We start from the raw sequence: 57,671 nt of genomic DNA on the forward strand, positions 1-57,671 counted from the left end.
CCACTGGCCCGCCGCGCACCGTAGATCGCCTCGACGATCTCGCTGCGCCCCGAACCCACCAGGCCGGCCAGCCCCACGATCTCCCCCGCCCGGATACCGAACGACACCTCCGCGAACCGGCCGGGCAGCGTCAGGTTCTCCACCCGCAGCACCTCCGGCCGCCCCTCGTGGGCGCCCTTGCCGGGACGTGGCGGGAAGACGTACTCCACATTGCGGCCGGTCATCAACGCCACGATCTGCGAGGTCGGCGTGTCCTTGGCCGCCAGCCCCACCGCGACCGTCCGCCCGTCCTTCAACACCGTGACCCGATCCCCGATCTCCCGGATCTCCTCCAGACGATGCGAGATGTAGATCACCGCCACCCCCTGAGAGGTGAGATCACGGATCACCCGGAACAGGTTGTCCACCTCGTCATGCGCCAGCGCGGCCGACGGCTCATCCATGATGATCAACCGCGCCGAATGCGACAACGCCCGCGCCATACTCACGATCTGCTTGTGCGCCGGAGACAACCGGCCCACCTCGGTACGGGGGCGGATCTCGCCGTGGCCCAGCCGCTTGAGCAGCTCGGCCGTCGCCCGGTCGGCCTCCCCACGCCGGGAGAACCCGAACGACGCCATCTCATGGCCGAGGAAGATGTTCTCCGTCACACTCAACCCGTCCACCAGGTCGAGCTCCTGATAAATGGTCGCGATGCCCAGGCCCATCGCCGCCGTCGGCGGCGCCAGCCGCACCGGCGAACCGTCCAGCAACACCTCCCCCTCATCCGGCGCATGAGCACCAGACAAGATCTTGATGAGCGTGGACTTCCCGGCACCGTTCTGGCCCAGCAGACAGTGCACCTCGCCGGCCCTGACCTCAAGGTCCACGCCGTCCAGCGCACGCACGCCGGGAAACTGCTTGACGATGCCCCTCATCTGGAGCAGGGGGTGTTCGTCTCCCATGGAATCTCCCAACGGTGATTCAGTTGGCGGAGTAGACGTGATCGCTGACGAGGCGGGTGGCGCCGATGACACCCGCGGTGTCGCCGAGTTCGGACAGCACGATCGGCAGGTTTCCGGTGGCGAGCGGCAGCGACCTGCGGTAGACGACGCTTCTGATCTCCGCGAGCAGCACGTGGCCGAGCTTGGCCACGCCACCCGCGATGATCACGAGGCCGGGGTTGAAGAAGCTGACCAGGCTCGCCAGCACCTGGCCCACCCGGCGCCCGCCGTCGCGGATCAGCCCGATCGCGCCCGCTTCGCCCTGCGCCGCCGCGACGGCTACGTCCTCGGCGGTCAGCGTGCCCACCGCCGCGAGCCGTTCGGCCAGGTACGGCGAGCCACCCGAGCGGGCCACCGCGACGGCCTCCCGCGCCAGCGCGGCGCCGCCGAAGTACGCCTCCAGACAGCCCGAGTTGCCGCAGGAGCAGACCGGCCCGAGGTCGTCCACCCGGATATGGCCGATGTCGCCGGCGCTGCCGGACACCCCGCGGTAGATCTTGCCGTTCACCACGATGCCGCAGCCGATGCCGGTGCCGATCTTGACGAGCAGGAAGTCGTCGACGTGCCGCGCGAGACCGGCGTGCAGCTCCCCGAGGGCCATGATGTTGACGTCGTTGTCGACCACCGTGGGACAGCCGAGCGCCTGCCCGACCGTCTCCCTGACCGGGTAGCGGTCCCAGCCCGGCATGATCGGCGGCACCACGGGGACGCCTTCGGCGAAGCTCACCGGCCCGGGGACGCCGATGCCGGCGCCGCTGAGCTCGGTGAAGAGCCCCTCTCGGCTCAGTTTGCCGAGCAGTTCGACGGCCCGGTCGAGCACGACGGCGGGCCCTTGTCTGATGTCGCAGGGCTCGCTCAGGTGACCGAGGACGTGGAGCTCTCCGTCGGTGACCGCGACGTCGATCGAGGTGGCTCCGATGTCGATCCCGCCGAACCGGATGTGACTGGCCAGCCGTACGCGTCCTGAGCGCCGGCCGCCGCGTGAGGCCGCCAGTCCGTCGGGCTCGGCGAACCCCAGCTCGATCAGCCGGTCCAGCTCGACGTTGAGCTTCGACCGCGACAGGTCCACCACGTCGCCGAGTTCGGCACGGGAACGCCGGCCGTCTCTCAGCAACCGCAGGAGTGCGGCCTGGTGGGCGCTCTCCGGCCTGCTGGTGGTCCTCTTCACGTACGCCTCCGCGTCCCGGTAATTGGCTGGAAACGTACCCCTTTTCCGCTAACGGGGGAAGGCCTTTTATCGAAGTGATGCAATCTTTCGCTGGAATCAACAAAAGTCAGGTTTCGTGTGCGGGGTAGGAGAGGATGGAAAACGGTAGGAGGGCACATGCTTGGGTTGCCTGACGAGGTGCGCGGCTGCCTGTTCGACATGGACGGGGTGCTCACGCGCACGGCCCGGATCCACGCCGCGGCGTGGAAGGAGATGTTCGACGAGTACCTGCGCGCGCGGGCGGTCGCCACCGGCACGCCGTACGTGCCCTTCGACGAGACCGGCGACTACGAGCGGTACGTCGACGGCAAGAAGCGCCTGGACGGCACGCGGGGATTCCTGGAGGCCAGGGGCATCGTCCTGCCCGAGGGCGAGCCCGACGACCCGCCGGGCACGCCCACCGTCAACGGCCTGAGCAACCGCAAGAACGAGCTGGTCCAGGCGATTCTCGACCGGCAGGGCGTGGAGGTCTTCGAGGGCTCGGCCCGCTACCTGCGCGCCGTCCGCGACGCCGGGCTGCGCCGCGCGGTCGTCTCCAGCAGCGCCAACACCGCGCGCGTGCTCGCCGCGGCCGGTCTTGAGGACATGTTCGACGCGCGGATCGACGGCGAGGTGGCCAGGGAGCGCGGCCTGGCCGGCAAGCCCGCCCCCGACATGTTCCTCGCCGCCGCCGAGACGCTCGGGCTCACACCGGCCGAGGCCGCGGTGTTCGAGGACGCGCTGGCCGGGGTCGCCGCCGGGCGCGCGGGCGGCTTCGCCCTCGTGGTGGGCGTGGACCGCGGGCATCAGGCCGAAGCCCTGCGCGACAACGGCGCCGACACGGTGGTGACGGACCTCTCCGAACTGCTGGACGACAAATGATCAAACATCCTGCCTTCGTCGTCGAGCCGTGGTCGGTGCGGGAGTGCCACCTGCACACCGACGTGCTCGCCCAGACCGAGTCGGTGTTCGCGCTGTCCAACGGGCACATCGGGTTGCGCGGCAACCTCGACGAGGGCGAGCCGTACGGGCTGCCGGGCACCTACCTCAACTCCTTCTACGAGCTGCGCCCGCTGCCGTACGCCGAGGCGGGCTACGGCTACCCCGAGTCCGGCCAGACGGTCGTCAACGTCACCAACGGCAAACTGATCCGGCTGCTCGTGGACGACGAGCCGTTCGACGTCCGGTACGGCACGCTGCACTCACACGAGCGCATCCTCGATCTGCGGGCGGGGACGCTCATCCGGAAGGCCTGCTGGAGCTCGCCGACCGGCGCGCAGGTGCGCGTCACCTCGACCCGGCTCGTGTCCTTCACCCACCGGGCCGTGGCCGCGGTCCGCTACGAGGTGGAGCCGGTGGACCAGCCGCTCAACGTGGTCGTCCAGTCGGAGCTGGTGGCCAACGAGACCGTGCCGCCGCCGACCGCCGACCCCCGCGCCGCCGCCGCGCTGGAGGCGCCGCTGGTGCTGGAGGAGAACGTCGCCGCGCGCAACAACGTGTGCGTCATGGTCCACTCCACCAGGGCCAGCCGGCTGCGGCTCGCCGCGGGGATGCGTCACGAGATCGACGGCCCGGACGGCACCCGGGTCGAGTGCGACGGCGGCGGCAACGTCAGCCGGGTCACGATCGCCACCCGGCTCGTGCCGGGCGAGCGGCTGCGGCTGGACAAGTTCTTCGCCTACGGCTGGTCGGCCAAACGGTCCAGGCCCGCGATGCACGACCAGGTTGTGGCGGCGCTGGCGGCGGCCCGGCTCACCGGGTGGGACGGCCTGTGCGCCGAGCAGCGCGCCTTCCTCGACGATTTCTGGGCGGGCGCCGACGTCGAGGTCGAGGGCGACGCCGAGGTGCAGCAGGCCGTGCGCTTCGGGCTGTTCCACCTGCTCCAGGCGGGGGCCCGGCTGGAGCGGCGGCCCATCCCCGGCAAGGGACTGACCGGCTCGGGTTACGACGGCCACGCGTTCTGGGACACCGAGAGTTTCGTGCTGCCGGTGGCCACCTACACCTACCCCCGGGCCGCCGCCGACGCCCTGATGTGGCGCGCCTCGATCCTGCCCCTCGCCCAGGCGCGGGCCGAGCAGCTCGGGCTGGCCGGGGCCGCCTTCCCCTGGCGGACGATCAACGGCGAGGAGTGCTCGGGATACTGGCCGGCGGGCACGGCGGCCTTCCACGTCAACGCCGACATCGCCACCGCGGTCACGCAGTACGTCGACGCGACCGAGGACACCGGCTTCGAGCGCGACTTCGGCCTGCCGCTGCTCGTGGCGACCGCTCGGCTGTGGTGCGCGCTCGGCCATCACGACGCCGAGGGCCGCTACCGCATCGACGGCGTGACCGGGCCGGACGAGTACAGCGCCGTCGCGGACAACAACGTCTACACCAACGTCATGGCCCGGCGGAACCTGCGGGCCGCCGCCGCGGCGGCCGTACGCCACCTCGACCAGGCCGAGCGGCTCGGGGTCACGCTGGAGGAGACGGCCATGTGGCGCGACTGCGCCGCCGCGATCCCCCTGCCGTACGACGAGCGGCTGGGGGTCCACGAGCAGAACGAGGGGTTCACCCGGCACGCGGTGTGGGACTTCGCGGGCACCGCACCCGAGCGGTATCCGCTGCTGCTCCACTTCCCCTACTTCGACCTGTACCGCAAGCAGGTCGTCAAGCAGGCCGACCTCGTGCTGGCCATGCACCTGTGCGGCGAGGCGTTCACACCCGAGCAGAAGGCGCGCAACTTCGCCTACTACGAGGCGCTGACCGTGCGGGACTCCTCGCTGTCGTCGTGCACCCAGGCCGTGCTCGCCGCCGAGGTGGGGCAGCTCGACCTCGCCTACGCCTATCTCGGCGAGGCCGCGCTGATGGACCTGCGCGACCTGGAGCACAACACCCGCGACGGCGTCCACATGGCCTCGCTCGCCGGGGCGTGGATCGCGCTCGTGGCCGGGTTCGGCGGCATGCGGGCGGAGGGGGGACGGATCCGCTTCGCCCCCCGCCTGCCCTCGGGCATCACCCGGCTCACCTTCCGCGTCCGCTACCGGGGCCGCCTGCTGCGGATCGACGTCACCCCGGACGGCACGACGTACCGGCTCCTGCACGGCAAGCCCCTCACACTGTCGCACCACGGCGAGGAGTTCACGCTCGGCGCGCAGCCGCAGGCCCGGCGCAACGCGCCGGCGCCCTTCCCGGACCTGCGGGTCAGGCAGCCGCCCGGCCGCGCGCCCGCGCCCCGGCGGCCCGGGGACCTGTCCCGCGACGTCACCGGCCCGGACGAGCAGGCGCAGGAGCTCTGACGGCCCGGCCGGACGCGAGAGGCCAGATAAAGCCAGAGAGGTTCAGAGCATCGCCTGCAGGGAGGCGGCGGCCTGCTCGCCCAGCTTCGTCGGGAGATGGGGCTGCTCGGCCATGACGGACTCCCAGTTGTCGCGGATCGCCTCGGCGGTGAGGTCGTCGGTCCGCCAGCCGGGCCCCTCGGCCACGAACACCCGGGCGATCCGCCCGGCGCCGACCGAGAACACCTCGCCGCTGGTCTCGCAGCTCTCGTGGGCCAGGTAGGCCACCAGCGGGCTGACCCGCTCGGGGGCGAACCGGCTCTCGAACTCCGCGGGCAGCAGCGTCTCGGTCATCCGCGTCCACGCGACGGGGGCGATCGCGTTGGCCCTGATGTTCGCCCGCGCGCCCTCGATGCCGAGCGTCTTGGTCAGGCCCACCAGGCCCATCTTGGCCGTCGAGTAGTTGGCCTGGCCGAAGTTGCCGAACAGCCCGGCGGGCGAGGAGGTGTTCACGATCCGTCCGTACGCCTGCTCCTTCATGTGCGGGAACGCCGCGCGGCTCACCAGGAACGAGCCACGCACGTGCACGGCGATCACGGCGTCGAACTCCTCGACCGTCATCTTCCCGAACGAGCGGTCTCGCAGGATGCCGGCGTTGTTGACGACGACGTCGACGCGGCCGAACGCGTCGAGCGCCGTCCGCACGATCGCCTCCGCGCCCTCCGGGGTGGCGACGTCGTCGGTGCTGGCCACCGCCTCGCCGCCGTTCTTCACGATCAGTTCGGCGACCTCCGCCGCCGGCCCTGAGGACGCGCCGGTGCCGTCGAGCGCGCCGCCGAGGTCGTTGACGACGACCTTCGCCCCGCGCCGGCCGAGCAGCAGCGCGTGCGACCGGCCGAGGCCGTGCCCGGCTCCGGTGACGATCGCGACCCTTCCGTCGAACCTCAGCTCGGACCCCTCAGCAGCCGACATGGCGCCACCCTTCGATAAAGAGAACAAGGTTCTGGTAGCACTTTATCCTTCGACGGCGGTGCCGCCAGGAGTAGTCGGCCGCCCGGTGCGCGGGTGGGCGACGGCGACCCTGACCTCGGTCTCCTGCCGCGGCGGCGGCACAGCCACCCAGCCGGCCGCGAGCGCCGCCTCGGCCACGTCCGGCCGGTACGGCCCGCGCGGCCGCGTCAGGCGGACGGCGCGTGCCAGAGGTCGGGCTCGCCCGGCACGCGGGTGACCATGTCCCGCTGCTCCAGCCACACCAGATGGGCGAGCGTCTCGTTGTTGGCCGCCCGCCGCATGTGCGTAGGGATCTCCTCCCAGCTGCGCGACCAGGTGAGCCGGGTGGCGATGTCCCAGCAGGTGGAGCCGTCGCCCTCCGCCACGACCCGCCGCACCTCCGCCAGCCGCTCCTCGTGGTGCCCGATGACGTAGTCCGCCCGCTTCGTCAGCTCCAGGAAGCGGTACTCGTGCGCGGGCAGCACCTCCTCGACGTCGAGCTTGCCCACCGCCCGCAGCGCGTCGAGGTAGTCGGCGAGCGGGTTGGCCGCCGACTGGGGGTGCACGGCGACCATCGGCGTGATCCGGGCGAGCACGTGGTCGCCGGAGAACAGCAGGCGACGCTCCTGCTCCACGAAGCACAGGTGACCGGGCGAGTGGCCGGGCGTCCAGATCGCCCGCAGGTCCCAGCCGGGCAGGTCGAGCCGGTCGCCGTCCTCGATGAGCCGATCGGGCGTCGCCATCGTGACGAACTGGCGCAGCATCACCGACGCCCCGGCGAGCTCCTGTGCCGTCAGGTCCGGCACCCCGCACCTGACCAGCAGGGCGCGCTCCCGCCGCACGAGCGACTCGATCGCCGACTCGTCGTATCGGTCGTGCAGGTTGCGGGCGTCGGCCGGATGCAGCCCGATCCAGGCGCCGGAGACCTCCCGGACCCGTCCGGCCAGTCCGTAGTGGTCCGGGTGGATGTGCGTGACCAGCACGGCCTTCACGTCGGTGATCTCGTATCCGGCCGTGGCGAGCCCCGCGACGAGAGCGTCGTACGCCTCCTCGGTGTTCCATCCGGCGTCGATGATCACGACCCCGTCCGGAACCTCCAGGGCGTAGACCAGGACGTAGCGCAGCGGATTGATCGGGATCGGGACGGGAATCGACCACAGCCCCGGCCGCACCCGTTCGACCTCGGGCAGTCCCCCGCCCAGCCACGCCGCGCGCTGCGCCTCGTTCGCCGCGGTCACGATCACCTTGCGCATCGGCTCCCCGCCCTTCTCGCAGCCCTGCCCGCCTGATTGTGCCGCCTTACCGAATTTGGTTCTACTGGGGGTGCCTCGGAGCGGGACCGGCGGGGAGGCGCACGTACAGGAGGGCGGAGGCGAGGACGACCACGGCGGTGAGCACCCAGACGGGGCCGACGCCGGCGATGCCCGACAGCGGCACCAGGCAGAGCGAGGAGAGCATGCCGCCGAACTGGAGCTGCAGGGAGTCCACCGACATCACGGTGGCCCGCCGATCGGCGGCGACCCGCTGGTGCAGCAGTTCGGACCTGAGCAGGGAGGCGACCGCGAGCGCGGTGAACAGCAGCACGTACGTCGCCCCGGTCGCGACGACCCCGGCCGCGCCGCGCAGGACGGTCGAGGCGGCCAGCGCGGCGACCGCCGCCCCCGTGACGACCGTGGCCGAGGCGGCCGCGCGGACCGAGCCGCGCAGAAGCCGGGCGAGCGGCGGCGCGAGGGAACTGCCGAGCGCGCCGGCGGCGAAGCCGGCGAAGGTCACGAAGGCGTAGGCCGCGCCGCCCGTCTCGGATCCTCCGGTCAGGGCGGCGAGGCGTCCGGGGGTCAGCAGCTCGATGGTGTTCAGCATCACGCCGGCCCCGGCGGCCAGCAGCAGCAATCGTCCGAGGGCGCGGTCGGCCAGGCCGAGCCGGATCCCGGCGACGATCGTGACCGGCACGTCGCGGACCACCTCGGCCATCCGTACCGCCACCCGTACCGCCACCCGGGCGGGCGCCCTCCCCGCACGGCTCGGTTCGCGCATGAGCACGAGCACGGCCACGAGGAGGATGAGCGCGGCCCCCGCCCCCGCCCAGATCGGCGCGGCGAGCGGGTCCCGGCGTACGGCCAGCGGGAGCAGGCCGCCGGCGAGCGTGCCGAGCGCCAGGGCGGCCGAGCCCGCGACGTTGCCGGCCGCCAGCCCGGGCTTCAGGTCGGCGGCCGGGCCGTACCGGGCGTGCAGGGTGTCGACGTACCACGCCTGGGCCGGCCCGCTGGACAGCGCACGCGCGACGCCCTTGAGCACGGAGGCGACCAGGAACGGCCACATCGAGTGCGCCAGGGCCATCACGACCAGCGCGACCACGCTGACGACGGCCGACGCGGCGAGCACCGGGCGTCTGCCGAGGACGTCGGCGAGCCCGCCCGTCGGCAGTTCGAGCACGACGATCGTGACCGAGTAGGCCCCGGTGACCAGGCCGATTTCGGCGATGTCCAGCCCCCTGGCGGACATCAGCAGCACCATCGGCGCCAGCATCAGGCCGGTCGGCAGCCAGGTGAGGAACTCGATCGCGGCGTAGCGCCCGTGCTCGCGCAGGCCCGGCCGCGGGGTCTCGGCGAGCGGCTCCCGCTGATGTATCACCGGCTCACCCGTGACCCGCTCATCCGTGACCGGCTCGCCCATGACCCGCTCGCCCGTGACCCGCTCATCCATGACCGGCCGCCGGGTCGCGGCGCGGATGGGCCGCCAGCAGGACCGCGACCGGGCGCGCGTCCGGGTCGTCCCGGTCCCGCTCCGCGGCCTCCAGGAGCATGGCCGACATCCGCTCGTAGAGGTAGGTCACCGTCGCCGGCGACAGCCGCACCACCAGGTCGGACATGCCGGCGGCCTCGGCCCACGCCTCGCTCCACAGGTCGCGCTCGCGCTCGAAGTTCTCGACGTCGGCGGTGAGCTTTTCGAGCTGGCGCCGCCGCAGGAACGCCGCGGCCTCCCGGCCCTCGGCGGTCGCGGCCATCTCCACGTCGCTCCACGCGGTGAACCGGTGGATCGCCCGCCACCGCCGCTCGCGCCGGTCGCGCTGGCCGGGATCGGCCTCCACGAAGCCATACCTGACGAGCTGGCGCAGGTGATAGCTGGTGGAGCCGGAGCTCTCGCCGAGGCGCCCGGCCAGCTCGGTCGCGGTCGCCGGGCCGTTCGTGCGCAGCTCCCCCAGCAGCAGCACCCGCAGCGGATGGGCGACCGCCTTCAGCGTGCGGGGATCGTGGACGTGGAAGACCTCGTGATCCATACGGGTGACGCTAACATTGCAAAGACATCTTTGCAGAATTCTCTTTGCAGAAATGTAAGTTTCAGCCGCACCCCCTCGCAATGGCCGGTCAGGCGCGTCTCGCCGCGGTGATCGTTGACGTCCGCGGAAATCCGGAGGAAGCATGCGAGTCGCGCACCGCTTTGGGAGCGCTCCCACTCCCCCGAGGACCATTGTGCTCAGACGAATCGGCATTCTCGCCGTGGCGGCACTGGCCACGGCGTGCCTGACCGGCGCACCTCCCGCCACGGCGGAAGAGGGTCCGGAACAGATCCCCAACGGCACGTTCGACACCACCACCGATCCGTGGTGGCACACCGCGAACCTGAACTTCGAGCTGTCCGACGGCCGGCTCTGCACCGACGTCCCCGCGGGCACGACCAACCCCTGGGACGCGATCGTCGGCGTCAACGACATCCCGCTGGTGAAGGACGAGACCTACGCCTTCAGCTTCTTCGCCACCGCGAACCCCGGGAAGGTCGCCAGGGCGTACGTCCAGCTCCCGATCGACCCCTACACGCAGTACGTGTCGGCCGCCCCCGAGCTGAGCGTCTCGGGCAACACCTACAGCTACACGTTCACCTCGCCGGTCGACCTGCCCGACGCGCAGGTCGTCTTCCAGATCGGCGGCAGCGCGACGGCGTGGCGGTTCTGCGTGGACAACGTCTCCCTCAAGGGCGGGGCGCCGCCGGAGGTCTACACGCCCGACACCGGCCCCCGGGTCCGGGTGAACCAGGTGGCCTACCTGCCCAAGGGTCCCAAGAACGCCACCCTGGTCACCGACGCCGCCGAGGCGCTGCCGTGGCAGCTCAAGAACTCCGCCGGGACCGTCGTCTCGCACGGCACGACCGCCCCTCGCGGCGTCGACGCCAGCTCCGGGCAGAACGTCCACTCGATCGACTTCGGCACGTACACGAAGGCCGGGACCGGCTACACGCTGACCGCCGACGGTGAGACGAGCCGGCCGTTCGACATCAAGCCCGACGCGTACGCCGGCCTCAAGCTCGACGCGCTGAAGTTCTACTACACCCAGCGCAGCGGGATCGCGATCGACGACGCCCTGCGTCCCGGGTACGGCAGGCCCGCCGGCCACGCGGGCGTCGCCCCCAACCAGGGCGACACCAACGTGCCCTGCCAGCCGGGCGTCTGCGACTACTCCCTCGACGTGTCCGGCGGCTGGTACGACGCGGGCGACCACGGCAAGTACGTCGTCAACGGCGGCATCTCGGTCGCCCAGCTCATGAGCGAGTTCGAGCGCACCAAGAACGCCGCGACCGCCAAGCCGATCGGGAGCCTGAACATCCCCGAGAGCGGCGACGACGTCCCCGACGTGCTCGACGAGGCCCGCTGGGAGCAGGAGTTCCTGCTGAAGATGCAGCGGACCGACGGCATGGTCCACCACAAGATCCACGACGAGAACTGGACCGGCCTGCCGCTGCTGCCGCACCTGGACGAGCAGAAGCGCGAGCTGCACCCGGTCTCCACGGCCGCCACGCTCAACCTCGCCGCGACGGCCGCCCAGGCGGCCCGGATCTTCGCGCCGTACGACGCCGCGTTCGCCGCGAAGAACCTCGCGGCGGCGAAGAAGGCGTGGACGGCGGCCAAGGCGAACCCGAACCTGCTGGCCTCCCCCTCCGACGGCGTCGGCGGCGGCACCTACGACGACGCCAACGTCAGCGACGAGTTCTACTGGGCGGCGGCCGAGCTCTACATCACCACGGGTGACAAGGAGTACAAGGACTTCGTCCTCGCCTCCCCGCACCACACGGCCGACATCTGGAAGACGGGCGCCATGGACTGGGGCAACGTCGCGGCGCTCGGCCGCCTCGACCTGGCCACCGTGCCCAACGACCTGCCCGGCCGCGACGCCGTGCGCGCCTCGGTGGTCGCCGGCGCGGACAAGTACCTCGCCGTGCTGAAGGCCCACCCGTACGGCCTGCCGTACGACACGACGGCCTACGACTGGGGATCGAACAGCATCGTCGTCAACAACCTTGTGGTCATCGCCACGGCCTACGACCTCACCGGCGACGTGAAGTACCGCGACGGCGTGCTGGAGGGCATCGACTACATCTTCGGCCGCAACGCGCTCAACCAGTCGTACGTGACCGGTTACGGCGAGGTGGCGTCGAAGAACCAGCACACCAGGTGGTACGCCCACTCGCTGGACACCTCGCTGCCGAACCCGCCGCGCGGCACGCTCGCGGGCGGCCCCAACTCCGCCATCCAGGACCCGGTGGCCCAGGCGAAGCTCAAGGGCTGCGTGGCGCAGTTCTGCTACATCGACGACATCGGCTCCTGGGCGACCAACGAGCTGACGATCAACTGGAACTCGCCGCTGTCGTGGATCTCGGCGTTCGTGGCCGACCAGGGTGACGGTGGCGTCAAGCCTCCCGCCGTGGAGTGCAAGGTCACCTACACCACCCACGGTTCGTGGCCGGCGGGCTTCACCACCCAGGTCACCGTCGAGAACACCGGCAAGAAGGCGATCGACGGCTGGGCGCTGAAGTGGTCGTTCCTGGGCGGCCAGGAGATCGACCACAGCTGGAGCGCCGAGTTCTCGCAGGAGGCGGCGACCGTGACCGCCGCGAACGAGACCTGGAACAAGACCATCAAGCCGCACCAGTCGGTCACCTTCGGCTTCAACGGCAAGGCCGCGCCGGGGGCCAACCCGACGCCCGGCCTGTTCACGCTGAACGGCACCGCCTGCGCCTGACCCGATCCGCACCCGGATCGGAAAGACCCGGCCGCCGCCCCCAGAAGGGGCGGCGGCCGGTTCCGCTCAGGCCCCGCGCCCAGGCCAGGACCGTCCGTCCCTGACCAGGGCGGCGAAACGGGAGGCCACCTCACGCCAGGCGGCCCGCGAAAGCGGATCGTCGGCCACGGCGGAGGCGTACAGCTCGTCGAGGTCGAGACCCCGCATGCGGGTGTGCTCGACGTCCCACCGCCGGATGCGTTCGGGCCCGGCCTCGGGGTGGAACTGCACGCCCCAGGCGCGCTCGCCCAGCCGGAAGGCCTGGTAGGGGCAGCGTTCGGTCTCGGCGAGCCAGACCGCGTCCGGCGGCAGGGCCGTGACGGCGTCGATGTGGTTCTCGATCGCCGGCACGGCGGCGGGCAGCCCGCGGAAGACCACGTCGTCAGCCGCCTCGGCCCTCATGGTGATGGACGTGCTGCCGTGCTCGGGCGCCCCGGCCTCGCCCTGGACCTTCCCACCGCCGACCGAGGCGAGCATCTGCCCGCCCAGGCAGATACCGAAGAACGGCACCGACCGGGCGAGGGCCTGCTCGACGAGGGCACGGGCGGACGGCAGCCAGGGCGCCTTGTCGTCGTCGTCCGGCAGGTAACCGCCGCCGAGCACGATCAGGCCGTCGTGCTCCAGCCGCGTCGGGAGGGGCGACCCGTCGAAGGCGGTGACCACGTCGACCGCGACCCCGGCGGCGTCCAGCCATTCCCCGAACCGCCCGGGGCCCCCGTTCGCGCCGTTCTGCACGGCGAGCACACGTGGCGATTCCGGCATGAGGCCGGACTCTACGCCCCCCGCCCGGCCGGCGACCGCGTGACCCGGCCCTGACCGGGCTCGACGCGGTGGCGACGCGCGCCTGCCCATAAAGTGAACGGCGTGATCGACGACATCTGGGTGGACGACGCCGTCACGGCGCTGCGTCCGGACTTCGCCGTCCTGGTGGTCTGCGCGTACGGCCTGCGCAACGGGCCGTCCGACGATCGTTCGCGGGCCTGGCTCGCCGACGCGGCGGTTCACGCCGTGCCGCAGGACGACGAGAGGATCGAGGCCTGGCGGACGGCCTACCGCGCCTTCGGCGCCAAGCCCCAGCGCACCCGGCCGTCAGTCGACGCGCTGGTGCGCCGGATGCCGCTCCCGGAGATCAACCTGGTGGTGGACGCCTACAACAGCGTGTCCGTACGGCACGGCCTGCCGATCGGCGGTGAGGACCTGCGCCGCTACCAGGGCGTCGCCCGGCTGGTGCGGGCCGCGGGCGACGAGCCCTCGGAGGAGGCGCTGGGCGACCCGGGGATCGGCGAGGTGGTGTGGCGCGACGACGCGGGCGTCACCTGCCGGCGGTGGAACTGGCGGCAGTGCGTCAGGACGAGGATCACCGAGGACACGGTGGACGCGCTCTTCCTTCTGGAGCGCCTCGAACCGCTCTCTCTGGACGCGTTGCGTGCCGCGGGCGACGACCTCGCGGGTATGCTGTCCGATATAGATCCCAATATCCGGATCGGGTCGCGGCTCATCGGCTGACCAGTTGATGTGACCAGAGGGTAAGAGGCACCTCACCACCCAGACGGGCTATCCGCGCGTGACCTGTTTTATCGATCCTGGGAGGATGGGCCGGGACCTGCGACCCGCCGGGGCGCACGTCGGTGTGCGAGGCGAGTAGCCTTGGACAGGTTCATCAACATCAACGCCGATCTGCGGAAGAGGGCGATTTCCGCCGTGTCGTCTGAGTCGTCGCGGTCAAACCCACTGGCAAGCTTTGGTCAAAATGAGTGGCTTGTCGATGAGTTGTACCAGAAGTATCTCGAAGATCCCGAGTCTGTTGACCAGGCCTGGTGGCACTTCTTCGCTGACTACAACGGAACGGCCAAGCCCGCTCCGTCCAAGTCCGCAGTCGCCGCGAACGGCGCGACCACGACGGCCGCGCCGCAGGCTCCCGCTCCGGTGAGTCCGGCCCCGCAGACGGCGCCCCCGCCCCCGCAGCCGAAGCCGCAGGCGAAGCCCGAGGCCAAGGCGCCCGCCAAGCAGCCGGCCCCGGCCGGCGCGGTCGAGGAGAAGCTGCGCGGCGCCGCCGCGCGCACCGCCGCCAACATGGAGGCCTCGCTCGTCGTTCCCACGGCCACGAGCGTCCGTGCGGTCCCCGCGAAGCTGCTGGTCGACAACCGCATCGTCATCAACAACCATCTGTCGCGCGGCCGTGGCGGCAAGATCTCCTTCACCCACGTCATCGGTTACGCGATCGTCCAGGCGCTCAAGTCTCTGCCTGAGATGAACTACTCGTACGGCGAGGCGGACGGCAAGCCGGTCCTCGTCAAGCCGGAGCACGTCGGGCTCGGCCTCGCCATCGACGTGCAGAAGAGCGACGGCAGCCGCCAGCTGCTCGTGCCGTCGATCAAGCAGGCCGAGACCATGGACTTCCGCCAGTTCTGGGTGGCGTACGAGGAGATCGTGCGCAAGGCCCGGGCGGGCAAGCTCGGCGTGGACGACTTCCAGAACACGACGATCTCCCTGACCAACCCCGGCACGATCGGCACGGTCCACTCGGTGCCGCGGCTGATGCCCGGCCAGGGCACGATCATCGGCGTCGGCGCGATGGAGTACCCGGCGGAATACCAGGGCGCCTCGGAGGAGACCCTGTCCCGCCTGGCCATCAGCAAGGTGATGACGCTCACCTCCACCTACGACCACCGGATCATCCAGGGCGCCCAGTCGGGCGACTTCCTGCGCCGCATCCACCAGCTCCTGCTCGGCGCCGACGACTTCTATGACGAGATCTTCGAGTCGCTGCGCATCCCGTACGAGCCGGTCCGCTGGGTCCAGGACATCTCCGCCACCCACGACGACGACGTGGCCAAGTCGGCGCGTGTGCTGGAGCTCATCCACGCCTACCGGGTCCGCGGCCACCTCATGGCCGACACCGACCCGCTGGAGTACCGCCAGCGCAAGCACCCCGACCTCGACATCCAGTCGCACGGCCTGACGCTGTGGGACCTGGAGCGCGAGTTCCCGACGGGTGGCTTCGGCAGCAAGCCGCTGATGAAGCTGCGCGACATCCTCGGCGTGCTGCGCGACTCGTACTGCCGCACGATCGGCATCGAGTACATGCACATCCAGAACCCCGAGGAGCGGGCCTGGATCCAGGAGCGGGTGGAGCAGCCGCACGCCAAGCCCAGCCGCGAGGAGCAGCTGAACATCCTGCGCCGGCTCAACACGGCCGAGGCGTTCGAGACCTTCCTGCAGACCAAGTACGTCGGCCAGAAGCGGTTCTCGCTGGAGGGCGGCGAGTCGCTGATCCCGCTGCTCGACTCGGTGATCAGTTGCGCGGCGGCCGAGCGTCTCGACGAGGTCGTCATCGGCATGGCCCACCGCGGCCGGCTCAACGTGCTCGCCAACATCGTGGGCAAGTCGTACGCCCAGGTGTTCGGCGAGTTCGAGGGCAACATCGACCCGCGCAGCGCGCACGGCTCCGGCGACGTGAAGTACCACCTCGGCGCGAGCGGCGACTTCGTGGCGTCGAACGGCAACAAGATCAGCACCTCTGTGGTCGCCAACCCCTCGCACCTGGAGGCCGTCGACCCGGTCCTTGAGGGCGTGGTCCGGGCCAAGCAGGACCTGCTGGAGCGCGGCGAGGAGGGCTTCACCGTCCTGCCCGTGCTCGTCCACGGCGACGCGGCGTTCGCCGGCCAGGGCGTGGTCGCCGAGACCCTGCACCTGTCCCAGCTGCGCGGCTACCGCACCGGTGGCACCGTCCACATGGTGGTGAACAACCAGGTCGGCTTCACCACCTCGCCCGCCTCCTCGCGGTCGAGCGTGTACGCCACCGACGTCGCGCGCATGATCCAGGCGCCGATCTTCCACGTGAACGGCGACGACCCCGAGGCGGTCGTGCGGGTCGGCCGGCTGGCCTACGAATACCGCCAGACGTTCCTCAAGGACGTCGTCATCGACCTGATCTGCTACCGGCGGCGCGGTCACAACGAGACCGACAACCCGGCGTTCACGCAGCCGCTGATGTACGACCTCATCGACGCCAAGCGCTCGACCCGCAAGCTGTACACCGAGGCCCTCATCGGCCGCGGCGACATCACGGTCGAGGAGGCCGAGCAGGCCCTGCGCGACTACCAGGAGCAGCTCGAGCGGGCCTTCACCGAGACCCGGGAGGCCACGAAGCAGCCGCTCCAGCCGGGTGCGGTCGTGCGGCCGGAGCCCGACGAGGTGATCCCGTGGTCGCACGAGGACACCAAGACGGCGATCTCGGAGGAGGTCGTCAAGCGGGTCGTCGACACCCAGCTGAACCTGCCCGAGGGCTTCACCATCCACCCGCGGCTGGCCCCGGTGATCCAGCGCCGCGGCGCGATGATCGCCGAGGACGCGATCGACTGGGCGACCGGTGAGCTGCTCGCGTTCGGGTCGCTCCTCATCGACGACCACCCGGTCCGCCTGGTCGGTCAGGACTCCCGCCGCGGCACCTTCGGCCAGCGTCACGCCGTGCTGGTCGACCGGGTCAGCGGCGAGGAGCACACCCCGCTCAAGACGTTCAACCAGGGCACCACGAAGTTCTACGCGTACGACTCGCTGCTCAGCGAGTTCGCCGCGATGGGCTTCGAGTACGGCTACAGCGTGGTCCGCCCGGACGCCCTGGTCGCCTGGGAGGCGCAGTTCGGCGACTTCGCCAACGGCGCTCAGTCGATCATCGACGAGTTCATCTCGTCGGGCGAGCAGAAGTGGGGCCAGCGCTCCTCGGTCGTGCTGCTGCTGCCGCACGGTTACGAGGGCCAGGGCCCGGACCACTCCTCCGCCCGCATCGAGCGCTACCTGCAGCTGTGCGCGCAGGACAACATGACGGTGGCGCAGCCGAGCACCCCGGCGAGCTACTTCCACCTGCTGCGCTGGCAGGTGCTGTCGGATCGGCGCAAGCCCCTCGTGATCTTCACGCCCAAGTCGCTGCTGCGGCTCAAGGCGGCGGCCTCGGCCACCTCGGAGTTCACCTCCGGCGCCTTCCGCCCCGTCATCGGCGACTCGAAGGTGGACCCGTCGGCCGTCCGCAAGGTCGTGGTCTGCTCGGGCAGGATCTACTACGACCTGCTCGCGCGGCGCGAGAAGGACGGCAGGAATGACGTGGCGCTGGTCCGCCTGGAGCGCCTCTACCCGTTCCCGGAGAACCCGCTCAAGGCCGAGCTGGCCCGCTACGGCGCGGACACGGAGCTGCTCTGGGCACAGGACGAGCCCGTCAACATGGGCCCGTGGCCGTACCTCAGCCTGAAGATGGTGGAGAAGCCCGACCTGCTCGGGGGCCGCACCTTCCGCAGGGTCTCGCGTACGCCGAACTCCTCGCCGGCCGTCGGCTCGCACGCCAAGCACGACGAGGAACTGCACGGCATCCTGAGCGAGATCTTCGACTGAGCGGGGATCCCGCACCGCTGAGGAGGTCCCCCACGTCCGTGGGGGACCTCTCTCCATGATCAGGACATTCACTGGAGCGAGGTATGTACTTCACCGACCGGGGGATCGAGGAGCTCGTCGAGCGCCGCGGCGAGGAGGAGATCAGCGTGGGCTGGCTCGCGGAGCGGCTACGCGAGTTCGTGGACCTCAACCCCGAGTTCGAGGTGCCCGTCGAGCGGCTGGCCACCTGGCTCGCGCGCCTGGACGAGGACGACTGATAACCCCAGCCGTGATCTTGCAGTTTGTCGCACGCACCCTCGACGACCTGCGCATGTTCTGTACGTGATCACACAGTTTTTTCGGCCAACCCCATTCGACCTCGGCCGATCCATTTCGTGATCTTGCAATTACAAGATCACGAATGATGAATCCGCAGGTAAACACGGGCGACACCTCGATGACTACAAGATCATCAAGGATACCCGGGCAGGTCGGCGGGCATCCGTGCGACAAACTACAAGATCACGGCGGTGTTCGGGGGGACGAGATATATCTTGACTTTCCATAGACGAGATATATCTTGTTTGTGGATGGTTCGTCCGCGCGGCCGCCGACCCGCGCGGGCGCAGGACTACGCGTGGAAGGGCCCGAGCTATGCCCCAATACACGATCGACTCTCCCGGACGGCTGACGTTCGGAGAGGTCACCGCGCTCAACGTGCGCATCGTGGCCGGCCGGCTGGCCGTGCTGGCCAGCGACGGCCCGCCGACCCTTGATGTGACGGAGGTGGACGGCTCGCCGCTGGTCGTGACCCACAACGACGACGACGGCCGCCTGACCGTCGCGTACAAGGACCTGACGTGGGACGGGATCTTGGGCTGGTTACGCCCGGGCCCGCGCAGGACCACGCTGACGCTGACCGTGCCGAAGACGTGCACCGTGCAGGCCGGGGTCGTCTCCGCCTCCGCCGTGGTGGCGGGCATGGAGGGGAGCACCGGCGTGAAGGGCGTGTCAGGGGAGATCGTCCTCGACAACGTCACCGGCGAGGTGCAGGCCGAGACGGTCTCGGGCTCGGTGGAAAGCCGTGGACTGGCCGGCGATCTGTCCTTCTCCACCATCTCCGGCGACCTCACCGTGGCCGAAGGCCGGCCGAGGCGGCTGCGCACGAACACGGTGTCCGGCCGCGTCACCGCCGACCTCGAACTGGAGCCCACCGGTCACGTCACCATGCACAGCGTGTCGGGTGCGATCGTCGTACGGCTCCCGCACGACGTGGACACCGACGTGTCCGTCCACACGACCTCGGGCAGGGTCGAGTCGGCCTTCCCCGAGTTGCACACCACCTCGGCGCCGGGAACCCGCTCGCTCAGGGGCCGGCTGGGCGGCGGCATGGCGTCCCTCACGGCGACCACCATGTCCGGCGCCGTCACCCTGCTCAGCGGCTCGCCCGCCGGCAGGCGAGGAGAGGAGAAAGCGTGAGCGAGCGAACGAGGGAACACGGCGAGGAGAGAGCATGAGCCCCGTGTTCGGGCACGGCCGGTTGCGGCTGTACCTGCTGAAGCTGCTGGAGGAGAGTCCGCGGCACGGCTACGAGGTCATCCGGCTCCTGCAGGACCGTTTCCTCGGCGTCTACTCCCCCTCCCCCGGCACGATCTATCCCCGGCTGGCCCGGCTGGAGGACGAGGGCCTGGTCACCCACGAGGTCGTGGACGGCAAGAAGGTCTTCACGCTGACCGACAAGGGGCGGGCCGAGCTGCACGACCGGATGGACGAGCTCGCCGACCTGGAGCAGGAGATCACCGCCTCGGTCCAGGACATCGCGCGCGAGGTGAAGGAGGATGTGCGGCAGACCGTGCGTTCCCTGCGCGAGGAGCTCACCCAGATGGCCAAGGACATCGGCCACGACGGCCGTGACGCGCGGCGTGAGCAGAAGGAGGAGTGGCGGCGGCAGCGCGACCAGGCCAGGGAGGAATGGAGCAGGCAGAAGGAGGAGTGGCGCCGCCACAAGCGCCAGTGGCAGGAGGAGAGCGACCGCTGGCAGCACGAGTGGCGGCGGATCTGGGAGGAGTCCTGGGGGTTCGGCGGCGGCCGACAGGGCGGTCACGACGCCGCGCTCAGCCGGATGCTGGCCGACTTCGTCGCCGACGTCCACCGGTCCTCCGCCGCGGGCGTGCCCGACGAACGGGCCCTGGCCGAGTGCCGGGCCGCCCTCGACGAGGCCGCCGAGCGGATCCGCCGGGCGCTGCACCCCTGACCGGCGCGACCGGTGACCGGCGCGACCGGTGACCGGCGCGACCGGCAGCGAGAGGCCGTCAGATCGTGAAGACCACCTTGCCGAAGACCTCGCCGCGGTGCATGGCGGCGAACCCCTCCTGCGCCTCGGCCAGCGGCAGCACCCGGTCGATCGCCGGCCGGACACCCGTCTGCTCAAGGAACACCGCGAGCCGCGCGAGCTGCTCGCGCGTCCCCATCGTGGATCCGATGATCGACTTCTGCAGGAAGTAGACCTGGGCGAGCTGCGTCGGGGCGACCATGCCGCTCGTCGCGCCGCAGGTGACGATCCGGCCACCCGGGCGCAGGGAGCTGAGCGAGTGCTTCCAGGTGGCCTCGCCGACCGTCTCCATGACGGCGTCCACCCGCTCGGGCAGCCGCGCGCCCGTCTCGAAGACCCGGTCGGCGCCGAGCGCGAGGGCCCGTTCGCGCTTGTCCTGCGAACGGCTGGTCGCCCAGACGCGGAAGCCGCCGGCCCGGCCGAGCGCGATCAGCGCGGTCGCCACGCCGCCACCGGCGCCCTGGACGAGGATGGTCGAGCCCGGTTCCAGCCCCGCCTTGTCGAAGATCATTCGGTAGGCCGTCAGCCAGGCCGTGGGCAGGCAGGCGGCCTCCTCGAAGGAGATCGCCGCGGGTTTGGGCACCAGGTTGCGGCGGGGCACCGCGATCTTCTCGGCGAACGTCCCGTCGTACTTCTCCGACAGCAGCGAACGCGCCGGGTCGAGGGTCTCGTCCCCGTCGACCGGCGTGCCGATGACGGAGTGGACGATCACCTCATTGCCGTCCTCGTCCACCCCCGCGGCGTCGCAGCCGAGCACGATCGGCAGCCGGTCCTGGCTGATCCCCACGCCCTTGAGGGTCCACAGGTCGTGGTGGTTGAGCGCGGCGGCCCGGACCGTGACGGTCGTCCATCCTTCCGGCGCGTCCGGCTCGGGATGCTCCCCGAGCGTCAGGCCCTTGAGCGGGTCGTCCGGATCGGTCTGAGTGACGGTGAGGGCGAACATGCCAGAACATTACTCCGGCCACCGCGCCGGGCCCGGTACGGCCCCGCGCGCCTCGCCGCCGGCGCCTGTCCCACCCGGGAAGACCGCCGAGGCCGCCCCGGGCGACCTTTCCGGGCACGGCCCGGGAAGCGGCCGGTCACGGTGGTCCCACCGCTTTCCGTCAGGGTCATCGGCCCGCGCCGAGTGCGGCCCACCGGTCCGTGGGCCTGTCCGGCCGGGCCGGGCCTGTGGGGCGGGGCGCCTTCCGCGCGGCGCGTCCGGCGTGGGACGCCAGCTCCCCGCGGTCGGCCGCGCCTCGCCGGCTCTCGCGGGGCAGTGCCAAGCCCGGGCCGAGGCTCACCAGATCCTCGGTGGCGAGACACAGTTCGCTGCCCGGCCCGACGCCCAGTTCGTCGCTCAGCACCTTCTCGGCGTTCTTGTAGGCCTCGATCGCCTCGGCGTACCGGCCCATCCGGCACAGGGCGCGGATGTGCCGGGCGTGCATCATCTCGTTCAGCGGATTCTCGGCGATGAACTTCCTGGCGTTCAGCACCACCTGCTGGTTGCTGCCGAGAGAGAGCCACGCGTCGATCAGCGTCTCGCGCGCGACCGCGCGCCAGTTGTCCAGTTCGTTGGCCGCGGCGGCGCCCAGCCGCCCGTCGAGGGCGTCGAGCATGGCGTCGCCGCGCCACAGGCAGAGCGCGTCCTTGAGGATGCTCGCGACCACCGAAGGAGTCCCCGGCGCCAGGTCCAGCGCACGCTCGGTGAGGTTGACGAACCGGTGCGCGTCCACCTTGCCCCGGTCCAGGTTGAGCCGGTAGTCGGAGCCGACCGTCTCGATCAGGTCGGATTCCCGGCCGTAGTGCCGCAGCCAGCGGCGAAGCCGGGCGAGATGCGCGTGCAGGGCGTTGACGGCGTCGTCGGTGGTGGTCATGAGGTCGAGTTCGTCGATGAGTTCGTCGCGCATCACCGTGTGTCCGGCACGGAATGCGAGAATGGCGAAAAGACTTCTTAGTTTCGCTCCGGTCGGCGCCGCCTCACAATTGGAAAACCTGACTCGCAACGGGCCGAGAACATCGATGCCAACGATCGCCACAGTTCACTTCCCCCTAGTGGAAAACGGGCCACGCCACGTAGTTGCCGCATCACCGGCGGAGGAACGGAGCATCCTCCTCGGCGGCAGGTAAGGCCCCTGGCGACGAATAACAGGTGGATCTCACCGAATTGTCATCGGCAGGAGTCTAACCAGAGGGAATCTCCAAGGGGGACCCGCACGTTCGAGCAGCTACCCGGTCGATCGAGTAGGCCGCGCGGAGGCCGGGCGGGCGGATGACGGTCGATCCGGGTTCCCGCGTTTGCCTGCGGCCGATCGGGGTGAGGACTTATGGTGTACGGTCGATCGTATGGGGAGTGCTGTGGATCCCGTGGCGCCGCACGATGACACGATCGCACCCGGTCGGGCTCTCCTGGGGGGAAAGACCGGGGTCACGGACAAACGCCTCCTGCGCGGCGCCAGGACACGCGAGCGCATCCTGGGGCACGCGGTCGATCTGGCCTCGCTGGAGGGGCTCGGGAACGTCTCCTTCGGCCGGCTCGCCACCGAGACCGGGCTCAGCAAGGCCGGCATCCAGACCCTCTTCAAGAGCAAGGAGGCGCTCCAACTCGCCACCATCGAGTACGCGCGCCGCCTGTTCATCGACGCGGTCATCCGGCCGACCCGGTCGGCGCAGCCGGGCGTCGCCCGGCTGCGCGCGCTGCTCGACCGCTGGACCGAGTACGCCACCGCTCCGCTGTTCGCCGGCGGCTGTTTCCGGGCCGCGAACCTGGCGGACTTCGACAGCAGGCCGGGCCCGATCCGCGACGCGCTGTTCCGCGACCAGCAGGAGTGGGTCGCAACCATCGCCGGCGAGCTGGGGAACGCCGTCGCCGAGGGCGAGGTCTCGGGTCTGGACACCCAGCTCGCCGCCTTCCAGATCGACGCCCTGCTGTGCGCCGCCAACACCGCCCTGCGCATGGGAGACGCCGGCGTGGTGGACAAGGTCTACCGTGCCGTGAACGGGATGCTGGGCCTCTGACCGGCCCTCCCGAGGAGGGCCGGTCATCGCCTCACCGGCCTCCCCCGGCCCGCTTGGGCAGCAGGAAGATGAGGACGGCGGTCACCGCGGCGATCACGAACGTGCCCAGCGACGCCATCGCGAAGGCGTGCCCCGCGGCCTCCACCGGTCCGTCCGCCTGCGGGTGGAAGGAGTTGAAGAACACCGCGCCGATCACGGCGACGCCGAGCGCGCCGCCCACCTGCTGAGCCGTGGACAGCGACCCGGAGGCCATCCCGACCGACTCCGGCTTGATCCGGCTCAGCACGGTGTTCAGCAGGGGTGTGATGAGCAGGCCGCCGCCGACGCTCTGCAGCATGAGAGTGGGGATCACCAGCGCCGGGGTGAGCTTCGGGCCGAGCAGCAGCACGACCGTCGTCGCCAGGTATCCGAGGGCCAGGATGATCGCGCCGACCTCGAGCACGCGCCGGCCGTACTTCGGCACGAGCCGGCCCGCCACCATGCTGAAGATGAAGAAGACGGTCGCGGCGGGCGTGTACACCAGCCCCGCGCCCAGCGCCGACATGCCGAGGCCCTGCTGCATGGCGACCGACAGCGACAGGTAGTAGGAGCTGAGCAGCGCGTACACGGCCAGGACCAGCACGATGCCCAGCGAGAACGAGCGCTGGGCGAACAGCGACAGCGTTATCAGCGGATCGCCGCCGCGACCGGCCACGGCGCGCTCGACCGCGACGAAGACCCCGAACGCGATCAGGCTAGCGGCGAAGCACGCCCAGATCCACCACGGCCAGCCTTCCTCCCGTCCCTGGATCAGCGGGAAGACCGCGAGCAGCAGCGCGACGCTGAGCGCCAGCATTCCGGGGATGTCGAGCTTGCGGGCCGAGGGAGAGCGCGACTCCGGGACGTACGCCAGCGCGAGCAGGAGCGTGACGACGCCGATCGGCACGTTGACCCAGAACACCGCCCGCCAGTCGGACCCGAAGATGCCGGCTCCGATGAGCAGGCCGCCGACGAGCTGGCCACTGATCGTGGCCATGCCGATCACGACGCCCAGGACGCCGAAGACCCGGTGCCTGCCCTTCTCGGGGACCAGCACCGTGACGACGGCGAACACCTGGGGAACCATCAGGGCCGCGCCCACGCCCTGGACGACACGCGCGGCGATGAGCGTTCCCGGGCTCGGCGCCATGGCGCACGCGATGGAGGACAGCGTGAATATCCCCATGCCCAGGACGTAGATCCGCTTGCGGCCGAACAGGTCCGCCACGCGACCACCCGTGATCATCAGGATCGCATAGCTGAGCTGGTATGCGGCCAGGACCCATTGCAGGTCACCGACGGAGGCGTTGAGATCGGCCGCGATCGACGGTGCCGCCACCACGACGATGAACGAGTCGAGGATCGCCATGAACATGCCGACCATGACGAGCGACATCGCCCCCCAGGGGATCGCCGCCTCCTCCGTCGGCGCCGCGGGGGCGATCACCTGTTGCCGGTCCTTGGTCACATGACCTCCCTGTTCCTGCGCCTCACGCACTGCGCCTGCCGTACGCGGGACTCCCCGCCGGCCCTCGGCACGACGGGACACGAAGAGAACAGGCAAAGCATACGCCCGTACGTATTTCTTCTTCAACGCTCCCACGGCGACGGGCCGGCGGCGAGAGCCGCCGGCCCGTACGCGGAGTCGGAACCGGGAGGAGCGGCCGGTCAGGTGTGCCGGGGAGCGTCTTCGCCGGACCCGGACCGGTCGCGGCCGAGGACGCCGGCCAGCGCCTTGACCATCTCTGCCGCCATCACCGCCTGCCCGGACGTGGAGAAGTGGATGCGGTCGGCGCTCAGCAGCGTGTCTCGGTCGTTGACCGGGTGGCTCCACATGTCGATGACGACCGCGCCGTACTCGGCGGCCAGGCGGCGGACCATGTCGTTCAGCGTGGCGATCCGGTCGCGCCAGTCGGGGAAGACCGGCACGACGAAGGCCCGGCCCAGGGTGAACGTCGTCAGCGTCGCGCAGGTCCCCGCCGCCAGGTCGTACATGCGCCGCAGCGTCGCCTCGATCTCACCGAAGTCCGGCCGCCGGCGGATGATGTCGTTGGCGCCGCACGGCACGTGCAGGAGATCGGGAGCGAACTCGAGCATCGGCCCGGCCTGCTTGTCGAGCGTCTCGCCGGTGGTCACCCCGACCTCCGCCGTGTTCAGGTACTCCAGGTCCGGCTGGACGCGCCGCAGGATGCCGGCGAGCCGGTCGGACCACCCCTGGTCGAGATAGCCCGGGCTGGGATCCCCGGTGCCGGCCGACAGACTGTCCCCGATCACGGCGTATCGGCGCCAGGGGGCTCCGGACAGCATCCTGACGGCGTCCTCCGCCGTGAGGCAGTAGGGGTCCGTCTCTTCGGTCAGACCGATGTGCGCGGTGGTATCCATCAACAAAGAGTACGATCGACCGTATTTATCGGGCAAGGGAACGCGACACCCCCGGGCCGGACCGTACGCCTCACTGACCGCCCGCGGAGGATTCGGCCCGCGGGGCGCCCTGCGCGTCCCGCCCGGCCCGTGAGCCGGACAGGATGAACGCCCGCGGGTCGGGGCGGCGGGTGGCCTTCCAGTACGACGTGCCGGTCCCCGGCCACGAATGCCGGTTGTGCCCGGTGTGGTCGAGGAACCAGCTGTGGCAGCCGCCGGTGTTCCAGACCGACCGGTTGAGCTTGCCGTGCAGCCAGGCGTTGAACCGGCGCTGGACCTCCCCGCGCACCTCCAAGCGGGTGGCCCGGCGCGCCTTCATCATGCGGAGGCACTCGACGATGTAGTGGAGCTGCGACTCGATCACGAACAGGATCGACTGCGCTCCGCCGCCCGAGTTGGGCCCCATGATCATGAACATGTTCGGCATCCCGGCGACGGTCATGCCCAGGTAGGCGGTCATGCCGTCACGCCACGCCTCCTGGATCGTCAGCCCGTCCCGGCCGGTGATCGGGATGTCGGCGCACCGGTTGTGGGTGCGGAACCCTGTGCCGAGGATCACCACGTCCGCCTCCCGGACCTCGCCGGACTCCGTCCTGACGCCCGTCTCGGTGAACTCCGCGATGCCGTCGGTGACCAGGTCCACGTCCGGGCGCAGCAGGGCGGGGTAATAGTCGTTCGACAACAGGATGCGCTTGCACCCGATCTTGTACCGCGGGGTGAGCTTGGCACGCAGTTCCGGATCGGGCACCTGCTTGGCCAGCATGCGCCGCGACGCCACCTCCAGGATCTTGACGAACCGCGGGTTGAGGAACGCCAGGACGGGGAGTTCGTGCGTCCAGTACGCGACGTTCCGGTAGAGCCACTGTGTGAACGGCAGCGTACGGAACAGCCGGTGTTCCCAGGGCTTGAACGGCCGGTCGGCCTTGGGCAGCATCCAGTGCGCGTTGCGCTGGTAGACGTCGACGTGCGCCGCGACCCCCGCGATCTCCGGGACGAACTGCACCGCGCTCGCCCCGGTGCCGATCACCGCGACCCGCTTGCCCGCCAGTTCCACGGAGTCGTCCCACATGGCCGAGTGGAAGATCGGGCCCTTGAAGCGGGCCATGCCGGGGAAGTCCGGGACGTTCGGCAGGTGCAGCGCCCCGTGCGCCAGCACGACGATCCGCGGCCGGTACTCCTGGCCCGACCGGGTGCGGACCCGCCACCGGTCGTCGGCCTCGTCGAACTCGTACGACACCGCCTCGGTGCCGAACCGGATGAAGGACTCCAGCTCGTGGTCCTTGGCGACGGTCGCGATGTAGTCGAGGATCTCCGGCTGCCGCGCGTACATCCTGGACCACTTGCGGCTGGGGGCGAAGGAGTAGGAGTACATGACGCTCGCCACGTCGCACGCGCAGCCCGGATAGGTGTTCTCGCGCCACGTCCCGCCGACGCCGTCGGCCTTCTCCAGCACGACGAAGTCGGACATGCCGGCGCGGAGCAGTTCGATCGCCATGCCCAGCCCGGCCATTCCGGCCCCCACAATCAGGACGTCCGGTGTCTCGGCCGACCCCGTCTCCGCTGGCGTTAATCCCATGGGACCTCTCCTCACCTGCCCGGTCGTCGACAGCGAAGATCCGGGGCACCGGACATCGCGGCCGTTGCGGCACCCATCGTCTACAAGGTCCCTGAAACACCGCTGTCCGTCGGCGGGGCCGGGTTTCAGAGACACGTCAGGCCGGGTTGGGACAATCGCCGGGCGAATCGCGCAGACGGCGATGACGAGAGATCGGATCGCGCGTGGACTCTACAGACTCGAAGACGCCGCTCGACGTCGTGGCCGCGGTCACCGGGGACCCGGATCCGGCGGAACCGCCGGAGCGGCACGCGCACATCATCGTGATCGGCGGAGGACTGGCCGGCGTCGCCGCCGCGGTCCGCTTCCGGCTCAAGGGGTGGGACGACTTCCTGATCCTGGAACGCGGTGACGACGTCGGCGGCACCTGGCGTGACAACACCTATCCCGGGGCGGCGTGCGACGTGCCGTCCCACCTGTACTCGTACTCCTTCGCCCTCAACCCGGACTGGACGAGGTCGTTCTCCGAACAGACGGAGATCCAGGACTACATCCGCAAGGTGGCGCACCGGTACGACATCCGCCGCAGGCACGTGTTCGGGTGCGAGGTCACCGACGCGCGCTGGAACGACGCGGCCGGGCGGTGGGAGCTGCGCACCTCCAAGGGGCGCTTCACCGCCGCCATCCTGGTGGGCGCGTGGGGCGCGCTCTGCGAGCCGGCGCTGCCCGACATCCCCGGGCTCGACACGTTCGGCGGGCCGATCTTCCACTCGGCCCGATGGAGCCACGAGGCGGACCTGACCGGCAAGAAGGTCGCGGTCATCGGCACCGGCGCCTCGGCCGTCCAGATCGTCCCCGCCATCGCGGACCAGGTCGACGAACTGCGCGTCTACCAGCGCACCGCCCCCTGGATACTGCCGCGCCTGGAACGCCGCTACACGAAGGCGGAACGGCTGGCGTTCCGCCGTCTGCCGTTCTACCGGCGGCTCGTCCGCTCGGTCCTGTACTGGGCGCACGAGGCCCAGGTCGTCGGCCTGGCGAGGCGGCCGATGCTGCTCAAGCCCGTGGAGCGCCTGAGCAGGGCCAAGCTGCGCTACGAGGTGCGCGACCCGGAGGTACGCCGGCGGCTCACGCCCGACTACCGCCTGGGCTGCAAACGCATCCTCCTGTCCAACTCCTATTACCCCGCCTTCAACCGTGAGCACGTGCGCCTGGTGACGACGCGGATCGACAAGGTGGGCGTCGACGCCATCGCCACCGCGGACGGCGGCCTCCACGACACCGACGCCATCATCCTGGCCACCGGTTTCCAGGTGACCGACTCCCCCACCTACCGCAAGATCTTCGGCAGGCACGGCAGGAGTCTCCGCGAGGTGTTCGACGACGTCGGCCGCAAGTGTTACAAGGGCACCGCCGTCGCGGGCTTCCCGAACCTGTTCATCCTCGTGGGCCCCAACACGGGCCTCGGCCACAACTCGATGATCTTCATGATCGAGTGCCAGGTGAACTACCTGGTCGACGCCGTCGAGACCATGCGGCGGCGGCGCATCCGGTCGGTGGAGGTGCGCGCGGACGCCCAGGACCGGTTCTCCCGGACGCTGCAGGACAAGCTGTCGCGCAGCGTATGGAACACCGGGCGCTGCGCCAGCTGGTACATGGACAAACACGGCGCCAACACCACGATGTGGCCGGGCTTCTCCTACGAGTTCCGGCAGGTCACCCGCACGTTCGACCTCGACGCCTACCACACTTCCCACGCGGAGACCCCATGACCAGGAGAACCGGAACGACCCGTTTCACGGGGAAGGTCGCCGTCGTCACAGGCGCGGGCTCGGGGATCGGGCGGGCGCTCGCCCTGCGCCTCGCCGGGTCCGGCGCCGCTCTGGCGATCTCCGACGTCGACGCCGCCGGCCTGGCCGAGACCGCCGACCGGTGCAAGGCCGGGGGCGCCGACGTCAAGGCCGACCACCTGGACGTCACCGACCGGGACGCGGTCGTCTCCTACGCCGGTGACGTCCTCACCCGGTTCGGGACGGTGAACCAGCTGTACAACAACGCCGGAATCGCCTACTACGGCGAGGTCGAGCGGGCGCGCCTGGAGGACGTCGAGCACATCTTCAAGGTCAACTTCTGGGGCGCCGTGTACGCCACCACCGCCTTCCTGCCCCACCTGGTGGCATCCGGAGACGGGCACCTCGTCACCGTCTCCAGCCTGTTCGGGCTCATCACCTTCCCCGGCCAGAGCGCCTACAACGCCTCCAAGTTCGCCGTACGCGGGTTCACCGAGGCGCTGCGCCAGGAGATGCTGGCCGCCCGGCACCCGGTGCACGTGACCTGCGTCCACCCCGGCGGCATCAGAACGGGGATCACCCGGCGCCTGGCGGTCGCCGACGGCCTGGACGCGGACGCGATCGCGGGCGTCTTCGACCGGCGGCTGGCGTTGCACAGCCCCGAGATGGCGGCCGCCGTCATCCTCGACGGCGTGCGCAGGCGCAGGGCGCGGGTCGTCGTCGGCGCCGAGGCCAAGGCCCTCGACTGGCTGGCCCGGGTCACGCCCTCCGGCTCGCAGCGGGCCGGCGTGCTGATGGCCCGGCTGCTCGGGCTCTCCCCCTCGCCCCGGAGCGCGCTGTGACGGCGACGCCGATGCTCCCGCTGCCGCTCGCGTCCGCGCTGCTGGCGCCCTACTACCGCCTGACCTTCCACCACCGAGTGCCGTGGCCGGTCCAGCGCGCTCTGCTGAACGCCGTGGCGCGCCTGCAACCGCTCCCGGCGGGCACGACGGTCTCCAAAGCGTGGCTGGGGGGCCGTCCGGCCGAGCGGGTCGTCGTCGGGCCCGCCCCCTCGTCCGAGGCCGTGCTCTACCTCCACGGCGGCGGGTTCACCACGGGGTCGCCCGCGACCCACAGGTCGCTGGCCGCCTACCTCGCCCGGGAGATCCGCCGTCCCGTCTACCTCCTGGACTACCGCCTCGCGCCCGAGCATCCGTGCCCGGCCGCGCTGGACGACACGGTCGCGGCGTTCGACGCGCTGACCCGCGTGGCGAACTCGGTCGCCCTGGCGGGCGACTCGGCGGGCGGCGGCCTCGCCCTCGCCGCCGCCCAGGTGCTGGCCGCCAGGGGGACGGCGCGGCCGGCCGCGCTGGCCCTCGTCTCCCCGTGGGCGAACCCCGGTGTCCAGGCCGACCGGCGCCGGGATCTCGTGGTCAGCCGTGCGTGGGCCTTCGCCTGCGCGGCCGCCTACCTCGGCGACGGCGACCCCGCCGACCACCGCTACGCGCCCGCGCTGGGAGCGCTTGCCGGGCTTCCCCCGACGTACCTGCACACCAACGTCCGGGAACTGCTCTACCCGCAGTGCCGCGCGCTCGCCGCCGCGCTGAGCGCGGCGGGCGTCGAGGTGCGCTACGTCGAGCACGCCAGGCTCTGGCACGCCGCGCAGGCGCAGGCGGGCCTGGTCAGGGCCGCCGCCGAGTCGGTGCACGACATCGGCCGTTTCCTGACCGGCGTCTGGTCGGAGCTCCAGCGGGACGCCGGGCCCGGACCCGGTTCGGAGCCCGGGCACGTTTCAAAGCCCGGACGGGGCCGGGCCGAGGAGCGGCCGGCGGACGCGCGGACGGGGCCGGCTTCCCGGGAGACGGCCCCCGAGCCGTCCTCCTGACGAGCCGGCCCCTGCCGCCCGGACTCCGGACCGCCCGGACTCCGGAGCTCCGGGGCTCCGGGGCTCCGGGCCGTCAGGGCTCCGGCAGATCCTCCACCGCGCGGGCCAGGACCGCGACGACCTGCTCGGGGCCGAGTGCGTCGAGGTGTTCCAGCTCGGCCAGCACGTCCCGCGGCCCGCCGGTGGACAGGAACTTGCGGGCCACGATCGCGCCGTGGTCACGGCGCGTCTCGGGGCCCGCCGAACCGACGAAGGCGTCGCGGCTCTCCGCGGCGGCCGTGCCGTCGGCGAGTTCGACGGCGACCCTGGCGCCGATCGCCATGGTTGCCTGCTCGAACGTCTCCTCCGGGCCGCCCAGCGCGGCCAGCAGGGCCGGCGCGGCGTCACCGGTCCACCGCACGAACTCCGGCCAGTCCAGCGCCCGGTCCCCGGCCCGGCGCAGCGACTCGCCCAGCGGCGAGGTGGCCTGCGCCATCCGGATCGACAGGTCCATGTCGTGCTCGACCACGACCTTCTCCGCCAGGGCCCAGCGCTCCGGGTCGGCCAGGGCCAAGGGAGTGAGGTCCCCGGGCCCGAACGCCCCGGTCATCAGCAGCGTGGCCACGCCGTACCCGACCGACAGGGTCGCGGCGGAGACGTTCGTCCGGGGGCCGTCGAGCTCCCGGGCCACCTTCTGCTCCATCTGCCAGGTCAGCAGCGACCCGTGGACGACCACCCGGCGGACCCGGGACACGTCGACGGCGCCGAGCCGCCGGTGCAGCCGCTCGGCGCAGTCGAACGCGGCGTGCAGGTAGGCGCTGCCGGGGAAGCGCTTGTAGGTCAGGGTGTCGGTGTGCCATCGGCGGCCGAGCCCGGTGGTCACGATCTCCGGCAGCGGGACGGCCGACAGCGCCGCCAGCAGCCCCTCCGGGTGCTCGAGGATCGCCGCCGGCCCGGTCAGGCCATGCGCCGCGGCGTCGCACCCGTCGAGCGCCATGCGGACGGACGCCGCCGCCGACAGCGCCTTGACGTCGCTGGTCACGACCGCGTGGTGGAGGGGGACGGGCAGCGTTCCCAGCGCCAGCCCCAGCCCCGCGACCCACTCGCCGGGAGCGGCGTCGCGGGCGCGGAGGCGGGCGGCGGCCGCGCCGGCGAGATGGCAGTGGGTGTTGGTCTGGCCCCGGAAGAACGGGCTGAGGATCGTCGCCGCGGTGATCCTGGCGGCGCACTCGTTGGCGGTGACGATCGTGGTCAGCAGCGCACGCCCGTCCAGCCGGTCCACTCCGGCGTGCGCGATCGCGACGTTCACGCCTCCCGTCGAGACGTGCCCCCCGTAGGCGACCTCGTCGAAGTCGAGCGCCGAGGCCAGGGCGGCCAGTACGCAGGCCGACCGGGTGGGGTCGGCCCGCAGCGGCGGGCCGAACGCCGCGACGATCGCCCGTCCGGCGGGATGGCGCAGCGACGCGCGCACGGCCGCCAGGTTGGAGATGAGCTGGCTGCGGGCCGCCGCGAGCGTGGCCGCGGGGATGTCCTCGTACGTCACCGCGTGCGCCCAGGCGGCGAGCCGCGCCGTGAGGCTCGCGGGCGGCTCGGCAGGCTCACCGGAGGTGACGCCGGCGGGCCGGGTGGTCGTCATGACCCGCCTCCCCTCCCGTTCACGCCGTCGGGCGGCGCGACCTCCAGGTGCCGGTAGGAGCGCTCGTGCCAGACCAGCGGACGGCCCTGCCCGGCCCGCATGTTCGTGAGCCGCCCGTACACCACGACGTGGTCGCCGACCTCGTCCACGGAGTACAGGTCGCACCATCCGACCGCGAGCGCGCCGGCGATCACGGGGCTGCCGTCGACGAGCTGCACCTGGCCCTCGATCCCGGCGAAGCGCGAGCCCTCGCCGGCCGACCGGCTGAACCGGTCGGCCAGGCCGGCCTGGTCGTCGGTCAGCAGGTGGACCGCGAAGCGCCCGGCGGCGCGGATCGCGGCCAGGGTCTGGGAGCAGGGGCGCACGCAGCACATCAGGAGAGGAGGGTCCATCGACACGCTGGTCACGGTGCTGACGGTCGTCCCCGACCAGCCGGTCGGGCCGCACGAGGTGACCACGGCGACGCCGGCGGCCAGCTTGCGGCAGTAGTCGCGGAACGGCTCGGCGCCCAGGGACGGAGCGCTCCCCCGCACGGAACTCGCGCTGACCACGTGATCACCTCTCACTGAACCACGACGGCGCCTCGGCCGCGGTGAGGACGGTCAGGGCGGCCGGGACGACGTGGACGTCGTAGGACGGGCTGGTCCGCGGCATGAGCTCCCCGTCGTGCTCGTACAACAACGGCTGGCCGTCCAGGCGCGCGACGGTGATCCGTTCGCCGCGCCCCCATCGCACTCCCGGCACGTCGTAGACACGGCCGTACAGGGCGGCCTGCCCGAACTCGTCCATGTTCACGGCGGCGGTGACCACGGTGATGTCGAGCTTCCCGTCGTCCACGATCGACTCCGGCACCAGGTGCAGCAGGCCTCCCCGGTAGCGGAAGCCGGCCACGATCGTCTCGATGACGTCTCCCTCGTAGACGACCTCGCCGTCGACGGTCACCCGGCCGGGGTACGGCACGTAACCCTCCATGGCGGCCAGGGCGGCCGCCATCAGCAGCTCCCGTCCCCTCCCCGCCATCCTCCTGGCCGCGAGCAGGGTCTCGGCGAACAGGCCGCTGCCCGAGCCCAGCAGCACCAGGTGGTCGTTCTGCTCGATCCTGGCCAGGTCGATCGTCCGGCTGACGGCCTCTCCCCGCAGCGCCGACCCGGCCACGCTCTCCCACGGCTGGTCGTTCCACAGCCCCCGATAGCTGGAGTTGCCGGTTCCGGCCGGCGCGATCAGGAGCGGGGGAAGCGCGGCGACGCCCGTCTCACGGGCCTGGCACAGGCCGGCGGCCACCTCCGAGACCGTGCCGTCGCCGCCGACGGCGACGATGATGTCCGGAGGAGCGGAGCCGACGGCCAGCTTGTAGGCGATGCCGGCCGCGTCGCCCGCCGCCGTGGTCGCGAAGACCTCCACGCCGGCGGTGCCCACCTCTCTCATGGCGCTGACGGCGGCTTCGCCGTCGCCGCCGGCCGCCGGGTTGACGACCGCGGCGACACGCACCTGCTGATTCATGTTCACACCTTTCGCGACGCTCCGGCGTCAGTCGCGTCTGCGGACGACGCGAAGACGCGTGCCCTGCTTGGGGATCATGGTGATGTGGCGCATCGCGCTGCCCTCGTCACCGGGGTCGACGGTCTCCAGGTCCACCGCGCGCAGCAGCGCGGCCATCACGTTCTCGACTTCCACCTGGGCGAACGTCGCGCCGAGGCAGCGGCGTACGCCGCCGCCGAAGGGGATCCAGGCGTTCTGCGGGGGGCTGCCCTCCAGCCACCTCTCCGGGCGGAAGCGCCGCGCGTCGGGACCCCACAACCGGGGATCGATGTGCACGGCGCCGACGGACGGCAGCACGGAGACTCCGGCGGGCAGCCGGTAGCCGGCCAGCTCGATGGGCGCGGTGAGGCGCCGCGCGACGTTGTGGATCACGGGCCGGACCCGCAGCGCCTCCTTAAAGACGGCGGTGCGGTAGGGGTCCTTCGGCTCGTCCAGTCCCTCGCGCACCCGCGCCAGCACACGGGGGTGGCGCAGCAGGCGTTCGAACAGCCAGGCGAGGGCGACCGCCGTCGTCTCGTGCCCGGCCACCAGGAGCGTCATCACCTCGTCGCGCACGACCACGTCGTCGGGTTCGTCCTCCAGCAGCATGGACAGGGCGTCGGAACGGCTGCCGCGCGACGGATCCCGGCGCCGCCTGGCGATCTCGGCGTGGATCAGCTCGTCGGTGTGGTCGAGACTGCGTACGTAGTCGCGCCACGGCCACACCTTGCCCAGCTCGGGCCGGATCCAGACCAGGATGTCGGACAGGCGGATGTCGGACACGCGGCGCAGCGCCCGACCGAGCTCGTCCGCGCGCCGCAGGTCGTCGACGCCGAACACGAGCCGAACCATGATCTTGAGGGTGAGCGCGTAGGCCCGCTCCAGGAATCTGAAGGGCCGGTCCACCGGCCAGCTCCGCGCCTCCTCAATGGCCATCTCGCGCATCGCCTCGGCCATCGTGGCGATCCGCTCGTGATGGAAGGGCGGCATCATCCGCTTGCGGGCCGGCCTGTGCTCCGGCGCGTCGAGCGTCAGCACCGAGTGGCGGCCGACGATCGGCACCAGGAGGGAGTTGCCCTCGCCCGCGTGGAAGACCTCGGGCGCGCCCCGGAAGACCTCCCGGATGTGTTCGGGATCGCGCAGGATGACGAACGGACCGCCGGGCACGACCCGCAGCGTGACGATGTCCCCGAACCGGTCGTGCATCTCCGGCAGGTAGTGCTGGCGGCCTTGCCGGAAGCGGATGGTCTGCCACAACACCGGGTGAGACGGACCCGGCGGCATTCCCTCCGTCGAGATGTCGACCGACGCGCGGCCGATCGACGCCGACGACATCAACCGCTCGTTGGCGGTCGCGTTGTCGCTGCCTAGGCTGTCCATCGGTGTTCCTCTCTGACGGGACGCGACGTCACGACACGTCGGACACTGCGGTGAGATGCGCCAGGTAACGGTCGAGGGCGCGGTCCACGAGACGTCCCCGCGGCACCCACGGGGCCTTCGCCCGGGTCCAGGGCAGGCGAGGCGGAGCGTCCTCGTCGCCGTACGCGATCCAGGACGCGAGCCGGGCGCCGTGGTAGACCGAGGCCGCGAGCCCGTGCCCGTTGCACCCGCCCGCGTAGTACAACTCCGTGTCGTGCGGGTGGCGGCCGACGACCGGCAGGCCGTCGCGCGTCACGCCGATCGGCCCCGCCCACACCGACTCGAGCTCCACCTCGGCCAGGAGCGGGGACAGTTCCCGTACCGCCGCGCGGAGCCTCCCGGGGAGCGGCGCGGACGAACCGTACGGCCCGCGCCGGATCGCCCCTCCGCCCACCACGAGCCGCCCGTCGGAGGTGAGCCGGAAGTACGGCGACAGCTCACCGTGCCCGATCAGCGGCTCGGCCGTGAGCGGCGACAGCGCGGCCAGCACCGCGTCCGGCAGCTTCTCGGTGACCCCGGCCTGCACCCGCACGCCCACGACGCCCGCCGGCGCTCCCGGACCGCTGTAGGCGTTGATCGCGATGACGACGTGGTCCGCGACGACCTCGCCGTGATCGGTGACGACGGTGATCAGCAGGCCGGGCCGCACGTCGCGGACCGGGCTGCGCTCGAAGACGGTCAGTCCGCGCTGCTCGCCGATCCGCGCCAGATGCGCGGTCAGCGCGGCCGGGTCCAGGGTCGCGGCGGGCGCGTACCGCAGCCCGCTGGTCCAGGAGGCGCCGATCTTGGGCAGCGCCTCGCGGGTGAGCAGCGGGATGTCCAGGCCGAGGGCGCGGGCGGCCTCGGCCTCGCGCGCCTGCTCCTCGGCGGCCGTGTCGCCGGACGCGACGACGAGCTGACCGCCCGGCGTGAGGTCGCAGGGGATCCGATGGCGTTCCACCAGGTCCATGACGTGCCGGACCGCGGAGATCGACCAGTGGTAGGCGGCCCGCGCCACGTCGTCGCCGTAGCGGCGGCGGGCGACCGTCAGGGCCGGGCCGACGCGCGGCCCCAGCAGCCCGGTCCCCCGGCCGCTCGCACCGGCCGCCACCTGGTCGGCCTCGATCACGACGACCCGGCGGCCCGGGTCGAGTTCCAGCAGTTCCACCGCCGTGGACAGCCCGGTCAGGCCGGCGCCGACGATGGCGACGTCACAACGGTGCGGGCCGTGCAGGCGGGGGCGGGGGCCGGCGGAGCCCGCGCCGGCCCAGTGCGGTCCGAGACCGTTCGCCGGGCCGTCCGGCCGCCCGCTCACCACGCGATCCCCAGGACCCGGAGGGGGTTGAACCGGCGGGTCCTGGTGATCGCCTGGGCGATCGCGTGTGCGTCCAAGGCCATGTCGGGCAGCTGCCCCGGCGGCAGCCGGAACCCCTGGAAGTACAGTCCCGGCGCGTGCGGGGCGCATCTGCCGCCGTGCACGACCGACCGGCCGCCGGGCCTTTCCAGCACGCCGAGGTGCCCGACCAGGCCGTCGATGCCGGGCCGCTGGCCGGTCGCGGCGATGACGACGTCCGGCTTGATGCCGGCGCCTCCCTCAAGCATCACGGCCTTCCGGTCGAACCCGGCGACGCCCGGGACGATCTCGATCGACCCCTCCCGGACGGCCGGGATCAGGCCGCGGTCGATCGCGCCGTAGGCGTGCCCGATCCGGGCCGTGCCCGCCAAGGTCCCCTCGGTGGGCGGGGCCAGGCCGTACGGTGTGAGGTCTCCCCAGTGCCACCGGTGCATCAGCAGGCTGCCCCGGTTGACCAGCCAGTCCGGCAGCGGCCCGTGTTTGATGGCCTGGCTCAGCAGCGACGTGACCGGGCTGAGCTTGAACAGCACCGGGGTGTTCCGGATCGACATGCGGACCCGGGACGCGCCGGCCCGCATCACCGCCACCGCGATGTCGATCCCCGTCGGCCCGCACCCGACCACCAGGACGTCCTTGCCGACGTAGGGCTCGGGCACCCGGTAGTCCCGGGCGTGCAGGAATTCGCCCTCGAACTCGTCCAGGCCGGGCCAGTCCGGCACGTACGGCGTGCGGTGCAGGCCGGTGGCGACCACGACGTTCGTGGTCGTCAGGTCGCCGCCGGAGGTGCGCACCACCCACCGGCCGTCCTCGCGGTCGATCCGCCGCGCCTCGGTCCCGAACCGGATGTCGGGATCCAGGTCCCGGACGTACGCCTTGATGTAGGCGAGGAAGTCGTCCCGCATGGGCCAGGGGCCGTACTCGGCCGACAGCTTCCTGCCCGGCAGGTGGCTGAGCCGCCGCCAGGAGTTCATCCGCATCGAGGGGTAGTAGCTGTACCAGGTGGAGCAGGGGACCTCTCCCCGGTCGAGCAGGAGGGGGTCGAGTCCCGCCGCCTTCAGCGTCCAGGCGACCGCGAGACCGCCCGGCCCCGCGCCGATGATGACAGGGCGTTCCAGACTCTGAGACATCGCGTTCCTCACCGATCAGATGCGCGTGGGGACGGCGAGCTCCGCGTCGTCCCGCCCGAAGACGCGCCTGTCGAACTCCGCGAACTGCGGGATCACCGCGGGTTCGAACGGCACGCTGAAGGACTTGAGGAAGTTGCCGAACAGCGCCCGGTCGCCGCACAGGTGGATCGGCACCACGAGCAGGGCCCACTCGAAGCCGGCGACCGCGGCCCACGCCCCCACCACCACGGCCTGGGTCACCATGCTGTGCATGGTGTTGTAGAGCACGTAGTAGACCTTGGAGATGGGGCGGCCGCGGGCGCGCCTGAAGGCGATCGCCCCCGGGATGTAGCCGATCACGTCGATGTAGGCGAACAGCGCCACGGCCGGCAGCCATCGCACCTCGCGGATGTGCCAGAGGAACAGCACCGAGCACACGACGAGGGCGACGGCGTACTCCGCGCGGAGCAGCCGGTAGGTGACCAGGCTCTGGAAACGGTTCGCGTGGTCCATGCCATCCTCCCGGAGCCTAGGCCGATTCGACGGCCGCGCGCTGACGTTCGAGCCGGGCGCGTACGGCCATGGCGATCGCGGGCTCGCCGACGACGGCCGCCTCTCCCAGCAACCGATGCACGATGGTGGCGATCGCCTCCTTGAGCACCTTGGCGGCGATCGGCTCCAGCACTCCGGCCAGGCTCGGGATCCCGAAGTCGAACGTGGCCTCGAAGGTGATCACGCAGCCCGTCGAGGCGGGCTCGACCCGCCACGTCCCGCGGAACACGTCGAAGTCGCCGGCGGTCTGCTCGAAGACGATGCGGCGCGCGCCGCGCTGGATGTAGTCGGCCTCCGACCAGCGCAGCGGGCCGTTGCGGAACAGGATGTCCCACTCGCTGACCAGCGTCTCGCCGTCGTTGTCCCGCACGACGACTGAGCGGACCTCGTCCACGAAGTCGGGATATCGCTCGAACTCGGTGATCCGCTGGAACGCGAAGTCCGCGTCCACGGGCGAGTTCAGGGTGAGTTCGACACTACGCATCCGCATGCACCTCGTACTCGGGGTTCTGCTCGGCGACCAGCGCGACCGCCCGCTCGAACCGTTCCAGAAGGAAGGCGATCTCCGATTCGCCCAGCGTGGCGGGGGGCGTGAGCCGGACGACGTGGTCGGAGCTCAGGGACACGTTCGCCACGACGTCGTGCGCGACCAGTGCCATGAAGAGTTCGATCGCCATCGCGGGATCGGCGAACTCGATCCCGATGAGCAGGCCGACCCCGCGCACCTCGTGCCGCTGGTGGACCAGGCCCGCCGCCATGATCCGCCGCAGTTCGGGCGTGAGCCGCTCACCGAGCCGCGCGGCCCGCCCGACCAGGTCGTCCTCGCGGATCGCCCGGATCGCGCCGCACACCGCGGCCATGGCGATCGGAGCCGCGGAGAAGGTGGAGGTGTGTAGGACCGGATCCCGGTCGAGGGCCGCGAAGGTCTCCTCGGTGGCGACGGTCGCGGCGACCGGCAGGACGCCGCCGCCGAGCGCCTTGCCGGACAGCAGGATGTCCGGGCGCACCCCTTCCAGGTCGACGCCCCACCACGCGCCCAGCCGGCCGAGGCCGGTCTGCACCTCGTCGGCGACCAGCAGCGCGCCGTACTCGGAGCACACCGCGCGCACGTCGCCGAGGTAGCCCTCCGGCGGGATCACCACGCCGCCCTCGCCCTGGACGGGCTCGACGATGACACAGCACTCGCCCGGGTGCCGCCGCAGGACGGCGGTGAGCGCCTGCACGTCGCCGAACGGCACGTGCGACACCCCCGGCAGCAGCGGGTGGAACGGCTCCCTGAAGGCCTCTTTCGCGGTCACCGACAGCGCGCCCAGTGTCTTGCCGTGGTAGCCGCCGGTCATCGCCACGAGGTGACGCCGCCCGTTGAGCCTGGCGATCTTTATGGCGGCCTCGACCGCCTCGGCCCCCGAGCCGGAGAAGTGCACCCGGGTCAGGCCGGGCGGGGTCACGGAGGTCAGGAGCTCGGCCGCGCGGGCGGCCACCGGGTCGAGGAAGATCCTCGTCCCGACGGGGTGCCGGTGCAGCTGCCGCTCGACCTCGGCCACCACGATCGGGTGGCGGGCGCCGCAGATGAGCACGCCGTACCCGCCGGCGTTGAGCAGGCGCCGGCCGTCGCTGGTGGTGAGCCACGCGCCCGACGACTCCACCTCCACCTGCCCGCCCAGCACCTCGGCCAGGCGGGCACGGCCGGAGCTCATCGTGCGCCGGTACAGCGCCGACACCTGCTCGTCGCTCATCCCCGCGTCGTACGTCAGAAGGTTCTCGATCATCGACCGGTCCTCACGAGACGCGCAGGACGTCGCCCTGGAAGTACGCGGCCAGGTGCCGCCGCGTCCCGGAGCGCGAGGGTGGGTGGAAGGTGACGCAGTGGGCGGCCGCGGCGAGGTAGGCGACCTCCGGCGAGGAGATGAACGCCATCCCGCCCAGCGCCTCGACGGCCAGTTTCTCGGCGTCCAGGATCGCCTCCTGCGCGCCGTACCGCGCGACCATCGCCTTCGCCAGGGCGGCGTTGTCGCCCTCGCGCGCCATGAGCTGCGCGGCGATCCGCTCCAGCAGGAGCGTGGCCGTCTCCAGCCGCACGCCGAGCTCGGCCGTGAGGTCGGCGCCGAGCTTCCCGCTCCCCAGCGCCCGCTCGGCCAGCGCGCTGACCATGCCGAGATAGCAGGAGGTGATGAGCATCTCGAACCACATGAAGCCGATGGTCTGCAGCTCGTCCAGCTCGCCCTGCGCACCGACCTCGGTGGGGACGAGGAGGCGGTTGTCGACGTACACGTCGGTCAGCCGCACCTCGTCGCTCTCCGCACCGGCCAGCACGTCGCTCCCCCAGAACGGATGCACCGACAGCCCCGGCGTCTCCTTGGGGACGAGCATCAGCATGACCTCCGACCCGCCGTCCTCGCCGGGCACCGCGATGCTCGCCGAGAGCAGGTCCATGGAGCGCGACATGCTGCAGGGCCGCTTGGACCCGTTGACGACGACCCCGTCCTCCTTGCGTACGCCGGTGACGGTGGGCGACAGGATGCCCTGGCCGGGGTTGCCCTCGGCGAACGCCGAGGACACCAGCAGGTTCTGGGTGGCGATGCCCTCCAGCAGCGCCCACTCGACGCCGCTGGAGCGCAGGCTCTCGGCGAGGGAGAAGATGGTCGCCACCGAGAAGTGGTGCATCGTCGAGGCGACCGACAGGGAGGGGGCCGCCGCGCCGATCGCGCGGGTGACCTGGATCGCCTCCATCGGCGTGACACCGCGCCCCTCGTACGCCTTGGGGATCACCAGCCCCGGTCCGCCGCTCGCCTTGAACAGGTCGAGCGCGGGGTTGCCCGGCTTCTCCAGTTCGAGCAGCGGAACGGCCGCCAGCTTGGCCAGCAGGCCCGGCAGGTGCCGCTCGCAGACCGCGCGTGCTTCGTCCATCGTTCGCATGGAGCCGCCCCTCCTCAGTCCGCCGACCCGGATTCGCCGGTGACGATCGAAATGCCCTGCAGGTGCGTGGCCCGGAGGGCGGGATAGTTGGCCTCGCCGAAGGCGCCGCCCGTCAGCCCGGTGCCGCCGTGCGACGGCAGGGGCGCGGTGAACGCGATGTGCGAGTCGTTGACCTTGAGCAGGCCGCCCCCGGCGATCTCGGCCACGTACCTGCCGATCACGGCCTCGTCCCCGGCCCACAGCGAGTTGCGCAGGCCGTACCGGTTGGAGTTGACGAACCCGATGAAGGCGTCCAGCAGGATCTCGTCGTCCGCGGGCTCGGGCACGACGACGGGCAGCAGCGGGAAGAACGTCTCCTCCCGTACGGCCTTGAGGTCGCGCGCGCCCCCCAGGCCGTCGATCCTGAGCACGGTCGGCTGCAGGAAGAACCCGGAGGCGTCCGGAGTGCCGTCGATCTGCATGCCCTGCCCGCCGGTGACGACGGTGGCCCCGGCCTCGACCGCCTCCGCGAGGAACTCGTCGAACCGGTCGTGGCGCAGCACCGGCGACAGCAGCACGCCGTCCTCTTCGGGATAGCCGGGCCGCAGCGCCTCCGCCCTGGCCGCCAGCCGGCTGATCAGCTCGTCGGCCACCTCCGGGTGGACCAGCGCCTGGTTCGGGACCATGCACAGCTGCCCGGACCCGTAGAAGCTCTCCGTCAGCGCGGCCGCCGCCGCGTCCAGATCGGCGTCCTTCCAGATCAGGACGACGTCGTTGCCGGCCAGTTCGAGGATCGGCTTCTTGCCCATCTCGACGCATCGGCGCTCGATCTTCAGCCCGGTGGGGGTGTCGCCGAAGTACATGATGTCGTTGACATGCGGGCTGGCGATCCAGGTGTCGAGCATGCGCCCCGGGCTGCCGCAGACGATGTTGAGCGTGCCGGGCGGGGCGCCGAGCTCCTCCAGGGTAGGGGCGATCATCGTACGCAGGACGTGGGAGACGGCGAACGGCGCCGCCCGGGGCGCGCGGACGACGACGGCGTTGCCCCCCGCGATGCTCACGGCGCCGAGCAGCGCGCTGACCAGCGGCGCGTTCGCGGGCGGGCTGACGCACACCACGCCGTCGGCCTGACGCCTGACGATGTTGCGGCGGCCGTCGACGGTGAACTCCTGCCACATCTGGCCGCGCAGGAACTCGACGGTCTCCGCCCTGGTCAGCTCCAGCATCCCGGACAGCTCCCAGCGCGCCAGCTCCACCGGGTGGCCTTCCAGGGTCAGCATGTGGATGAGCTCGTCGCGCCTGTCCAGCAGGACGCGCCGGATCAGCCCGGTCCAGGCGTCGAGGCGCGTGGACAACGGCGCCGACCGCCAGATCTTCGTGGCCTCCGCCGCCGCGGCCAGCGCGTCCTCGATGGTCTCGTCCTCCGCCAGCGCGACGCGGCCGGCGATCACGCCCGGCGGCGCCTCGTCGAGGGATATCACGCCGGATTCCAGCCTGCGTTTCAGCGTCAGGCTGGCGAACGAGTCGTCCAGAACCGCGCGCGGCCGAAGGCTGTACACCCATCTGCCGCTCTCGACGTCCTTACCTCGAACAAAGCTGCCCAACGAAGGCACTCGTTGGGTTTCGGTGATGTTCGCCGCCACCACGACCCCGCAATCCGCGTTCCAGGCGTTTTCGACAGCCGGTGGCGCGTTTTCGATGCGCACCGCCGAGGACATGCTTCGCAAGTATTGGAACCGGCCCTGACACAGCCCTGACATGACCGGGGACGCGGCGTCGACCCGGCGTCAGAGAAGGTCCCTATGGTCGAGACCGACGAACTCCGAATCGTTGGGAGCAGGCATGAAGGCGCCCGACTCGCCCCGGTTGCAGAGCCGGGACGACATCCTGTCCGGCCTCGAACGGCACGCGGACAACCCGAGCGCGTTCCTCGCCCTCAACCGCGGCAACGAGTACTTCGCCTGGCCCGGGATCGACGGTTTCGTGTGCTACCGGCCGTACGGACGCCGGTGGCTGCAGTTCGGCGGGCCGTTCACGGACGCCGCGACCAGAAAGGAGCTGGAAACCAGGTTCATCGAGCACGCCCACGCCGGCGGCCGCCGTGTCATCGGCGTGCAGCTCCAGCGCGCGGACGCGGAACTGTTCGCCCAGCTGGGATTCACCGTGAATCAGGTCGGCGCGTCCTACGCCGTGGAGCTGGCGGATTTCAACCTGCGCGGGAAGCGGTTCCTCAAACTGCGCAACAAGATCTCCCGCGCGCTGCGCGCCGGCCTCGAGATCGCGGACGTGGACGCCACCCGATACGCCGAGGACGTCGCCGGAATCGACGCACGCTGGCTGCGCGACAAGGGCCGCCACACCAAGGAGCTGACCTTCCTGATCGGCGAGATCGGCGGGGAGTGGCAGCCGCTGCGCAAGCTGTTCCTCGGGACGATCGGCGGCAGGCCCGTCGCGTACGTCTCCTTCGCTCCCGTGTACGGCTCGCGCCCGGGCTGGCTGCACGACCTGAGCCGGCGCCTGCCCGACTGTCCGCCCGGCGTGATGGAGGCGATCAACTTCCACGCCGTCGAACACTTCCGCGCCCTGGGCACGCCCTGGCTGCACTTCGGCTTCACGCCCTTCACCAGCCTGGACGAGGAGCACGAGCTGGCGACGGCCAGCGGTGCGAGCGCGCGGATCATCCGGCTCATCGCGGACCACGGCGATCGTGTCTACCCGGCGAAGAGCCAGCTGGAGTACAAGCTCAAGTGGGGTCCGTCGGCGATCCTGCCCGAGTATTTCGCCTTCGACGGCGGACTGTCGCCACGGTCCCTGTGGGCCCTGGTGCGAGCGACGAACATCCTGTGACCGGGGGCGACCCCGGCGACGCAGGGCAAGGAAGGGTACTCGAAGCGGCCCAACGAGGACCGGGGCGACCCGGTCGGGTGCAAGCCCACGCAGGTTCGAATCCTGCCCCTTCCGCTCCGTGATGACGTGGGTCCGGGCGTGGTGATCGTCCGGCCCGTCCTACCGCGGCTCGGCGTCCCGCCGGCGCCCGGGCGCGAGCACCGGGCCCGTCTGCGCGAGGAGCCGGCAGAGCTGGGTGCGGCTGGACACGGCGAACTTCCGGAAGATCCGCCGTAAGTGGAAGTTCACGGTGTGCGGTGAGAGCCCGAGCTCGTTGGCGACCTGCCGGTTGGTCATGCCGCGCGACACGAGAGTCGCGACCTCGCTCTCCCGGGCGGTGAGCCTCGGCGGGCAGGCGGGCGCGGCCTCCGGCGCGACCTGCCGGGCCGGGCGGGCGCCGGACGGCGCAGGCGAGCTTTTCCGCTCCTGCGACGCGACGAAAGCGGGAAGGGCGTCGTCGAGGTCCAGCAGCAGCGGGAGCGACCGGTCGTCGCCCCGGTACACGGCCCGCGCGTGCTCCTCCGCGACCGCGAGCAACTGGACCTCCCGGTTGTCGCCGGCCAGCCGTTCGATCGCGCGCAGCGCCCGCTCGGCCAGCGCGGCGTCCCCCGCCCGGAGCGCGACGGCCACCAGCCAGACCGGCCGGGTGACGTCCTCGGCGAAGCACGCCGACTCGGTCGCGAGGAGATGCCACCGGTCCCGGATCTCCTCGGCGCCCGCGCGCGGTCCCTCCTGCGCGGCCACCAGGGCGATCTCGGCGAAGGCCGCCCGCGCCCTGGTGTCGGCCGGAGTGTGCCGCCCGGTCCGGGCGTGGAGCAGCTTGAGGCACGCGGCCGCCTCGTCGCGGTCGCCGAGACGGAGATGGGCCACGGCCGCCACCGAGAGCGCGAGCTCGACCCCGATGATCGATCCCCGGCGCTGGGCGACCTCCAGCGTCTCCGCCGAGGACGCCAGCGCCTTCTCGAACTCGCCGGCCTGCAGGTGCAGGGACGACCGCAGGGCCTCCACCACGGGCTCGAAGGCCAGCAGCCCGCAGTCGTGGACACATGCCTCGATCTTGCCGACCAGCCGGTGCGCCTGACCGCGCAGATGCAGGTCGGTGAGCTTCTTCGCCAGGAGGACGAGGGCGTACAGGTGCCACTGGCCGCAATCGTGCCGGGACTGCTGGAGCGCGTACTGGTTCAGCCTGAGCCCCTGGAAGAGCCGGCCCGAGTGCCAGAGCCGGTCCGACTCGATACAAAGATGGACGACTTTGGGGGGGCCGGGGACGGCGAGGACCCTCCCGTCGACGCCCGTCTTCCAGCGGTCGGGGTCGGGGCCGACCACGGACTGCAGGAGCATCCTGAACGCCACGATGCTCGGGTAGGCGGGCTGTGACGCGTCCAGATCGGCCAGGACGGCCTCGGTCAGGCCGAGCGCGCCGGCGAAGTCGCCCCGGACGAAGCTGATGTTCGCCTGGTTGAGTCGCTTGACGGCCTCGCAGTCGGCCAGGTCCTCGTAACCGGAGGCGATCAGGTACAGGACGTCGCTGATGTACGAGGGGGCGGCCGCGGCGATATCCAGCAGGTTTCCGCCCATGCTCGCCATTTGCGTCTCCTTCACATCCATCCTTCCGTTGTCGGCTGCTTGTCCGGTGCAGTGCGGATCGCACGGGAATCGGGCCGGATAGGCGGCATGCGCGGTCAGGCGGGGAAGCCGGACACTAGACCGCCGGACCGTCCACACCCGGTGACGACCGGAAGTCGGGACCCGCCCGGGTCCGGCCGTTTCCACGCCACGACCCGGATCGGCGTCCCGGGGGCCCTTTCCCCCGATCGGATTCGGACCCGCCCACGTCGCGCAGACGGCACGCGAGATCCCTCCACTCGGCGGCGCACCTGTCGGCCACGGCGGCCAGGACGAAGGCGGCGTGCGGGGGCAGGCCGTCGATGACGCCGGCCCATTCGCGGGGCCGCAGGACGCGCGAGAAGAACCACCGGATGGCGCCGCGCCCCGACTCCGTGAACCGCAGCGACGGATCCTTGCTCAACCGCCGCAGCACCCCGTCGACGGACGACTCGGTCACCTGGGCGGCGACCTCGCCGGGGACGGTCTGGTTCTCCTGCCCTAGCCCCTTCCCCGCGTCCGGTGCGGTGTCCTTCTCCTGCAGCATGCGTCTGCGCACCTCGCGCACGGTGTTGGGAGAGACGCCGGCCGCCCGGGCGAGCTGCCGGAGCGAGGCGCCGGGGTTCTTCTCCACCAGTTCCTGCACGTGCTTGCGCCCGGCGCTGCCGTTCACCGGCCGCATACGGCCGTCCCTGCCCATGCGTTTCCCGGGCTCCTGTCCCGGAGGTATGGTCCGGTCACGGATGTTCTTGACCGTCGCCGCGCTCAGGCCCGTGGTCGCCGCTACCCAGCGGTCCGACCGGCCCGGGAAGTAACGCAGGATCTCGACTGCCGCGGCCGCCCTGTCGGCGTACGAGAGCGGCAGGCCGTGTGCGGTGTTGGCCCGCACCGCGAGAGCGAACGCCTCACGCTCGTCCCCGGTGAACAGCACGGCGTGGATCGTCGTCTGGCCACGCCGCTTCGCGGCCGCGACGCGGTGCATCCCGTCGATGATCCGCATGGACGGGTGATGGACGATGATCGGTGGGAGGGCGACGCGTATCTCCGCCAGCACACGGGTGTGCTCGACGTTCTCGCCATCGAGACGCGGCGACTTCGGCGGCAGCAACGAGCCGATCGACAGCACCCGCGTCCCCACGGAGGAGGGCGGGACCGCAAAATCGTTCCCCTGGCTCCCGGCGGCACGATGATGATACGGATCCGAACCGTTCCCACGATTTTCTTCCATGCGTCATCACCCATATGCATCATGTGAGTCCAGCCCTCCCCGGCTTTTATCCGGCGACGGACGAGTGCGACGTGACCGGCCGGGCGCGCACACCGTCCGGTGACCCGGCGGATACCGACCGTATTCCATTTACTCCGGACCGATTCAGGAAAACCCGCAGATCGGCGCACACAACTCCGGACGACACCCGGGGCGATGATGAGGGCCGGAGCCGCGCGCTGGAGAGTCGCTCACGGCACGCCTGCACATAACCCCGTCAACGGACCGTGCGATCTCGGCACCCTCCGGCAGCGCACAACGAACCTCCCCATGGTTTCATTGGCCGGTTTCATCCCTCGACCGACGCATGCTAAGCACGGCCCGGCGGCCGAGGCAATGAGTTAGCGGACGAATCGGCGCCGACCGGATCAGCGTTTTCGCTGTGGACCGATCCGAATTCGGCTCGCGCGCAATGCGAGTGGTGATTGTGCGGCGCATGCGACTTCTGCGACGCGATGCAGCGCGTCCGTGGAGGGGTACAGCGCGTCATGACACCGCTTTCACGAGGACGGACCGGAGGTCCGGGAGCCGGCGCGGCGCTCGGCGAAGCCGCCGCCCATCTGACTGCTGACGTATACGTATCGCCTGCTCATGCGCCTTGGAGAGCCGTCCGATCGGCGCCCGCCCGACAGGCGCCGCCAGGCGGAAACGGCTTGGCGAGCCCGCGATCCGGGCGGTTTCCGGCCCCTCCGCGTCACCGCCCGCCCGGCCGTGTCAGCAATCGGCACGGCGCGGGACTTCCCTGGATAAGCGCGCCGGATAAAGGAGTCGACGACGATGCGCGGGGCCGTTCAGAATGCACACCGCACACGTCAGCCACAGAAATGTATTTCGAGATTAACCCGGAGCCGCGCAAAGCGTCAAGGCGGCTGTGAACAGCATCACGCCACAGCCGGATATCGGACGTCACCGACCGCAGTCCGGCTGGCACACGGTGCAATTGATAATTGTTTGGCACGTTCCACTATCGCCATCCGGAGAAAGTGTGCGAGTGCACGGCCGCACAGTTGCACACCCGGCGACGGGTCTGAGCACGTACGGACCGCCGTAACATCCCGGGCGGTACGGCCGGCCTTGACGGGTCACCGGGCCACGAATACGTTAATGATATTGCTATTGGGCGATCAGCCATTAGCGCCTGCTTCGTCAAGCCACGCTCAGCCTCGCCGTTCACCGCCCGAATGTTTCGGGACCTCTCACCCTTCGTGCGCACGCACCGGATAGAGACGGGCACGGTACGCGAAAGACCGCACACGCGTCCGCTTTCCCGCGCTTCCACTTGAGAAAGCATTCATCGCTGAGATCGCCGCGGCATCGGCTCGATCGCCGACGCCCCTCCGGGACCCGCACTCGACGACGGGGGAACCGAAACCATGAGCAGATCAGGGGAGGGCTCCGTGAGAGCCGACTTCGGGACGGGCTTCCGGAGGGGCAGGCCGCCGGGCGTCCTCCCCCGGCCGGCGAGTGAGACCCGTCCGGGCCGGGCCGGCGACGGCTCCCCGGGGCAGGCGCCCACGACGCCGTCGTGGACCTACCCCATGACGCTGGAACAGGAGTCGATATGGCTCGACGACCAGCACGGCGACGGGCCGTCCCACCATCTCGAGTCCCTCGCTCTCGAACTACGCGGGCACGTCGACCGGCAGGCCGCCGCATCGGCGGTCGCCCGGATCGTGGCCCGTCACGAGGCACTGCGGAGCCGGTTCGTCCTGGACGGGGGCCATCTGCTCCAGGTCGTCCTGCCCCCGCGGAACGTGCCCGAGATGGCCCACCACACGTGCTCCCCCGAGCAGGCCGAGGCGAAGCTGCACGAACTCGCCCGGCGGCCGATCGACCTGGCCGCGAGCCCCATGCGCGCCGCCCTCCTGGAGACGTCGCCCGAGGCGATGATCCTGTGCGTCCAGTTCCACCGCATCGTGGCCGACGACCGGGCCGTGCGCACCTTCGCGCGGGAATTCGCCGAGCACTACCGCGCCTGCGTCGAGCACCGCCCCCTGCGGTCGGCGCCACCCCCCATGCAGCCCGGCCCGTACGCCATCCGGCAACGCTCGACGCCACGCGACCCGGCGGCGCTGACCTACTGGCTCGACAACCTGCGCGGCCTGTCCCCCGGCACGGCGACCACGATCCCCCCGACCGTGGAACCTGGAACACCGCCCCGCTGCGACCGGGTCACCTTCACGCTCGACCCCGCTCTCGTCGAGAGCCTCCGCGCCGCCTGCGGCAGGCTCAACACCACGCCCCTGGTTCTGTTCGCCGCGACGACGGCCCTCCTCCTGCACGCCACCGGCGGAGCACGCGACGTCATCGTGGGCACCCCGATATCTCACCGGGGCAGCGCCGACCGTGATCAGATGATCGCCCCGCTCACCAGGCTTCTGCCGCTCCGGCTGCGGCTCGCCCCCGGCCAGTCGTACGCGGACCTCGTCAGGCAGACCAAGCGGAAGGTTCACGAGGCTCTCGTCCACCGGAACGTGACCCAGCACGACTTCGTCCGGTTCGTCCTCAGGTCGCGGTCCGGCGCCCTGCGGCTGTGCCGCACTCTGATCGTGGTCGACGAGCCCGAGCAGTCACGCATCGACCTCCCGGGCGCGACCGCCCGGCGGCTCCGCGTGGGGCCGGGACCGTCGTGGGCCGACCTCTGTTTCACGTTCGTCGTCGACGGCGGCGAACACCTCGGCTTCCTGGACTACGCGGCCCACCTGTTCTCCGCCACGACCGCGCGGCACCTCGCCGAGACGTTCCGCACACTGCTGACGTCGTCCCTCGGCGAGCTCCGCGGTGCTGGCCGCCCACCGGTGGACCAGACGAGAGCGGGCACCTGACCACACGGCCATCGCGTCCCCGGCCTTTACGTCCCCCGTACGGCGCGTGCGGTTGGCTGCGTGTGTCAGAAGTCGAACAGCACCCCGGCGGCCGACCGCATCTCACAGTCGTTGCCGAAGGTGCGCCGGAACTGGAAGTACTTCCCGTCCCATATGCCGCTGGCGGTGACCGTGACAGGTGCGTAGATCATCGTGCAGGGCTGGGTCGCGTTCACCCGCAGGGCACTCGGGTCGGGACCCGTCCTGTTCAGCCACGCGCACGCCTTCTGCGCCGACGGGTGCGAACCGCCCACCGGTGCGCAGTTCAGGAAGGCCGACCGCTTCGCCGGCTCCGCCTGTTCGCCGTCCGCGACGGTCAGGATCACCGCCCGCACTCCGGAGGCGGCCGGCCGGGACGCCCGCAGGGCGACCTCGGGCGGTGGTGGAGCCGGCAAGGTGTCCGCCCGTGCCGGGACGGCCGTCCCGGCGTCGCCGGAGGACCCCGGCTGGGCCCAGGCATGGGCAGAGGGGCCGGCGGCCAGTGCCGCACCGGCCAGTAGGACAAGCAGCGGTTTCATGCGATCCCCCCGTTTCCGCTGGTGACCAGCGTTCTCACAGGAGACCTCCAGGGCAAGCGTCCACTCCGGACCTCACCGAAACGTGGCGTACCACAGAACACATCAGTTCCGCTCGATTCATAACGAGCTGGACAAGAAGGTGTGCCACAACCGTATGGATCTGGAAAAATCACCCCTTACAGTCCATATCTCCGCCCCGAGAGGCTCACGGTGACCAGGAAGCTCACACTCGCCGCCGGTGGCGTCGTCGCCGCCGCGAGTGCGGTCGCCGTGCTGTGGAGTCATGGACCGGCCGTTCCCGCGACCGCCGCGTCCCGCGTGGCCACGACTCCGGTCTCCGCCGTGACCGGCGTCAACAAGAACGGGGTCAGCGCCTTCCCCCTCGCCCCCACTCAGGCGGACGAGCGGCGGGTGGCGGCCTACTGGAGCCCGGAGCGGCTCAAGCAGGCGAGCAGCTACGTGCCGAGCACGAAGCCGTCGCGCTCGACCAGGAGCACGACCTCCGCGGCGGAGGTGGGCCCGGGAGACGCGAAGACCCGCGCGAGGGCCCCGCGTGCCGCGGCGCCTCCGCCCGTGGCCTCCCCGCCGATGGTGGGCAAGGTGTTCTTCAAGGTCGGCGACAAGGAGTACTGGTGCTCCGCCTCCGCGGTGCACTCCGCCCACCGCAACCTCGTCGCCACCGCCGGGCACTGCGCGTACGCGCTGTCGCAGGACAAGCCGGTGCAGAACTGGGTCTTCATCCCCGGCTACCACGACGGCGTCGCCCCTTCCGGCATCTTCGTCGGCCACACGCTCTACATGCAGGAGGACTTCGCCGGCCAGGGCGACTTCGACCGCGACTACGCCTTCGTGACCGTGCACCGGGGCTTCTCCTGGCAGCCGTACGTGGAGAACGGAAGGCTCAAGTACCGGTCCGTCGACGCGGGCCGGCTGGAGGACAAGGCCGGCGCCTTCAAATTCGCCTCCGGCAAGCCGCTCGGACGATCGACCTACGTCTTCGGCTATCCCGCGGGGGCCAATCCCGACGGCAGCCGCCCGTATACCGGCCAGACGGTGACGTCGTGCAACGGCACCACCGAGAAGAAGTTCGTCAGCGCGCCGACCTGGCAGCTCGAACACGGGGTGCGGCTGCCGGGGTGCCCGTTCACCGCCGGCGCGAGCGGCGGCCCGTGGGTGATCGGCTACAGCGCCACCACGAGGACCGGCTACCTCACCGGGATCACCAGCCTGACCTGGAACCTCAGCGGCGGTGGACGGCTCGACGCCGTCTCGACGCCCTACTTCAACCAGTTGACCCAGCGGGTGTACGCCCAGGCGAGCAAGCAGGCCACCGACTGACCTCTCCCGGGGACGAGCCCCTCTGAATGTGATCTGCATCACACCGCCGCCCCCTCCCCGGCTGCGCCGAGTGCTCGACTTGACACGGAAGTCGTTCGAGTGGACCTGCACTGATCGCCCGGCGCGCCTCCGGCCTTGACAAGCGGTGTTGAGAATCACGGAAAAGTCACGTGCGTGACGTCCCTGAAAGTACGTAAAACACGGATAAAGGCGAGAGGTACTGTCTTTACTAGCCCTTTACTGACGGGTGGGACGCATGTGGCGTACCACGACAGCACCTGGAGATTCATGAACACGCGAGTCAAGCGCCTGATCCTCCCCATCGGGGGCGTGGCCGTCGCCGGCCTCGTCGGGGCCACGATGGCGGTCCCCGCTCAGGCCGCCGGTGACACGGCCCACGACACTCTGGCCGGCAGCGGCATCGCCGCGAAGAACGTCATCGCCTACTGGCTCAACCAGAAGGCCTCCAACCTGGTCCACGCCACCCCGTACGGGTACGAGAGCCAGGTCAGCGCCAAGCACATCTCGACCGGCGGGCCGTCCGCCGACAGCAAGCCCGGCACCGTCTCCGCCACCGGCGGCGGAAAGTCCGCCGGCAGCCTGAAGAACGTGAACCTGCCGCGCACCACCGGCAAGGTCTTCTTCCGCGGCGGCGACGGCAGGCCGCACTGGTGCAGCGCGACCTCCGTGCACTCGAAGTACGGCAACCTGGTCGCCACGGCCGGGCACTGCGTCTACGACACCAAGACGAACCGGGCCACCATGGACCGCTGGGTCTTCATCCCCGGCTACTACCAGGGCAAGGCGCCGTGGGGCATCTACGTCGGCAAGACTGCCTACACCCACTACGACTTCGACGTCTACGAGGACGGCGACCGCGACTACGCCTTCGTGACGGTCTACAACGGCATCAAGGCGGGGCGCGGCGGCGACCTGCGCAACGTCGCCGAGTGGAGCTGGAAGCAGGTCGACAAGAAGACCTACACCGGCCACGACCGCTTCCTGCGCAAGAGCAAGGGCGGCAAGTACTACGTCGTCAAGTTCACCGACGCCGGCCGGCTCGAGAGCAACGTCGGCGCGCAGGGCCTGGCCTACAACCAGAAGGTCGGCAGCTCGGTCTACGTGTTCGGCTACCCGAGCGGCTCGCACCCGGACGGCAACCACGCCTTCACCGGCCAGACCCTCAAGTGGTCGTACGGCAAGACCTTCGCCGCCAAGGCCCCCGCGGTCAAGGGCGAGGAGCTCGTGGGCGTCAAGTCGTCCTTCACCGGTGAGGGCTCCTCGGGCTCGTCGTGGCTGCTGCGGTACAGCAGCGCCAAGCGGCTCGGCTACCTCAACGGCGTCACCAGCGGCGTCTCGGACACCGACGGCAACAAGCGGATCGACACCAGCGTCTCCCCGTACTTCGACGGCGAGACCTACGGCGTCTACAAGGCCGCCGCCGGCAACTGGTCCGGCTCCATCGCCTGAATCGCGGACGCCACGGAACAGGTTTCCTCGTGGCATGCTGAGTGAACGGCGATCACGAGGAGACCAGCGATGACCCACCCTGCCGACACACAGCCCGCCCTTCGGCGCACCCCCCTGGACGCGGAGGAAAGGGCGCGTGCCGAGATGGCCTTCTCGCAGCTCGTGGCCGGACACCTCGTCGCGCAGGGCCGGTTCAGGATCACCGCCGACAGCCCGGAAATGGTGGATCTGTGGCAGACGGTCGCCCGCAGGGTGGGTGAGGCGCTGCACCGGCCGGTGGTCAGCTACGCCAATGGCCGGGACATCGTCATCACCTTCGCCCAGGAGGCCCCGACTCTCACCACACAGGCCTGAGCACCCCCGGGAAGTGCCCCGTCGCGTCGCGGCGGGGCACTTCCGTGTCCCGGGGACAACCACGTCCCGTCCGCGTTGTTTTCCCGACTTGATCCCCCTCGCTGTATGTTCCTCGCAGCCCATTCACGTGTGGGGCGCTGGAGACGTTCCTCAGCAAGGAGACCCGGTTGAAGCGCATCCTCCTCCCCCCGCTGTGGGGTGCGGCGGCGACGGCCGCGTTGCTCGTCGGCGGAACGGCGGTGCCCGCTCACGCCTACGAGATCACCGTGACGACACCCCTCGTCTCCAGCGCTAAGGCGGCGGGGGTGATCGCCTACTGGCTCGGGGACGGCGGACGCCCGCTCGCGGAGGCCACTCCCGTCTCCGCGACGGCCGGGATCGACGCGACTCGCGTCACGACGAGAGACACCGCTCCCGGTGGCGTACGGGGCGTGGTGCCGGCCTCCGCCGGGGTCAGACGGGCGGCGGGCCCGTCGAGGAACGTCAACCTGCCGAGGACGACGGGCAAGGTCTTCTTCGTCGGCTCGGACGGCCGCCCCCACTGGTGCGCGGGCACGTCCGTGCAGTCCGATCACCGCAATCTCGTGGCGACCGCCGGGCACTGTGTGTACGCCACAAGGCCGGCGGAAGCCGCAGCGGGATCCACGGAAGAGGCCACCGCGACGCCCTACCGCTACTGGATCTTCATTCCGGGGTTCGCCGGCGGAGGCACGCCATGGGGCGTCTACGCCGGCGACCGGGCCTTCGCCCACAGCGACTTCACCAGGTACGGCGACCTGGACCGCGACTACGCGTTCGTCACCGTCCACGCCGGCGTGCTGCCCAAGCGCGTCACGCTGCGAAACGCGGCGCAGTACGCGGCGTTCTCCGCCGGGCCGAAGTACCGCACGGCCACCGGCTACACCGGCGTGACGCTGCTTCCCACGGGGCGTCTCGGCGACAAGGTCGGCGGGCAGGGCCTCGCCTACAACCTGCCGGTCGACCGGCCGCTCGCCATCTTCGGCTACCCGATGCGGACCGCCGCGGGCCCCGCGAGCGGGCGCACCCGGCTCACCCGTGCGTACGGCAAGCCCTTCCTCGCCCAGGACCTGTCCAGGAGGGCCAACGAACTGGTCGCCGTGCGCTCGGCCTTAACCGCCGCCTCCGGGTCGCCGTGGCTGGCCGCCTACCGTGGCGTACGCGGCCTGGGGTACCTGAACGGCCTGACGATCGGCCTGTCCGGCTCGGCGACCGGCCTGTCGCCGTACTTCGACGGAGAGCTGTTCCAGGTCTACGACACGGCCCGGCGCGTCGGCTGAGGTGGCCGACGCCTGTTCAGACGCCGACAGCCTCCCTGCCCGCGCTCTCCCTGTTTTCTGAGCGGCCCCGGCCCCGGCCGCGCTCCAGCAGCTCCGCCACCCGCGGCTCCGCGGCGTACGGCGCGAACCGGCGGCACATGTCCGCCGCGTACGTCCGGGTGCGCGCCGACTGGATGCCGTCGGCCAGATCGAGTGCCGACGACGCCGCCTGGCACGCCTCCTCCAGCTCGCCCTCCTGGATGAGCGCCGTGGCGAGCAGCGAGAGGTTGAACATCTTGCCGCGCACATAGCGCCCGTCCATCACCAGCGAGCGCCGGGCGTGCCGAACGGCCCGCGCCCCGTCGCCGAGGTCGCGCAGGCAGTGAGCCGACTTCGCGGCCAGGTAGGCCTCGTCGAAGTAGCCGATCCAGCCGGGCTCGTTCTGGGGTGTGCGCCGGTCGAAGGCGATCTCCGCCTCGTGCAGCGCCCCGCCACACGCCGTGCGCTCCCCGAGCAGGGCCAGGGCGTGCGCCTCCAGCACCCGGGCCTCGGCCAGCAGCGTGCCGACCCCCGAGCGCCGGGCCGCCGCGACGGCTGCCCTGGCCAGCTCCAGCGCGTGCCGGGGATGCCCGATGTACACGGCCTGGTGGCTCATCCCGGCCAGGATCTCGCCGCACAGGGCGTGGTCGCCCGCACCCCGCGCCAGGCCGAGCGCCTGGATCAGATAACGCTGGGCCAGCCCGTGCTGCTCCAGGTCGTAGGCCATCCATCCGGCCAGCCGGGTCAGCTCGGCCGCCGCGGTCGCCAGCGAACGCCCGGTGGCCTCGCCGTAGGCGCCCTCGCGCAGCAGCGGCGTCACGGCGGTGTGCAGGTAGCGCACGACCGGGCCCCGGATGCTGCCGCCGCCGAACCGGTTGTCCAGCTCACCGAACGACCGGGTGACCTCGCGAATCGCGGCCACGTCGGAGGGCCCGACCCGGCGCGGCCCGTTCGCGGAGAGCCCCTCCCCGTCGGGCGCCGCCAGCCAGCGGAACATGCCCGCCGAGCCCGCTCCCAGGGCGAAGGTGGAGTCGAGCAGGAACCTGCGCCGCTCGACGTCGGCCCTCCACAGTGCTGTCACGCTTGCCACACCCTCCTCCCACGAATGGGGGAACTCCTGTCCCAGATCGGCGGGGACCGTTCCGCGCGGCATGCCGATGTCCTCCCTGGACACCTGCCGCCCCAGCCGCAGCGAGAAGATCTCGGCCAGCAGGCCGGGAACCGGTTCGCGCGGGCGGCGTCCGCCGATCCAGCGCAGCACGGAACCGTGGTCGTACCGCATCCCCCGCAGCCCTCGGGCCGAGCCGAGACCGTTGAGCCGCCGGGCCAGACCCTTGCGGGACAGTCCGGCTTCGGTGAGGTGCTGCTGGAGCAGGCGGTTGGAATCAGGTCGCATCGCTCTCCAACCGGGACAGGCAATAGCCGAGTTGGTTACGGAGAGCTTTCTTTATAGCACTAACCGTAAGGACCTAAAGGGATTCCCAAACTTTGACGGCCCCGGCAAGGGGAGGCTGACGTGGAAGGACGAAGGGCCGCACCCCGCGCGTTCGCGCGGTGCGCGGCCCTTCGGGGTCCGTGCCTACGTCCTGTCCTACCTGCGTCCGGTCTGTGCCTGCGCCGGTCTGTGCCCGCACCGGTCCGTGCCTTCGTCCGGTCTGTGCCTGCGCCGGTCCGTGCCTTCGTCCGGTCCTGCCGGAGGACGGCTACTTGCGGGCGACGCCGTCCTCACGGGCCTGCCGCGCCACGGCGGCGATCACCGCGGACGCGACCCGGGTGTCGAACGGCGAGGGGATGACGTAGCTCTCGGCGAGGTCGTTCCCGACCACGGCCGCCAGCGCGTCCGCCGCCGCCACCTTCATGTTCTCCGTGATCGTCGTGGCGCGGACGTCGAGCGCGCCGCGGAAGACCCCGGGGAAGGCCAGCACGTTGTTTATCTGGTTGGGGTAGTCGGACCGGCCGGTGGCGACCACGCGGGCGTGCCGGCCCGCCACCACGGGGTCCACCTCGGGGGTGGGGTTGGACAGCGCGAACACGATCGAGTCCGGCGCCATCGCCGCGATGGCCTGCTCCGAGACCGTCGACCCGGACAGGCCGACGAACACGTCGGCGCCGGCGAGCGCCTGCTCGGTCGGCCCGGACAGGCCCGCCTTGTTCGTGTCGTGGGCCAGCGCCCACTTGACCGCGTTCAGATCCTCGCGGCCGGTGTGGATGACGCCCTTGGAGTCGGAGACCGCGATGTCGCCGATCCCGGCGTTCAGCAGCATCCGCGACACGGCGACGCCGGAGGCTCCGGCGCCGGCCACCACCGCGCGCAGGTCGCCGAGGGACCGCCCAGTGAGGCGGGCCGCGTTGCGCAGCGCGGCGAGGACCACGATCGCGGTGCCGTGCTGGTCGTCGTGGAAGACGGGGATGTCGAGAAGCGCGCGCAAGCGCTCCTCCACCTCGAAGCAGCGGGGAGCGCTGATGTCCTCCAGGTTGATGCCGCCGAACGACGGCGCGAGCCTGACCACGGTCTCGACGATCGCGTCCACGTCGGTGCAGTCGATGCAGATGGGCACCGCGTCGACGCCGCCGAACTGCTTGAACAGCAGGGCCTTGCCCTCCATCACGGGCATGGCCGCGGCCGGCCCGATGTCGCCCAGCCCCAGGACGGCGGTGCCGTCGGAGACCACGGCCACGACGTTGGAGACCCAGGTGTAGTCGTTGACCAGGTCCGGGTTGCCGGCGATGGCGGTGCAGACGCGGGCCACCCCCGGTGTGTACGCGAGCGACAGGTCGTCGGCGTCGTGGACCGGAACGGTGGAG

47 protein-coding genes and 1 tRNA gene (1 of these 48 running past the window's edge) are annotated in these 57,671 nt (G+C 71.1%); 19 read left to right on the plus strand and 29 right to left on the minus strand.

The genetic code is table 11. The features are described 5' to 3' along the window. Positions 1-944, minus strand: a 944-nt coding sequence (locus ACGFIB_RS35570) for a sugar ABC transporter ATP-binding protein (RefSeq protein ID WP_393377822.1), incomplete at its 3' end; no start/stop codon positions are given. 19 nt (positions 945-963) lie between these two features. After that, entirely contained in the window at positions 964-2,151 is a 1,188-nt protein-coding gene (locus ACGFIB_RS35575; protein ID WP_142575648.1) for an ROK family protein, read from the minus strand. A gap of 156 nt (positions 2,152-2,307) precedes the next feature. Between ACGFIB_RS35575 and ACGFIB_RS35580 the strand changes: the two genes are divergently transcribed. Both ACGFIB_RS35580 and ACGFIB_RS35585 read left to right on the plus strand, forming a co-directional pair. Next, the gene (locus ACGFIB_RS35580; RefSeq protein WP_393377825.1) at positions 2,308-3,051 is read left to right on the plus strand and encodes a beta-phosphoglucomutase family hydrolase; all 744 of its coding nucleotides are present in this window, start codon (positions 2,308-2,310) and stop codon (positions 3,049-3,051) included. Further along, positions 3,048-5,450 (plus strand): glycoside hydrolase family 65 protein, encoded by a 2,403-nt coding sequence (locus ACGFIB_RS35585; RefSeq protein WP_393377828.1) that lies wholly within the window; start codon positions 3,048-3,050, stop codon positions 5,448-5,450. Before ACGFIB_RS35580 ends, ACGFIB_RS35585 begins: the two co-directional genes overlap by 4 nt. 42 nt (positions 5,451-5,492) lie before the next feature. Here ACGFIB_RS35585 and ACGFIB_RS35590 read toward each other — a convergent pair whose 3' ends face one another. From ACGFIB_RS35590 to ACGFIB_RS35610, 5 genes are all read right to left on the minus strand, one after another. Next, positions 5,493-6,401, minus strand: coding sequence for an SDR family oxidoreductase (locus tag ACGFIB_RS35590; RefSeq protein WP_142575651.1), 909 nt, complete (start codon positions 6,399-6,401; stop codon positions 5,493-5,495). A 42-nt stretch (positions 6,402-6,443) separates the two neighbouring features. Next, positions 6,444-6,578, minus strand: a complete 135-nt coding sequence (locus tag ACGFIB_RS35595; RefSeq protein WP_263407713.1) for a hypothetical protein — start codon at positions 6,576-6,578, stop codon at positions 6,444-6,446. A 29-nt stretch (positions 6,579-6,607) separates the two neighbouring features. Next, entirely contained in the window at positions 6,608-7,672 is a 1,065-nt protein-coding gene (locus tag ACGFIB_RS35600) for an MBL fold metallo-hydrolase (protein WP_393377831.1), read from the minus strand. 61 nt (positions 7,673-7,733) lie between these two features. Next, on the minus strand, positions 7,734-9,122 hold the full coding sequence (locus ACGFIB_RS35605) for an MFS transporter (protein ID WP_393377834.1): 1,389 nt from the start codon (positions 9,120-9,122) through the stop codon (positions 7,734-7,736). Beyond that, positions 9,115-9,696, minus strand: a complete 582-nt coding sequence (locus tag ACGFIB_RS35610; RefSeq protein ID WP_167748486.1) for a winged helix-turn-helix domain-containing protein — start codon at positions 9,694-9,696, stop codon at positions 9,115-9,117. The genes ACGFIB_RS35605 and ACGFIB_RS35610 overlap by 8 nt, the downstream gene beginning before the upstream one ends. Before the next feature lie 193 nt (positions 9,697-9,889). On the opposite strand from ACGFIB_RS35610, the gene ACGFIB_RS35615 reads away from it, so the two are divergent. Next, complete coding sequence (locus ACGFIB_RS35615) at positions 9,890-12,430, plus strand: glycoside hydrolase family 9 protein (RefSeq protein WP_393377837.1); 2,541 nt, start codon at positions 9,890-9,892, stop codon at positions 12,428-12,430. Positions 12,431-12,496: 66 nt separating this feature from the next. On the opposite strand, the gene ACGFIB_RS35620 is transcribed toward ACGFIB_RS35615, so the two are convergent. After that, entirely contained in the window at positions 12,497-13,231 is a 735-nt protein-coding gene (locus ACGFIB_RS35620; protein WP_393377839.1) for a type 1 glutamine amidotransferase, read from the minus strand. A 102-nt stretch (positions 13,232-13,333) separates the two neighbouring features. Between ACGFIB_RS35620 and ACGFIB_RS35625 the strand changes: the two genes are divergently transcribed. From ACGFIB_RS35625 to ACGFIB_RS35645, 5 genes are all read left to right on the plus strand, one after another. Continuing rightward, on the plus strand, positions 13,334-13,975 hold the full coding sequence (locus tag ACGFIB_RS35625; protein WP_142575656.1) for a B3/B4 domain-containing protein: 642 nt from the start codon (positions 13,334-13,336) through the stop codon (positions 13,973-13,975). A gap of 195 nt (positions 13,976-14,170) precedes the next feature. Next, a complete protein-coding gene (locus tag ACGFIB_RS35630) occupies positions 14,171-17,854 on the plus strand; it encodes a multifunctional oxoglutarate decarboxylase/oxoglutarate dehydrogenase thiamine pyrophosphate-binding subunit/dihydrolipoyllysine-residue succinyltransferase subunit (RefSeq protein WP_357251252.1) in 3,684 nt (1,227 codons plus the stop codon). Positions 17,855-17,937: 83 nt separating this feature from the next. Next, positions 17,938-18,111, plus strand: coding sequence for a DUF6104 family protein (locus tag ACGFIB_RS35635; protein WP_167748487.1), 174 nt, complete (start codon positions 17,938-17,940; stop codon positions 18,109-18,111). 376 nt (positions 18,112-18,487) lie between these two features. Continuing rightward, positions 18,488-19,312, plus strand: coding sequence for a DUF4097 family beta strand repeat-containing protein (locus tag ACGFIB_RS35640; protein WP_393377842.1), 825 nt, complete (start codon positions 18,488-18,490; stop codon positions 19,310-19,312). Positions 19,313-19,346: 34 nt separating this feature from the next. Beyond that, complete coding sequence (locus ACGFIB_RS35645; RefSeq protein WP_393377845.1) at positions 19,347-20,087, plus strand: PadR family transcriptional regulator; 741 nt, start codon at positions 19,347-19,349, stop codon at positions 20,085-20,087. Positions 20,088-20,145: 58 nt separating this feature from the next. On the opposite strand, the gene ACGFIB_RS35650 is transcribed toward ACGFIB_RS35645, so the two are convergent. Both ACGFIB_RS35650 and ACGFIB_RS35655 read right to left on the minus strand, forming a co-directional pair. After that, positions 20,146-21,108: a zinc-binding dehydrogenase gene (locus tag ACGFIB_RS35650; RefSeq protein WP_393377848.1), complete on the minus strand. Its 963-nt coding sequence runs from the start codon at positions 21,106-21,108 to the stop codon at positions 20,146-20,148. Positions 21,109-21,274: 166 nt separating this feature from the next. Beyond that, the gene (locus tag ACGFIB_RS35655; RefSeq protein ID WP_357265530.1) at positions 21,275-22,183 is read right to left on the minus strand and encodes an AfsR/SARP family transcriptional regulator; all 909 of its coding nucleotides are present in this window, start codon (positions 22,181-22,183) and stop codon (positions 21,275-21,277) included. 307 nt (positions 22,184-22,490) lie between these two features. On the opposite strand from ACGFIB_RS35655, the gene ACGFIB_RS35660 reads away from it, so the two are divergent. Then, complete coding sequence (locus ACGFIB_RS35660; RefSeq protein ID WP_357031991.1) at positions 22,491-23,162, plus strand: TetR/AcrR family transcriptional regulator; 672 nt, start codon at positions 22,491-22,493, stop codon at positions 23,160-23,162. A 31-nt stretch (positions 23,163-23,193) separates the two neighbouring features. Here the strand turns inward: ACGFIB_RS35660 and ACGFIB_RS35665 are convergent, their stop codons facing one another. From ACGFIB_RS35665 to ACGFIB_RS35675, 3 genes are all read right to left on the minus strand, one after another. Beyond that, positions 23,194-24,648, minus strand: coding sequence for an MFS transporter (locus ACGFIB_RS35665; RefSeq protein WP_357251215.1), 1,455 nt, complete (start codon positions 24,646-24,648; stop codon positions 23,194-23,196). Positions 24,649-24,848: 200 nt separating this feature from the next. Next, the gene (locus ACGFIB_RS35670; RefSeq protein ID WP_357251212.1) at positions 24,849-25,562 is read right to left on the minus strand and encodes an SGNH/GDSL hydrolase family protein; all 714 of its coding nucleotides are present in this window, start codon (positions 25,560-25,562) and stop codon (positions 24,849-24,851) included. 70 nt (positions 25,563-25,632) lie between these two features. Continuing rightward, complete coding sequence (locus ACGFIB_RS35675) at positions 25,633-27,177, minus strand: flavin-containing monooxygenase (protein WP_357265526.1); 1,545 nt, start codon at positions 27,175-27,177, stop codon at positions 25,633-25,635. Between the two features lie 203 nt (positions 27,178-27,380). Between ACGFIB_RS35675 and ACGFIB_RS35680 the strand changes: the two genes are divergently transcribed. The 3 genes from ACGFIB_RS35680 to ACGFIB_RS35690 are packed head-to-tail and all read left to right on the plus strand — an operon-like array spanning position 27,381 to position 30,810. After that, positions 27,381-28,928 (plus strand): flavin-containing monooxygenase, encoded by a 1,548-nt coding sequence (locus ACGFIB_RS35680; protein WP_393377852.1) that lies wholly within the window; start codon positions 27,381-27,383, stop codon positions 28,926-28,928. After that, positions 28,925-29,788 carry an SDR family NAD(P)-dependent oxidoreductase gene (locus tag ACGFIB_RS35685; RefSeq protein ID WP_191054590.1) on the plus strand — a complete coding sequence of 288 codons (864 nt, stop codon included), beginning with the start codon at positions 28,925-28,927 and terminating at the stop codon, positions 29,786-29,788. The genes ACGFIB_RS35680 and ACGFIB_RS35685 overlap by 4 nt, the downstream gene beginning before the upstream one ends. After that, positions 29,785-30,810 (plus strand): alpha/beta hydrolase fold domain-containing protein, encoded by a 1,026-nt coding sequence (locus tag ACGFIB_RS35690; RefSeq protein ID WP_357251204.1) that lies wholly within the window; start codon positions 29,785-29,787, stop codon positions 30,808-30,810. The genes ACGFIB_RS35685 and ACGFIB_RS35690 overlap by 4 nt, the downstream gene beginning before the upstream one ends. 73 nt (positions 30,811-30,883) lie before the next feature. Here ACGFIB_RS35690 and ACGFIB_RS35695 read toward each other — a convergent pair whose 3' ends face one another. The 11 genes from ACGFIB_RS35695 to ACGFIB_RS35745 are packed head-to-tail and all read right to left on the minus strand — an operon-like array spanning position 30,884 to position 42,807. Then, entirely contained in the window at positions 30,884-32,425 is a 1,542-nt protein-coding gene (locus ACGFIB_RS35695; RefSeq protein WP_393377855.1) for an MmgE/PrpD family protein, read from the minus strand. Then, positions 32,422-32,976, minus strand: a complete 555-nt coding sequence (locus tag ACGFIB_RS35700) for a flavin reductase family protein (RefSeq protein WP_357251198.1) — start codon at positions 32,974-32,976, stop codon at positions 32,422-32,424. Before ACGFIB_RS35700 ends, ACGFIB_RS35695 begins: the two co-directional genes overlap by 4 nt. Positions 32,977-32,980: 4 nt before the next feature. Beyond that, positions 32,981-33,925 (minus strand): diacylglycerol/lipid kinase family protein, encoded by a 945-nt coding sequence (locus tag ACGFIB_RS35705; protein ID WP_191054587.1) that lies wholly within the window; start codon positions 33,923-33,925, stop codon positions 32,981-32,983. A gap of 27 nt (positions 33,926-33,952) precedes the next feature. Beyond that, a complete protein-coding gene (locus ACGFIB_RS35710) occupies positions 33,953-35,323 on the minus strand; it encodes a cytochrome P450 (RefSeq protein WP_357251196.1) in 1,371 nt (456 codons plus the stop codon). Positions 35,324-35,351: 28 nt separating this feature from the next. Further along, entirely contained in the window at positions 35,352-36,656 is a 1,305-nt protein-coding gene (locus ACGFIB_RS35715; RefSeq protein ID WP_393377859.1) for an NAD(P)/FAD-dependent oxidoreductase, read from the minus strand. Next, positions 36,653-37,822 carry a flavin-containing monooxygenase gene (locus ACGFIB_RS35720; protein WP_393377862.1) on the minus strand — a complete coding sequence of 390 codons (1,170 nt, stop codon included), beginning with the start codon at positions 37,820-37,822 and terminating at the stop codon, positions 36,653-36,655. Before ACGFIB_RS35720 ends, ACGFIB_RS35715 begins: the two co-directional genes overlap by 4 nt. A gap of 15 nt (positions 37,823-37,837) precedes the next feature. After that, on the minus strand, positions 37,838-38,314 hold the full coding sequence (locus tag ACGFIB_RS35725; RefSeq protein ID WP_191054583.1) for a hypothetical protein: 477 nt from the start codon (positions 38,312-38,314) through the stop codon (positions 37,838-37,840). Between the two features lie 16 nt (positions 38,315-38,330). Next, on the minus strand, positions 38,331-38,837 hold the full coding sequence (locus ACGFIB_RS35730) for a type II toxin-antitoxin system RatA family toxin (RefSeq protein ID WP_357251187.1): 507 nt from the start codon (positions 38,835-38,837) through the stop codon (positions 38,331-38,333). After that, the gene (locus ACGFIB_RS35735) at positions 38,830-40,122 is read right to left on the minus strand and encodes an aspartate aminotransferase family protein (RefSeq protein ID WP_357265518.1); all 1,293 of its coding nucleotides are present in this window, start codon (positions 40,120-40,122) and stop codon (positions 38,830-38,832) included. Before ACGFIB_RS35735 ends, ACGFIB_RS35730 begins: the two co-directional genes overlap by 8 nt. 10 nt (positions 40,123-40,132) lie before the next feature. Then, positions 40,133-41,269, minus strand: coding sequence for an acyl-CoA dehydrogenase family protein (locus tag ACGFIB_RS35740; RefSeq protein ID WP_191054581.1), 1,137 nt, complete (start codon positions 41,267-41,269; stop codon positions 40,133-40,135). Positions 41,270-41,283: 14 nt separating this feature from the next. Then, positions 41,284-42,807, minus strand: coding sequence for an aldehyde dehydrogenase family protein (locus ACGFIB_RS35745; RefSeq protein WP_317985065.1), 1,524 nt, complete (start codon positions 42,805-42,807; stop codon positions 41,284-41,286). A gap of 283 nt (positions 42,808-43,090) precedes the next feature. Here ACGFIB_RS35745 and ACGFIB_RS35750 point away from each other — a divergent pair, with 283 nt between their 5' ends. Further along, the gene (locus ACGFIB_RS35750) at positions 43,091-44,095 is read left to right on the plus strand and encodes a bifunctional lysylphosphatidylglycerol flippase/synthetase MprF (RefSeq protein ID WP_357251180.1); all 1,005 of its coding nucleotides are present in this window, start codon (positions 43,091-43,093) and stop codon (positions 44,093-44,095) included. 29 nt (positions 44,096-44,124) lie between these two features. After that, positions 44,125-44,209, plus strand: a tRNA-Arg gene (locus ACGFIB_RS35755). A 45-nt stretch (positions 44,210-44,254) separates the two neighbouring features. Here ACGFIB_RS35755 and ACGFIB_RS35760 read toward each other — a convergent pair. Together ACGFIB_RS35760 and ACGFIB_RS35765 are read right to left on the minus strand one after the other, a co-directional pair. Continuing rightward, positions 44,255-45,721 carry a helix-turn-helix transcriptional regulator gene (locus tag ACGFIB_RS35760; RefSeq protein WP_357265512.1) on the minus strand — a complete coding sequence of 489 codons (1,467 nt, stop codon included), beginning with the start codon at positions 45,719-45,721 and terminating at the stop codon, positions 44,255-44,257. A gap of 115 nt (positions 45,722-45,836) precedes the next feature. Then, entirely contained in the window at positions 45,837-46,865 is a 1,029-nt protein-coding gene (locus tag ACGFIB_RS35765) for a ParB/RepB/Spo0J family partition protein (RefSeq protein WP_191054577.1), read from the minus strand. A 1,538-nt stretch (positions 46,866-48,403) separates the two neighbouring features. On the opposite strand from ACGFIB_RS35765, the gene ACGFIB_RS35770 reads away from it, so the two are divergent. Beyond that, positions 48,404-49,831 (plus strand): condensation domain-containing protein, encoded by a 1,428-nt coding sequence (locus ACGFIB_RS35770; RefSeq protein ID WP_357265508.1) that lies wholly within the window; start codon positions 48,404-48,406, stop codon positions 49,829-49,831. Positions 49,832-49,896: 65 nt separating this feature from the next. Here the strand turns inward: ACGFIB_RS35770 and ACGFIB_RS35775 are convergent, their stop codons facing one another. Continuing rightward, positions 49,897-50,388 carry an SSI family serine proteinase inhibitor gene (locus tag ACGFIB_RS35775; RefSeq protein ID WP_357032001.1) on the minus strand — a complete coding sequence of 164 codons (492 nt, stop codon included), beginning with the start codon at positions 50,386-50,388 and terminating at the stop codon, positions 49,897-49,899. A 210-nt stretch (positions 50,389-50,598) separates the two neighbouring features. Between ACGFIB_RS35775 and ACGFIB_RS35780 the strand changes: the two genes are divergently transcribed. The 4 genes from ACGFIB_RS35780 to ACGFIB_RS35795 all read left to right on the plus strand — a co-directional run bounded on the left by ACGFIB_RS35780 (position 50,599) and on the right by ACGFIB_RS35795 (position 54,848). After that, a complete protein-coding gene (locus tag ACGFIB_RS35780) occupies positions 50,599-51,726 on the plus strand; it encodes a trypsin-like serine peptidase (RefSeq protein ID WP_357251171.1) in 1,128 nt (375 codons plus the stop codon). A gap of 288 nt (positions 51,727-52,014) precedes the next feature. Then, positions 52,015-53,196 carry a trypsin-like serine peptidase gene (locus ACGFIB_RS35785; protein WP_357032007.1) on the plus strand — a complete coding sequence of 394 codons (1,182 nt, stop codon included), beginning with the start codon at positions 52,015-52,017 and terminating at the stop codon, positions 53,194-53,196. Positions 53,197-53,265: 69 nt separating this feature from the next. Then, positions 53,266-53,550 (plus strand): hypothetical protein, encoded by a 285-nt coding sequence (locus tag ACGFIB_RS35790; RefSeq protein ID WP_142575663.1) that lies wholly within the window; start codon positions 53,266-53,268, stop codon positions 53,548-53,550. Positions 53,551-53,717: 167 nt separating this feature from the next. Continuing rightward, the gene (locus tag ACGFIB_RS35795; RefSeq protein WP_357251168.1) at positions 53,718-54,848 is read left to right on the plus strand and encodes a trypsin-like serine peptidase; all 1,131 of its coding nucleotides are present in this window, start codon (positions 53,718-53,720) and stop codon (positions 54,846-54,848) included. A 16-nt stretch (positions 54,849-54,864) separates the two neighbouring features. Here ACGFIB_RS35795 and ACGFIB_RS35800 read toward each other — a convergent pair whose 3' ends face one another. Both ACGFIB_RS35800 and ACGFIB_RS35805 read right to left on the minus strand, forming a co-directional pair. Then, the gene (locus ACGFIB_RS35800) at positions 54,865-56,262 is read right to left on the minus strand and encodes a hypothetical protein (RefSeq protein WP_357251165.1); all 1,398 of its coding nucleotides are present in this window, start codon (positions 56,260-56,262) and stop codon (positions 54,865-54,867) included. A gap of 307 nt (positions 56,263-56,569) precedes the next feature. Beyond that, positions 56,570-57,671 carry the 3' portion of an NAD(P)-dependent malic enzyme gene (locus tag ACGFIB_RS35805; RefSeq protein ID WP_357251162.1) on the minus strand. 62 nt of this gene lie beyond the right edge of the window, so the window shows 1,102 of its 1,164 coding nt (coding positions 63-1,164); the start codon falls outside the window, past its right edge — the gene reads right to left on this strand; it ends in the stop codon at positions 56,570-56,572.

The sequence above is a fragment of the Microbispora bryophytorum genome, from assembly GCF_043197435.1.
In the GTDB taxonomy this organism is placed as follows: domain Bacteria; phylum Actinomycetota; class Actinomycetes; order Streptosporangiales; family Streptosporangiaceae; genus Microbispora; species Microbispora bryophytorum.

Excerpts from the sequence above, each read along its gene's own strand:
- ACGFIB_RS35790 (WP_142575663.1), top strand. The coding sequence starts at position 53,266 with ATGACCCACCCTGCCGACACACAGCCCGCCCTTCGGCGCACCCCCCTG.
- ACGFIB_RS35705 (WP_191054587.1), bottom strand. The coding sequence starts at position 33,925 with ATGAATCAGCAGGTGCGTGTCGCCGCGGTCGTCAACCCGGCGGCCGGC.
- ACGFIB_RS35640 (WP_393377842.1), top strand. The coding sequence starts at position 18,488 with ATGCCCCAATACACGATCGACTCTCCCGGACGGCTGACGTTCGGAGAG.
- ACGFIB_RS35670 (WP_357251212.1), bottom strand. The coding sequence starts at position 25,562 with ATGGATACCACCGCGCACATCGGTCTGACCGAAGAGACGGACCCCTAC.
- ACGFIB_RS35785 (WP_357032007.1), top strand. The coding sequence starts at position 52,015 with ATGAACACGCGAGTCAAGCGCCTGATCCTCCCCATCGGGGGCGTGGCC.
- ACGFIB_RS35590 (WP_142575651.1), bottom strand. The coding sequence starts at position 6,401 with ATGTCGGCTGCTGAGGGGTCCGAGCTGAGGTTCGACGGAAGGGTCGCG.
- ACGFIB_RS35620 (WP_393377839.1), bottom strand. The coding sequence starts at position 13,231 with ATGCCGGAATCGCCACGTGTGCTCGCCGTGCAGAACGGCGCGAACGGG.
- ACGFIB_RS35675 (WP_357265526.1), bottom strand. The coding sequence starts at position 27,177 with ATGGGATTAACGCCAGCGGAGACGGGGTCGGCCGAGACACCGGACGTC.
- ACGFIB_RS35735 (WP_357265518.1), bottom strand. The coding sequence starts at position 40,122 with ATGATCGAGAACCTTCTGACGTACGACGCGGGGATGAGCGACGAGCAG.
- ACGFIB_RS35775 (WP_357032001.1), bottom strand. The coding sequence starts at position 50,388 with ATGAAACCGCTGCTTGTCCTACTGGCCGGTGCGGCACTGGCCGCCGGC.
- ACGFIB_RS35750 (WP_357251180.1), top strand. The coding sequence starts at position 43,091 with ATGAAGGCGCCCGACTCGCCCCGGTTGCAGAGCCGGGACGACATCCTG.
- ACGFIB_RS35600 (WP_393377831.1), bottom strand. The coding sequence starts at position 7,672 with ATGCGCAAGGTGATCGTGACCGCGGCGAACGAGGCGCAGCGCGCGGCG.
- ACGFIB_RS35660 (WP_357031991.1), top strand. The coding sequence starts at position 22,491 with ATGGGGAGTGCTGTGGATCCCGTGGCGCCGCACGATGACACGATCGCA.
- ACGFIB_RS35725 (WP_191054583.1), bottom strand. The coding sequence starts at position 38,314 with ATGGACCACGCGAACCGTTTCCAGAGCCTGGTCACCTACCGGCTGCTC.
- ACGFIB_RS35650 (WP_393377848.1), bottom strand. The coding sequence starts at position 21,108 with ATGTTCGCCCTCACCGTCACTCAGACCGATCCGGACGACCCGCTCAAG.
- ACGFIB_RS35720 (WP_393377862.1), bottom strand. The coding sequence starts at position 37,822 with ATGTCTCAGAGTCTGGAACGCCCTGTCATCATCGGCGCGGGGCCGGGC.
- ACGFIB_RS35610 (WP_167748486.1), bottom strand. The coding sequence starts at position 9,696 with ATGGATCACGAGGTCTTCCACGTCCACGATCCCCGCACGCTGAAGGCG.
- ACGFIB_RS35710 (WP_357251196.1), bottom strand. The coding sequence starts at position 35,323 with ATGGACAGCCTAGGCAGCGACAACGCGACCGCCAACGAGCGGTTGATG.
- ACGFIB_RS35645 (WP_393377845.1), top strand. The coding sequence starts at position 19,347 with ATGAGCCCCGTGTTCGGGCACGGCCGGTTGCGGCTGTACCTGCTGAAG.
- ACGFIB_RS35685 (WP_191054590.1), top strand. The coding sequence starts at position 28,925 with ATGACCAGGAGAACCGGAACGACCCGTTTCACGGGGAAGGTCGCCGTC.
- ACGFIB_RS35585 (WP_393377828.1), top strand. The coding sequence starts at position 3,048 with ATGATCAAACATCCTGCCTTCGTCGTCGAGCCGTGGTCGGTGCGGGAG.
- ACGFIB_RS35730 (WP_357251187.1), bottom strand. The coding sequence starts at position 38,837 with ATGCGTAGTGTCGAACTCACCCTGAACTCGCCCGTGGACGCGGACTTC.
- ACGFIB_RS35800 (WP_357251165.1), bottom strand. The coding sequence starts at position 56,262 with ATGCGACCTGATTCCAACCGCCTGCTCCAGCAGCACCTCACCGAAGCC.
- ACGFIB_RS35695 (WP_393377855.1), bottom strand. The coding sequence starts at position 32,425 with ATGACGACCACCCGGCCCGCCGGCGTCACCTCCGGTGAGCCTGCCGAG.
- ACGFIB_RS35740 (WP_191054581.1), bottom strand. The coding sequence starts at position 41,269 with ATGCGAACGATGGACGAAGCACGCGCGGTCTGCGAGCGGCACCTGCCG.
- ACGFIB_RS35580 (WP_393377825.1), top strand. The coding sequence starts at position 2,308 with ATGCTTGGGTTGCCTGACGAGGTGCGCGGCTGCCTGTTCGACATGGAC.
- ACGFIB_RS35760 (WP_357265512.1), bottom strand. The coding sequence starts at position 45,721 with ATGGCGAGCATGGGCGGAAACCTGCTGGATATCGCCGCGGCCGCCCCC.
- ACGFIB_RS35605 (WP_393377834.1), bottom strand. The coding sequence starts at position 9,122 with ATGGATGAGCGGGTCACGGGCGAGCGGGTCATGGGCGAGCCGGTCACG.
- ACGFIB_RS35635 (WP_167748487.1), top strand. The coding sequence starts at position 17,938 with ATGTACTTCACCGACCGGGGGATCGAGGAGCTCGTCGAGCGCCGCGGC.